The following is a 57,374-nucleotide window of genomic DNA, read 5'->3' as shown; positions in this document are numbered from 1 at the left end:
GCAGAAGGAACAGCTGGCCATGGCTCGCGCCCACGAAGACCTGTCGAAGAAGTTCCGCTACAACCAGCGCCGCGAGCTTCGCCTGCTGGAGGAAGCGGGCGGCGTGGTGCGTCCGATCAGCGACTTCAGCGCGCAGGAAATTGCCAGCATGTACTGCGACTTGTTCCAGCGCCGCTGGGGCTTCCCGGCCACCGGTGCCGAGCGCATGGCCGAGGTGCTCGAGCGCCTGCGCGCGCTGCTGATCGGCTCGGTGCTGCTGCTGGACGGCAAGCCGATCGCCATCCAGCTGGTATACCGTGTCGAAGCGCCGGAATGGGTCAGCGTCGAGTACATCAATGGCGGTGTCGACCCTGAAACCAAGGCCTTCAGCCCCGGCAGCGTGCTGAGCTTCCTCAATACCCAGGCCGCCTGGGAAGACGCCCGTGCGCGCAACAAGCCGCTGCGGTTCTCGTTCGGCCGTGCCGACCGCGAATACAAGGACCGCTGGTGCAACCCCGTGCCGGTGTATCAGGCGTGAGCCGCAAGCAGCAGTTGCTCAAGCGCCACCGGCGCAACAAGCGCCTGGGCCTGCTGGCGGGCTTGGTCGCGCTGGTGGCCGTAGGTGTGCTCAGCTGGTGGTGGTTGCCACTGTTGCTGTTGCCGCTGCTGTGGGCGGCCCATGAAGCCTGGTTTGCCGACCACCTGTTCTATGCGCCAGGCGAGGACTACGCCTACGCCTTCGGCGACCAGACCCGGCAAGCCCCTGCCAGCCTGAACGGCGGCCTGCTCAAGGCTGACTGCGAGCTGCAGGGCAACGAGACCCTGATCCTCGAGCTGCGGGTAGAAAGCAGCTGGCTGGGGCGCTTCCTCGACCCGCAAGTCGAGCTGGTGGCTGGTGAACAGACCGACCGGCAAACCTTCGAGCGCGGCGTCGATGGCGTGCGCTTCCTCAACTTGACCGGCCTTGCCGCACCGCTGCAGGCTGGCGCGTTGCGCCTGCGTGGCCGGCATTGCCGGCTGACGGGCCAGCCGCGCGTGTGGATAACCCCGGCGGTCGAGCTGCAACGGCGCCGGGTGATGGTGATCGCGCCGCATGCCGATGACGCCGAGCTGGCCGCGTATGGCCTCTACAGCCAGGCCGACGAAACCTGGGTAGTGACCCTGACCGCCGGTGAAATCGAGGCCGAGCACTATCAGCAGATGGGCCTGGCAAAGGCCGAGGCCGCGCGCCTGAAGGGGCGCCTGCGGGCCTGGGACAGTATCGCCGTGCCACGCTGGGCCGGTGTGGCGGAGTCGCGTTGCGTGCAGCTGGGCTACTTCTGCCTGCAACTGCCTGCCATGCAGGCTGCGCCAGACCAGCCGGCCGCTTCCCGTGAGGCCGACCTCGCCGACATTCGTGTATTCCGCCAGTTCAACCCGTTCCCGCTGCCGGCCGACGGCGATGGCGCGCCGACCTGGCACAACCTGCTGGCCGACCTGCGGGCCTTGCTGGAAATGGCCAGGCCAGAGGTGCTGGTCATGCCGCACCCGCAGCTGGACCCGCACCCCGACCACATCTGTGCCCAGGCCGCGGTGCTGGAAGCCTTGCAAGGCCTGGCCTGGCAGCCGCAAACCCTGCTGTGCTACGCCAATCACCTGCATGACAATGACCGCTGGCCGATGGGCGACAGTGGTGATGGCGTGGCCTTGCCGCCGCAACTGAGCGCTGCCCAGGCCTGGGCACCCTGCAGCCTTGTGCTGGACCTGGCGACCCAGCGCGACAAGGCCATGGCCCTGGGCATGATGCACGACCTGCAGCCGCCGGCACCGTTCAAGCGCCGCCTGCGCCGCCTGTTGCAGCGCTGGCTGGCCGGGCGGCGGCCGTCGCCTTACGGCGAGAACGAATTCTTCCGCAAGGCCGTGCGCCGACATGAACTGTTCTGGCGGCGTGAGCTGTAGCCGCGCCCCCATGGTTGACCGCGATGGCGCAGAGCGCCCAAGGAACCCAATGAAAGTCCTATTTCTGGTGCAGAAGGAACAGCGGGCGATTCTCGACCGCCTGTACGATGGCGTCGCGGCCAACTGCGAGTGCGACCTGCGTTGGCTGACCAGCGAAGATCAGCGCAACCTGCGCCGTTATTTCAAGCGTGAAGTGCAGGTCGAGCGTTATGACCGCATTGTGTTCTTCCTGCGTTTCAAGCAGGAAATCCGCCAGGCGGCGTTCATCCGCACCGTGCCGAACCTGGTCATCCTCGAGCACGATGCCTATCAGAATTACATCCCGTGCAAGTACACCGGCAAGTTCAGCGCCCATTACCGCAAGCTGCCCTGGGCGCGGGTGATCAGCTCCGGCTACATGGTCAGCGAGCGCCTGCGCCAGGAAGGTTTCGATGCCGTGTTCGTGCCCAAGGGCTACGACGAGCAGTTGCTGGCCGACCAGGGGCGTGAGCGCGACATCGAGCTGGCCTTCGTGGGCAGCACCAACAGCGTGGCCTACAGTGGCCGCAAGGCGTTGCTGGACGAGCTGGGCCGGGTCGAGAACCTGGTGGTGACCCGTACCAAATCGGGTGAGGACTACTGCAACACGCTCAACCGGATCCGCTTCTTCGTCAGTGCCGACGTCGGCATGGGCGAATACATGATCAAGAACTTCGAAGCCATGGCCTGTGGCTGTGTGTTGCTGGCCTATGACCAGGGCGAGGAAGAGAACCGCGCGCTGGGCCTGCAGGACATGCACAACGTGGTGTTCTATGACAGCATCCCCACCCTTCAGGAAAAGCTCCGCCGTTTGCGTTCGGACCCTGAACTGGCACGGCAGATTGCAGAAAATGGCCGCCACCTGGCGGTTTCCCGTTTCAGTTTTGCGGCAGTTGGACGTAGCATCGTCGACCACATGCGCCCGGCGCTCAGGCCCCACCCGCCGTTGTCTGCGTGGCAGCGGCTGCGCCTGAAGCTGGGCATCTAACATAAGAACTTTCGCGCCTACGGAAAGGGTGCCGGAAGTCGATAGTCGCAATGCGGAGGGAGTCCGGTGCGCTTTTCAGATGAGAGTGACGTCACGCTTGTCGTGACCAGTTGTGGGCGGTTCGATTTGCTCAAAGATACCCTTGAGAGTTTCGATCGCTACAATACCGCGCCCATTCGCGAAGTGTTCATCACCGAAGATTCCGGTGACGAGGCCGTGCATGCCGCTGTGCCTGAGCATTGGAAACTGCACTGCAAGGTATTCGTCAACCAGCCCAAACTGGGCCAGCTGCCGTCTATCGACCTGGCCTACAGCCACGTCAAGACGCCCTACATCTTTCACTGCGAGGATGACTGGCGCTTCTATCGCCAGGGCTTCGTCGAAGACTCCCGGGCCATTCTGGAGGTCAGCCCCGGCCTGTTGCAGGTCTGGCTGCGTAGCCATGCCCATGACCTGGCCATCCATAGCCCGTACATCCACCTGGGCGATCGGCAGGTGATCGCCGGCGTGCCTTGCTACCCGCTGCTTTCCGACAAGGCCGAGTGGCAGGCGTTTTCGCTCAACCCCGGGCTGCGTCGTTTGAGCGATTACCAGCGTTGCGCGCCATTTGCCGCCTATGCTGGAGAGAAGGCACTTTCCCGACGCTACGCTGAGTTGAACCTGACAGCGGTCACCTTGGAGGGTGATGCAGTATTGCATACTGGATTTGGTAATCACGTGACCTTGCCCATCGAAGTGGAGCGCAAGGCCAAACGTCGTAAACGTGATCGGATTAAGTTGGCATTGACGCTCGTGGCGGGTGCCGTGATTGGCATGGGAATCACCATTTTTGTTCAATGAAGTCGCTGCCCCACCTGGCATGAGCGGGAGAGGGCCCATGAACATCGTCAATATGATGTGGGCGGGTGGAACGCCATACATGTCCATCCACAAGGTGCATCGGCAGGTGCTGTCGCACGCGGGGGCCGATGCCCGGATTACTAACTGGCTGCTGCTGGGTAGTGGGCTCTGCTGTGGGCTTGGTGCGACCCGGGAGTGGCACATGCCGTCACGGGCGCTCAAAGGGCGGCACTTCTGGCGCCTGTTGCGCCCATGGTTGCGCATGCGCTTGCGCAAGGCGCTGAACGAGGCCCAGGCTGAAGTCGTGCTGCTCGATGGTGTCGGTGTGGCGCGGCTGGTGTTGCCGTTGTTGGAGCAGGTTCCGCAGGTGCGTGCCAAGGTGCTGTTCCACGGCAAGACGCGCCTGAGTGACAGTGATGTTCGCCTGCTGCGCATGTTCCCGGCCGAGCGGCTGAGCATTGCCGCCGTTTCGCAGACACTTGCCGCGTCCATCGAACACGACCTGGGCAGGCCGGTTCAGACCTTGCGCATGGCCCTTGACCCGCTGGCATTCGCCGAGCCGTTGTTGAGCCGAGGAGCGGCCAGGCAGGCCCTGCAGTTGCCACAGGTAAATGGGGTGATGCTGGGCGCGGTCGGGCGGTTGGTGGAGAGCAAGGGCTTCGAAATGCTGATCGAGGCATTCGCCAAAGCCTGTGCGCGCCAGCCGGGCATGCAATTGGCCATCATCGGCGAAGGCCCCCTGCGTGCGGTGCTGCAGGCCCGTATCGACGCGCTGGGCCTGGCCGGGCGTGTTCACCTGAGCGGTCACCGCGACGACCTGCAGCAGCTGTACCGGGCATTCGACTGGCTATTGGTGCCCTCGCGCTCCGAAGGCCTGGGGCTGGTGGTACAGGAGGCGGTCATGGCCGACGTACCGGTGCTGTGCAGCGACCTGCAGGTGTTCCGCGAGCAGTTGCAGGACACCGGTGGCTACCTGCCCGTTGCCAATGAAAATGCCTGGGCCGAGGCGATAGAGCGTTGCACGGCGCTCAGTGCCCCGGCGGTAGCCGCCCGGCAGCGCCAGGCGCTGGCCCCGGAGCAGGCCTGGCAGGCGTTCTGCAACGGCTCGCAGAGCTTGCTGCGCAGCTGACGCTCAGCGCGCCAGCAGGGCCGCCTCGAAGTCGGCAAGGGGGAAGCGGTCGCCCAGGTTCTCCCGTTCGATGTAACGCACCATGTGCTGCACATTGCGCCGAATCATGCGCGCCGACAGTGGCGGGCGCAGGAAACGCATGTCGGCCACGTCGATCAGGCCCAGTTGCTGGTCGGGGGTGACCACCACATTTCCCAGGTGCAACGAGCGGAAGTAGACGCCGCTGCGATGCAACTGGCGGATCAGCGCGATCAGGCGCGGCAGGTAGGTATCCCAGCTGAAACCCTCATCGCGCGACATCTGCAGCAAGGTGCGCCCTGGCAGCGGGCGGTACAGCACGGCGGTGCGGCCTGGCAGGTCGAGCTTGTGCTGGCTGATCACTTCCAGAGTGGGGATGCCCAGTTGGGCAAGGTGCGCGGCATTGTCGACGAAGCGCTGCGAGTACGGACGCAGTAGTGCAGATGAAATCAGTCTTTTCCTACGGAAAACCTTGAGGAAATTACCATCCGCGAGCAGGTAGACTTTGGCACCATGGCTATCTGCCTCAAGCACCTGTGCGCCTTGTGTCAGCTGATCGAAGTCGACCTGGGGGAGCCGGGAGCATTGCATGAATAGAGCCTTGTCGTCGGGCGAACAGAATGACCGGCAATAATGCCGAAAATAATGTTGTAGCACCATTGGATGGTGTCTTTGATTCATTGGGGGAAAGGATGTTGTATCAAAAAAACTGGGCGCGAGCCTGGTTGGGGTTTGGTCTGGTCTGGTTCCTGGCAGCGATTGCCCTGGCACCGAGCAACAAGGTCTATCAGCAAGGCCTGGTGCTGTTCCTGTGGCTGCCGACCCTGGTAGTGGCGTGGTCCGCGAGGCAAGTAATCGTGCAGGCCTGGCGGCGTCAGCCGGCCTTGTGGGGGAGTGTGTTGCTGCTGCTGGCGTGGAGCGGGCTCAGCCTGGTCTGGTCGTCCGCCGAAGACCCGGGGCGCGAGGCCAAGCGCCTGCTCTACATCCTGGTGTTCCTGCTGGCGTTCCCGCTGCTGGCCCAGCTTGGCCTGGCCCGCATTCGTCAGCTGCTGCTGGCCGGTAGCGCCTTGCTGGCCGTTGCCGCGCTGGTTTCGGTCATCCATTTCTACGGCGTGCTGGGCATGCCGCTGGTGGCCCGCCTGGAGGGCATCGGCGAAATATCGCACCCGATCCTGGGCGCCTATGTCATCGGTTCGGCCGTGCTCTTCCTGCTTTACGAGCCGCCGCGGCAACGTGGCCTGCAGCTGTTGTGGCTGGCAGCACTGGCGTGCCTGGGGTTGTTTGCCATGCTCAGCCAGAGCCGTGGGGCGGTCCTGGCCCTGGTGCTCACCGTGATCATGGCGCCGCTGTGGTTCCGTGACCGCCACAGCCGGGTGTTCGCCATGCTGGCGGCCATTGCCACCGGCCTGGCCTTCTATCTCGTGTACGACCTGATCGCCCAGCGTGGCTCGTCCTACCGGCCGGAAATCTTCCATGCCGTGGTCGACATGATCGCCGCGCATCCCTGGACCGGCCTTGGCCTGGGGGCTGCCTACGACGTGAGTGCAGTAGGCAAGCACTTCGACCACACCCACAACATGTTCACCCACATCGCAGTGGAGATGGGCCTGCCTGGCATGCTGCTGTGGGTCATGGTGTGGTTGTACACCCTGGGCGAAATCATCCGCGCACGCGGCACGCTGTTCGGCAAGATCCTGCTCGGCTTCTGGGTGTACTCGACCCTGGCCATGCAGTTCGATGCCGCCAGCCTCACCGGTACGCCACGTGCCGAATGGTTCATCAGCTGGCTGCCCGTGGGCCTGGCGATGTTGCTGCCATGGGGGCGTGCCGAAAATGACGCCTGTGGTAAAATTTCCGGTTCAACCTGAACAGCGAGCTTGATAATGGCCGAAACACCGCGACCGGCGGAACACACCTCCAGCCTGAAGATCTACTTCCGGCTGCTGAGCTATGTGAAACCCTATGTCGGCATTTTCCTGCTGAGCATCATCGGTTTCGTGATCTTTGCCTCGACCCAGCCGATGCTGGCGGGGATCCTGAAGTATTTCGTCGATGGGCTGAGCAACCCCGAAGCGGTGTTGTTCCCCAACGTCCCCTACCTGCGCGACCTGCAACTGCTGCAGGCAGTGCCGCTGCTGATCATCCTGATTGCCGCGTGGCAGGGCCTGGGCTCGTTCCTCGGCAACTACTTCCTGGCCAAGGTTTCCCTGTGCCTGGTGCACGACCTGCGTGTGGAACTGTTCAACAAGCTGCTGGTGCTGCCTAACCGCTACTTCGACAACCACAACTCCGGGCACCTGATTTCGCGCATCACCTTCAACGTGACCATGGTCACCGGTGCCGCCACCGATGCGATCAAGGTGGTGATCCGCGAAGGCCTGACCGTGGTGTTCCTGTTCGGCTACCTGCTGTGGATGAACTGGCACCTGACCTTGGTGATGGTCGCCATCCTGCCGGTGATCGCGGTGATGGTCAGCGTCGCCAGCAAGAAATTCCGCAAGCAGAGCAAGAAGATCCAGGTGGCCATGGGCGACGTCACCCACGTCGCTTCGGAAACCATCCAGGGCTACCGCGTAGTGCGCAGCTTCGGCGGCGAGGCCTACGAGCAGGAGCGTTTCGGCAAGGCCAGCCAGAGCAACACCGACAAGCAGCTGCACATGACCAAGACCGGCTCGCTGTACACGCCGATGCTGCAGCTGGTGATCTACACCGCGATGGCCGCTCTGATGTTCCTGGTGCTGTTCCTGCGTGGCGAGTCCACTGCCGGTGATCTGGTGGCCTATATCACCGCCGCCGGCCTGTTGCCCAAGCCGATTCGTCAGCTTTCGGAGGTCAGCTCGACCATCCAGAAAGGTCTGGCCGGTGCCGAGAGCATCTTCGAGCAACTGGACGAAGCACCTGAAGTGGACAGCGGCACCGTCGAGAAGGAACGGGTGGAAGGGCGCCTGGAAGTGCGCAACCTGAGCTTCACCTACCCGGGTACCGAGCGTGAGGTGCTGAGCGATATCAGCTTCGTTGCCGAGCCGGGGCAGATGATTGCCCTGGTCGGTCGCTCCGGCAGCGGCAAGTCGACCCTGGCGGCGCTGATCCCGCGCTTCTATCACCACGACCAGGGGCAGATCCTGCTCGATGGCGTGGAGATCGAGAACTATCGCCTGCGCAACCTGCGCCGCCACGTTTCGCAGGTGACCCAGCACGTCACCCTGTTCAACGACACCGTGGCCAACAACATCGCCTATGGCGACCTGGCCGGCGCCCCGCGCGCCGACATCGAAGCCGCTGCGGCCGATGCCTACGCCAAGGAGTTCGTCGACCGGCTGCCGAAAGGCTTCGATACCGAAGTGGGTGAAAACGGCGTGCTGCTCTCCGGCGGCCAGCGCCAGCGCCTGGCCATCGCCCGGGCACTGCTGAAGAACGCACCGCTGCTGATCCTCGACGAAGCCACCTCGGCGCTGGATACCGAGTCCGAGCGGCATATCCAGGCTGCCCTGGACCATGTAATGCAAGGCCGTACCACGCTGGTAATCGCCCACCGCCTGTCGACCATCGAGAAGGCCGACCAGATCCTGGTCATGGACCAGGGCCGTCTGGTCGAGCGCGGCACTCATGCCGAGCTGCTCGCGGCCAATGGCCATTATGCCCGCCTGCATGCCATGGGCCTGGATGAACCGGCCAAGGCCGATATCACCTGAACCCTCGTTGATCGGGGCCGTCGCGGCCCCGATTGTCACGGGAATTTTCCTGGGGTGATCTGGCCATAAAGCCGTCGTCTACCCTGTGCTAATATCCTGCCCCTGTTCATTATTTCCATATGGGTTGCCCATGAAGTTGTCCATGCCGCGTTTCGATCAAGCCCCGGTACTGGTGGTCGGCGATGTCATGCTCGACCGCTACTGGCATGGCGGTACTTCGCGTATCTCGCCTGAAGCGCCAGTCCCGGTGGTCAAGGTCGATCAGATCGAGGATCGCCCCGGCGGCGCGGCCAACGTTGCCTTGAACATCGCCGCCCTGGGCGCACCGGCTTCGCTTATTGGCGTTACCGGCCAGGACGAGGCCGCCGACAGCCTGGCCAACAGCCTGCAGGCTGCAGGCGTGCGCTCGGTGTTCCAGCGCATCGCGCACCAGCCGACCATCGTCAAGCTGCGGGTCATGAGCCGTCACCAGCAGTTGCTGCGCATCGATTTCGAAGAACCGTTCGCCACCGACCCGCTGTCGCTGGGTGCCGAGGTCGACAGCCTGCTCGAAGGCGTCAAGGTGCTGGTCCTGTCCGACTACGGCAAGGGCGCACTGAAAAACCACCAGAGCCTGATCCAGGCGGCGCGGGCCAAGGGCATTCCGGTGCTGGCCGACCCCAAGGGCAAGGACTTTTCCATCTACCGTGGCGCCAGCCTGATCACCCCCAACCTCAGCGAGTTCGAGACCATCGTCGGCCGCTGCGCCGATGAGGCCGAGCTGGTCGCCAAGGGCCTGCAGCTGCTGCAGGACCTGGACCTGGGCGCCTTGCTGGTGACCCGTGGCGAGCATGGCATGACCTTGCTGCGCAGCGGCCAGCCGGCGCTGCACCTGCCGGCGCGGGCGCGTGAAGTGTTCGACGTGACCGGTGCCGGTGATACCGTCATCTCCACCCTCGCGGCGGCCATCGCTGCCGGCGAGGACCTGCCCCACGCAGTGGCCCTGGCCAACCTGGCGGCGGGTATCGTGGTCGGCAAGCTGGGTACGGCTGCGATCAGCGCCCCCGAGCTGCGCCGGGCGATCCAGCGTGAGGAAGGCTCCGAGCGCGGCGTGCTGGGTCTGGAGCAGCTGCTGCTGGCCATCGATGACGCGCGGGCGCACAAAGAGAAGATCGTCTTCACCAACGGCTGCTTCGACATCCTGCATGCCGGGCATGTCACCTACCTGGAGCAGGCGCGGGCCCAGGGCGATCGCCTGATTGTCGCGGTCAACGATGATGCCTCGGTCAGCCGCCTGAAAGGGCCGGGCCGGCCGATCAACAGCGTCGACCGGCGCATGGCCGTGCTGGCCGGGCTGGGGGCGGTGGACTGGGTGATCAGCTTCCCCGAGGGCACGCCGGAGAACCTGCTGAGCCAGGTCAAGCCGGATGTGCTGGTCAAGGGTGGTGACTATGGCATCGACCAGGTGGTGGGTGCCGATATCGTCAAGGCCTATGGCGGTACCGTGAAGGTGCTGGGGCTGGTCGAGAACAGCTCGACCACGGCGATCGTCGAGAAAATTCGCAAGAACTGATGTGTTGGGGCTGCTTTGCAGCCCTTCGCGGGCATGCCCGCGAAGGGCCGCATAGCGGCCCAATCATCATTTGTGCAATGAGGTCCGAGCCCGCTCCAGCAGTTCTCGCGCCTTGTCGCCAAACCGCTGCAGGTGCGATGCCCGCACCGGCTTGCTCTCCACCAACCCCTGCTGCTTCACCCAGTCCTTCCAGCGCACCCGCTCGTCCGTGACCACCCAGCCCTCCTGCCGTGCAAAACTTTCGGCCAGGTACAGCCCGCGCGTGCTCGCCGGCACCAGTTCGTCTTTCTTCACGGTATACAGCTCAGCCAGTGGCTGGCCGTCCTTCAACGGCATCAGGTACAGGTCCGGCCGTTTGCGGTTGAGCCGCGCCACCAGTTGGTCGCCCTCCAGCCGCTCATCAACGTGGAACAGGCTGAGTTTCTTGGCGTCCCGGGGTACCTGCAGGCGCATGTCATAGATCAGTTGCAGCGAGGCGGTGGGCAAGTGCACATACGCCCGTGGCCGTTCCAGCAGCATCAGCTTGCCGCAGTGCACCGGGCGTGCGGCACCGGACTCCGGAGCCAGCACGAAGTGTGGTGTTTCGCGGTAGTGCAGGGCGGCAGCGTAGGGCACCGGCAGCCAGGTGTCGTTGAAGCGCCCGCCCAGCCAGCCCTCCGGGGTTTCCAGCAGGCATTCCTCGGCCACTTCCTGCACGGCGGTGTGCAATGGCAGGTTCAGCTCCTGCGCCGGCACATAGCCGGAAATCAGTTTCAGCACCACATCGCCACGGTCTTGCCGGCGCTGACGTACCAGCACCCAGTAATCGCGGTTCTGCCAATGCAGGGTCAGCCGCACCGACACGCCCAGGTTGGCCAGTTCGACCACGAAGCGCTGCACATCGGGCAGCTGGATGGCCTTGCGCCGCTGTTGGGTCTGGGCAAAGTTCAGCGGCATGCCGATGCTCTGGTAGATCAGCCCTTCGGGCGTGGCCTCGACATGCAGCGGCAGTGTCTTGAAGTTGCTCGGGTTCTTGCGGATCAGCGTTCGCGCCACGAGGCTCCTCCTTGCGTCGGGTCAGTCTCCAGGCCCTTGGGCCTGGGGCAACTCAATGCTGGCCCAGGATACGGGCGACGGTGGCCACGTTGTGGGCCAGGTGCAACGGATTGATGGTGCCGACGATAGCACTGCTGACGCCCGGGTGGGCGAACAGCAGTTCGAAGCTGGCTTGCACCGGGTCAACGCCCGGGGCCAGGCAGATATGCCCGCTGGCCAGGGCCTTCTTCACCAGGATGGCCTTGCCGTGTTCGGCAGCGTAGTCCAGCACCGGGCGTTCTGCCTGTTCGTTGAGGTTGTAGGTGACCATGGCACAGTCGCCTTGCTCCAGCGCCTTCAGGCCGCCGGCGACGGTCTTGCCGGACAGGCCGAAGCCGAGGATCTTGCCCTCCTGCTTGAGCTCGGCCAGGGTCTGGTAGACCTCCTGCTGTTCGAGGATCGCCAGGTCGTTGCCGTCGGAATGCACCAGCACCAGCTCGATGCGGTCGGTTTCCAGGCGCCGCAGGCTGCGCTCCACCGAACGGCGGGTGTGGGCGGCGCTGAAATCGAAGTGCGACTGGCCGTTGTCGAATTCTTCGCCAACCTTGCTGACGATCACCCATTCATCGCGCTGGCCGCGCAACAGCGGGCCCAGGCGTTCTTCGCTGCGGCCGTAGGCCGGGGCGGTGTCGATCAGGTTGATGCCCAGCTCACGGGCCTGGGCCAGCAGCAGGCGGGCTTCGTCATCGCCGGGGATGGTGAAGCCGGTGGGGTACTTCACGCCCTGGTCGCGGCCCAACTTGACTGTGCCCAGGCCTAGCGGCGAAACCTTGAAACCGGTGCTGCCCAAGGGGCGATGGAAGTCGTGCAGGGTGGGCAGGCTCATGGCAGCAGTTGCTCCCAGGCCGGTACGCCCAGCGGTGGACGTGGCAGGTCGGCCAGGTCGGCCTGCACCTGTGGGCGGATGCCGTCGCGCTCCAGGTGGCTGATGACCCGGTCGCTGAAGTCCGGTGCCAGGGCCAGCTTGGTCGGCCAACCCACCAACAGGCGTTGCTGGTCGGCGAGGAAGGCGTTGTCCGGGCGTACCAAGCCCGATTGCGCCGGTTCCGCCCGGTCGACCCGCAGGGTGGCCCAGCGCACCTGGCTCTGGTCGACCCATGGCAGCAGGCTGGCGATCTCTTTCTGTGCAGCGGCGATTTGCGCAGCCGGTTCGCGGGCAACGCCGTCGGCTTCGGCCAGGTCGCCGCCCAGGTACCAGACCCACTGGCCATCGGCGGCCGGGTGGGTGGTTACTGTCACCCGTGGCTTCGGCCCGCCGCCCAGGCAATGGGCGTAAAGCGGTTTCAGGTTGGCACCCTTGGCCATCACCATGTGCAGTGGGCGTGTCTGCATGGCCGGCTGGCTCAGGCCCAGGGCATGCAGCAGGTCTTCGGTGCCGGCGCCGGCGCTGAGCACGATGCGCTGGGCGCGGATGTCGCGCTCGTCCACGCGCAGGCCGATCAGGTCGTCGCCCTCGCGCAGCGGCTCGATGCGCTCACCGGCCAGCAGGCTGTCGCCTGCCAGTTCGGCCAGGTTGGCCAGCAGGCTGGGCACGTCGATGACCAGCTCGGCCAGGCGATAGACCTTGCCCTTGAAGGCGCGGTCCTGCAGCGCGGGTGGCAGTTGCTCGCCCTTCACCTGGTCGACCCGGCCGCGCACGGCCTTGCTGGCGAAGAAGCTGGTGAGGTTGCCGGCCAGGGTGCCTGGCGACCACAGGTAGTGGGCGTCGGACAGCAGGCGGGTGCTGGTCAGGTCCAGCTCGCCGCTGCCGCTCAGCGCTTCGCGCCAGCGGCGCGGCATGTCGGCGATGGCTTCCGAGGCGCCGGTGAGGGCGCCGTGCAGGGCGTACTTGGTGCCGCCATGGATGATGCCCTGCGACTTGATGGTCTGCTCGCCGCCAAGGCTGGCGCGTTCCACCAGTACTGTCGAATAGCCCAGACGGCGCAGGCGGGCATTGAGCCAGAGGCCTGCGACCCCGGCGCCGACGATCAGCACGTCAGTGGAAATGGCGGATGGCATGGCGGTACCTCGAAGACTGGGACAGCTGGCAAGTATACAGGGTCGCGCCTGCGGGGGCCTGCCTTGAGGTTTTTTGCGCCTGTGAGATCGAGCGCCGCCCGAAACAAATGTAGGAGCGAGCTTCGCTCGCGATGCGCCGCGCGGGCGGCGCTCGATCTACGCGACACCACAAAAATCAAGACAAGCACCTGGCAGCCCTGACCCAACCTCCCGCCAGACCCAAGGCGAACATCAATGCCCAGCCGTCTTCGAAAACAGCTGAATCACCACCACCCCACCCACAATCATCGCCATTCCCAGCATCGCCGGCACATCCAGCTTCTGCCCATAGATCACCAAGGCCGCCACACTGATCAGCACAATCCCCAGCCCAGACCAGACGGCATAGGCGATCCCCACCGGAATGCTGCGCACCACCAGGGTGAGCATCCAGAACGCGATGCCATAGCCAACCACCATCAGCAGCAACGGCAAGGGCGTGCTCAAGCCTTTCACCGCTTTCATGGACGCGGTGGCGATGACTTCGGCGCAGATGGCGATGGCGAGGTAGGTGTAGGCATTCATGGCGGGATCCTCCGGTAACTGGGTGGGCATTCTAGACGCTACCTGGATGGGGTAAAGTCATTACCTATCACTATGGGAGATAGGTCGATGGCCGAGCAGTGGAACCTTGAACAGCTACGTACCTTCCTGCGCGTTGCAGAACTGCGCTCCTTCTCTGCCGTGGCCCGCGAGCAGCGCAAGGCCCAGTCGGCGATCAGCAGTGCGATTGCCCTGCTTGAAACCGACCTGGGGGTCACCTTGTTCGAGCGCAGCAGTGGCCGGCAACCCAAACTGACCGAGAACGGCAGCGCCCTGCTGGAGGATGCCCGTGAACTGTTGCGCCAGTGCGAGCGCCTGGATGGCCGTGCGTTGGCGTTGATGCGCGGGCAGGAGGCCTTGCTGCGGGTCGCCCAGGACGAAGCCATGCCCTATCAGCCGGTCATCGACAGCCTTGACGAACTGGCCAGCCGCTACCCGTTCCTGGAGGTGCAGCTGGCCAGCGGCGCTCAGGGCGACGTGGCGCGCAAGCTGGTGGAGCGGCGCGCCGATCTTGGCCTGTTCTTCCACCACGAAAGCATCCCGGCCTCGCTGGAGCGGCGCGCCCTGGGCAGTGTGGAAATGGTCACGGTGTGCGCGGTCGGCCACCCGCTCGCCGGCGAAGGCCGGGTCACCCGCCAGCAACTGGCGCGCCACCGACAATTGCTGATCGCCCCGCAGCAAAGCGGCTACCCCGGCGGCGAGGCGATCAGCCCGCAGGTGTGGCGCGCCGACAGCTTCTACGCCATGGCCGAACTGCTGATGCGCGGCCTGGGCTGGGCCTGGCTGCCGCGGCACGTGGTGCAGTACCCGACTTACCAGGCGCACATGGTCGAACTGGACAGCGAGTGGCGGCCACCAGCCTTGGTGGTGGAGCTGGCCTGGCGCCGCGACGAGCCACTGGGGCCGGCCGCGCAGTGGCTGGCCGAGCGCTTTGCGGTGCACCTGCGCGCGATCGGGTAAACTCCGCGGCCATGAACAGAACTCTCTATACCTTGCTGTTTCACCTGGGCCTGCCGCTGGTTGCGCTGCGCCTGTACCTGCGCGCGCGCAAGGCGCCGGCCTATGGCCAACGCATCGGCGAGCGCTTTGCCTTCAAGCTGCCGGCCATGCGCCAGGGCGGCATCTGGGTGCACGCGGTGTCGGTGGGCGAGAGCATTGCAGCGGCACCGATGGTGCGTGCCTTGCTCAAGGCCTACCCCGAATTGCCGATCACCCTTACCTGCATGACCCCGACCGGTTCCGAGCGTATTCGCGCCATGTTCGCCGACGAACCGCGTGTGCAGCATTGCTACCTGCCTTACGACCTGCCTTGGGCGGCGGGGCGTTTTCTTGATCATGTGCGGCCGAAGCTGGGCATCATCATGGAAACCGAGCTGTGGCCCAACCACATTCACCAGTGTGCGAAGCGCGGCATTCCGGTAGCGCTGGCCAATGCTCGCTTGTCCGAGCGCTCGGCCCGTGGCTATGGGCGCTTTGCCAAGCTGACCCGGCCGATGCTGGCCGAGATGAGCCTGATTGCCGTGCAGACCGAAACCGAGGCCCGGCGCTTCCGTGACCTGGGTGCACGCCCTGAGTGCGTACGGGTCACCGGTTCGATCAAGTTCGACCTGAAGATCGACGAGCAACTGCTACCGCGTGCCAAGGCACTGCGTGCGCAGTGGGGAGCTGAGCAGCGCCCGGTGTGGATCGCGGCCAGTACCCATGAAGGCGAGGATGCGCTGATCCTGCAGGCGCACCGGCAGTTGCTGCAGGTGCATGGTGATGCCTTGCTGATCCTGGTGCCGCGCCACCCTGAGCGCTTCGCTGCGGTGCATGCGCTGTGCAGCGAACAGTTCACCACCGTGCGCCGCTCTGCCGGCACGCCGGTCGATGCGCAGACGCCGGTACTGCTCGGCGACACCATGGGCGAGTTGCTATTCCTCTATGCCTTGGCCGACATCGCCTTCGTCGGTGGCAGCCTGGTGGCGACCGGTGGGCACAACCCGCTGGAACCAGCGGCGCTGGCCTTGCCGGTGCTGATGGGGCCACATGTGTTCAACTTCCTCGAAATCAGCGCGATGCTGCGCGAGGCGGGGGCGTTGCAGCAGGTGGACGATGCCGACGGGCTGGCCGAGGCAGTGCGGCGTCTGGTCGAGTTGCCGCAGGACGCACAACGCATGGGCGAGGCGGGCAGGGCGGTGATGCGGGCCAACCAGGGGGCCTTGCAACGGTTGCTCGATGGGCTGGGTGCGTTTATCCGCTGATTTTTGCATTGGCTTCTTCGCGGGCGAGCCCGCGAAGAAGCCAACACTTATCTCAAGGCCTGCGCTCGAAGTTCTTGGCTGCCGCTGCCGCCAGGTCCGGCGGCAGGAAGTCCTTGTCCGGGTTGTAGTCCGGCTTCAGATACCGCTTGAGGTCCTGCAGGTCCTGCGGGCTCAAGGTGCCGGCCGCCTGCTTCAGGCTCAGGTTGTCGAGGATGTAGTCATAGCGGCTGTTGTTGTAGTCGCGCACCGAGGTGTACAGCTGGCGCTGGGCGTCAAGCACGTCGACGATATTGCGGGTACCCACCTGGTAGCCGATTTCGGTGGCTTCCAGCGCGCTCTGGTTGGAGATGATCGACTGCTTGCGCGCCTGCACCTGTTCCACGTCGGTGTTCACCGCGCGGTGCAGGTTGCGGGTGTTTTCCACCACCTGGCGGCGCAGGCTTTCGCGCTGCTGCTCGCTCTGGCTCAGGCGCTGGTAAGCCTCGCGCACCTGCGAGCTGGTCAGACCGCCGCTGTAGATCGGGATGTTCAACTGCAGGCCGATGCTGGTCTGCTCGACGTCGCCGCTATAGCGTGTAACGGGGGCCGGTGCGGGGTTGGTGAACCCGAAGTTGTCGTTGTCACCCTTCTGATATTTGGCAACTGCGTCCAGGGTCGGCGCATGGCCGGCCTTGCGCTGGCGCAGGGTTTCCTCGGCAGCGACGACCGCGTGGTTGGTGGCTAGCAGGTTGAGGTTCTGGCGCCCGGCGGTTTCGACCCAGGCCTTGGCGTCGTTGGGCGTAGGGACCTGCACCGGCAGGGTATGGACCACGCCTTGAATCGATGTGTATTCCCGGTTGGTCAGGGTCACCAGGGCCTCGAAGGCATCCTGTACCTGGCGCTCGGCAATGATCCGGTTGGCCCGCGCCGTGTCGTAGCTGGCCTGGGATTGCAGCACGTCGGTCTTGTCGGAGAGGCCGACGTCGAATCGTTCGTTGGACTGGTCCAGCTGGCGCTTGAAGGCAGCTTCCTCGGCCTTGGTCGCGGCCAGGTTGTCCTGGGCACGGAGCACGGCGAAGTAATTCTGCGCGGTTTGCAGGATCAGGTTCTGCTCGGTCGCCGACAGCTCCAGCGCCGCCTGTTCGTTGACCGCCTCGGCCGCCTGCAACTGGAACCAGCGGTCAGCGCGGAAGATAGGTTGCGCCAGGGTCGCGCTCCAGGTATTGCCGCTGCGGTTGCTGGTGGCCGATGGTTCGTCCAGCTTGGTGCGGGTGTTCAGCATTTCGGCACCGGCCGAAAGGTTGGGTAGCAACCCGGCGCGAGCCTGCGGTACCACTTCACGGCGGGCGCCGTAATCGGCACGGGCCGCAGCCAGGTCAGCGTTATTGTCGACCGCTTCCTGGTAGACGCTGACCAGGTCGGTCTTCACTGTTTGGGGCACGTCCGCTGCCCAGACCACTCCGTTGGACGCACAAGACACGGCTATTGCCAGTGAGAGTTTGCGCAGCATAGAGGCAATCCTTGTACGAAATTGAATTACTGAACTGTTGAGTATCGAGCGACGGGCCAGTTTAGTGCCATGCGCACCCGGCAACAATCGCTCGGGGTGCCTTTCATCATCCGCGCATTTACCTGCTTGGCTTTGCCGACCACTCCAGTCTAGACTGCGCATGTTCTTGTCGGGGTGCCTTGAAGCAAAGGCTGAGATCGCAAAGTTGCGGATCCCGTTGAACCTGATCAGGTTAGCGCCTGCGTAGGGAACAAGATTGCTCGCCTTCCCGGGGAGCCTCTTGTGCCAGGTCCGGGAATGTCACAGCTGCATGCAGCTTCAGGCACCCCCATATCCGGCACTGCACCCAAAAAAGGGGTGCGTCCGCGCCTTTCAGGTTCACCCCGACATTCCACTGCTAGGAAGCCGTCTGGAGAGCCTGTGATGACCAAACAAGAAAAAGCGATCAACCTCAGCGAATCGGCACAAGTCGATCAGCAGTCCGTGCAACCGTTCCCGCGTTCGCGCAAGGTGTATGTCGAAGGCTCGCGCCCGGACATCCGCGTGCCCATGCGTGAAATCAGCCTGGACGACACCCCGACCGATTTCGGTGGCGAGTCCAATGCCCCGGTACTGGTCTACGATACTTCCGGCCCGTACACCGACCCCAACGTGGTCATCGACGTGCGCAAGGGCCTGGCCGACGTGCGTTCGGCCTGGATCGACGCCCGCGGTGACACCGAGCGCCTGGCCGGCCTGAGCTCCGATTTCGGCCAGCAGCGCCTGAACGATGCGGAACTGGCCAAGCTGCGTTTCGCCCACGTGCGCAACCCGCGCCGTGCCAAGGCGGGTGCCAACGTCTCGCAGATGCACTATGCCCGCCAGGGCATCATCACCGCCGAGATGGAGTACGTGGCCATCCGCGAAAACATGAAGCTGCAAGAGGCACGCGCCGCCGGCCTGCTCGACGAGCAGCACGCCGGCCACAGCTTCGGGGCCAACATCCCGAAAGAAATCACCCCCGAGTTCGTTCGCCAGGAAATCGCCCGTGGCCGCGCGATCATCCCGGCCAACATCAACCACCCGGAAGTGGAGCCGATGATCATCGGCCGCAACTTCCTGGTGAAGATCAACGGCAACATCGGCAACAGCGCCCTGGGTTCCTCGATCGAGGAAGAGGTGGCCAAGCTGACCTGGGGCATCCGCTGGGGTTCGGACACGGTCATGGACCTGTCCACCGGCAAGCACATTCACGAAACCCGTGAGTGGATCATCCGCAACTCGCCGGTGCCGATTGGTACCGTGCCGATCTACCAGGCCCTGGAAAAGGTCAACGGCGTGGCCGAAGACCTGACCTGGGAGCTGTTCCGCGACACCCTGATCGAGCAGGCCGAGCAAGGCGTGGACTACTTCACCATCCACGCCGGTGTACTGCTGCGCTATGTGCCGCTGACCGCCAAGCGCGTCACCGGTATTGTCAGCCGCGGTGGCTCGATCATGGCCAAGTGGTGCCTGGCGCACCACAAGGAAAACTTCCTGTACACCCACTTCGAAGAAATCTGCGAAATCATGAAGGCCTACGACGTCAGCTTCTCGCTGGGCGACGGCCTGCGCCCCGGCTCGATTGCCGACGCCAACGATGCTGCGCAGTTCGGTGAACTGGAAACCCTCGGCGAGCTGACCAAGATTGCCTGGAAGCACGACGTGCAGTGCATGATCGAAGGCCCTGGCCACGTGCCGATGCAACTGATCAAGGAGAACATGGACAAGCAGCTGGAGTGCTGCGACGAGGCGCCGTTCTACACCCTCGGCCCGCTGACCACCGATATCGCTCCTGGCTACGACCACATCACCTCGGGCATTGGTGCGGCGATGATCGGCTGGTTCGGTTGCGCCATGCTCTGCTACGTCACGCCCAAGGAGCACCTGGGCCTGCCGAACAAGGATGACGTGAAGACCGGCATCATCACCTACAAGATCGCCGCTCATGCCGCTGACCTTGCCAAGGGCCACCCGGGCGCGCAGATTCGTGACAACGCCTTGTCCAAGGCGCGCTTCGAGTTCCGTTGGGAAGACCAGTTCAACCTCGGCCTGGACCCGGACACTGCCCGTGCCTACCACGACGAGACCCTGCCGAAGGAATCGGCCAAGGTCGCGCACTTCTGTTCGATGTGCGGGCCGAAGTTCTGCTCGATGAAGATCACCCAGGAAGTACGCGAGTACGCCGCCAAGATCGAAACCGTGGATGTGACGGTCGAGCAAGGCATGCGCGAACAGGCCGAGCGGTTCCGCCAGGAAGGCAGCCAGCTGTATCACAAAGTCTAAGACCGCTGGGGCCGCTTTGCGGCCCTTTCGCGACGCAAGGCCGCTCCCACAGGGACTGCGCAAGGCTTGAGGCCAGCGCGGTTTTTGTGGGAGCGGCCTTGTGTCGCGATACGAGGACGCAGTCCACGCCAGGAACACCAACAACATTGCCGGCGAGCGCCAACCATGACATCACCCAGCCAATTTTCCCCCGACCACCCGGTCCCCATCGCCCAGCGCATCTTCGGCGCCCGCGACCTGTTCTCGCTTTGGTTCTCTCTGGGCATCGGCCTGATGGTGCTGCAGGTCGGCGCCATGCTGGCCCCAGGCCTCGGCCTTGCTGGCGCTGTGCTGGCCATCGCCCTGGGCACCGGCGTGGGTGTGCTGTTGCTGGGGGCTGCCGGTGTCATCGGCAGTGACACTGGCCTGTCGGCCATGGGCACCCTGAAACTCAGCCTGGGCGGCCATGGCGCGCGCTTGCCGGCGCTGCTCAACCTGCTGCAACTGGTGGGCTGGGGCGCGTTCGAGATCATTGTCATGCGCGATGCCGCCAGCCTGCTGGGCGCGCGGGCGTTCGGTGAAGCCAGTGCCTGGAACAGCCCGATGCTCTGGACCCTGTGCTTCGGCGCCCTGGCCACCTTGCTCGCGGTCGGTGGGCCGCTGGCGTTCGTGCGCAAGGTACTGCGCACCTGGGGCATCTGGCTGCTGCTGGGCGCGTGCCTGTGGCTGACCTGGAACCTGTTCGCCAAGGCTGACCTGGCAGCACTGTGGAACCGCGCCGGTGACGGTTCGATGTCACTGGCCGTGGGCTTCGACATTGCCATCGCCATGCCGCTTTCCTGGTTGCCGCTGATCGCCGACTACTCGCGTTTTGCCCGCAACGGCAAACAGGTATTCGGCGGTACGGTGCTGGGCTACTTCATCGGCAACACCTGGCTGATGAGCCTGGGCGTGGGCTACACCTTGGCCTTTGCCGGCAGTGGCGAAGCCAACGCCTTGCTGCTGGCCCTGGCGGGCGCCGGCATGGGCATTCCACTGCTGCTGATTCTGCTGGACGAGTCGGAAAAAGCGTTTGCCGACATCCACTCGGCGGCCGTTTCCACCGGTGTGCTGGTACGCCTGAAGGTCGAGCACCTGGCGCTGGCCATTGGCGTGCTGTGCACGCTGATCGCCCTGCTGGCGCCACTGGCACAGTACGAGAACTTCCTGTTGCTGATCGGTTCGGTGTTCGCACCGCTGTTCGGTGTGGTATTGATGGACCACTACGTGATCCGTCGTCGCCGCCTGCCGGCACAGGTGAATGGCTTGCACTGGCAGGCACTGCTGGCCTGGGTGGTGGGCGTGGTGGCGTACCATGTGATCGCCGCGCAGGCGCCGGACCTGGGGGCGACCCTGCCGGCATTGCTGCTGGCAGGGCTACTGCACGGGCTACTGAGCTTCAGCCGCGGCCGGGAAAGAGTTCAGGCTTGAGCACGCCATTCAGGCGCGGGTAGGGGATCTTCAATTCCACGTGGCCCATGGAGTAGGGCGCGATGGTATAGACCTCGTACTTGACCACCACTGCGCCGTACGTCAGGGCAACGTGCGGCGACTGCTTGAACGGCCAGGTCTTGATGAACTCGGCGTCCTTGTCCATGCCCACGCTGATCAGCCAGGCGCGGTGCGATTCCTCGACGGTTTTCCAGAACGTGTCTTCCTGGCCTGGCACCAGCATGTCCTGCAGGGTCAGCACCTTGTCCAGCTTGCGCGAATAGTTGATGAAACCACGCCCGGGCATGCCGTGGGCGCCGCCGCTGTCCAGGTAGCTGGACAATTCGATGATCACCAGTCCGTCATGCTGCTCGCGTACCTTGGCCTGCAGGTAGCTGCTGTTGCGCTTGTCGGCGCTGGCCAGATACTGCTGCTCGTAGGCTTGCAGGGTGGTCGGTGCGTTGCCGCGCTGGTTGTCTTCGGTCAGTTGCAGCAGGCGTTTCTCGACGATGCCATCAAGCTTGGGCAAGGCCGGGAAATGGATCATGTCGATGTTCACCAGCGGGCAGTCGCTTTCGCTGCAGCCGGGTTTGACATGCTCCCAGGCATCGCGCTTGACCTCGAGCGGCGCCCGGTAGTTGGGCGTGAACAGGCTTTGGCAGGCACCCAGGGCCAGGGCCAGCACAGCCACGGAAGTCAGTTTGACAAGTGTCATGGGGATCCTTGCAGAACAGGGAAAAGTCGGCCTTTGACCGTCTGCGCGGCCTTCAGTTCGCCACTAAGCTAACAGAGAGAAGGCGCGCTGTCCCGAGTGCGCGAACGGTTGCCGGAAAGGGATGAAACCGGCAGGCGTGCAGAGTAGGATGGCGCGATGCGGTATTCGAGGTAATGAGGATTTCCATGTCAGACGCGTTGAACTCAGTGCCCAAGGGCTTCGAAATCATCGAGCGGGCCAATTGCTTCCAGGGCTTTTACAAGCTCGACAAGCTACGCCTGCGCCACGAGTTGTTTGCCGGGGGCATGGGCCGCGAGATCAGCCGCGAACTGTTTGTGCGCCATGATGCGGTGTGCGTGTTGCCCTACGACCCGCAACGCGACGAAGTGGTGCTGATCGAGCAGTTCCGTGTGGGGGCGCTGGACAAGGTCGGCAACCCCTGGCTGATCGAGATGGTGGCCGGGCTGATCGACAAGGACGAGCAACCCGAGGAAGTCGCCCACCGCGAAGCCGAAGAAGAAGCCGGCCTGACCTTCAGCGCCCTGTGGCCGATGACCCGTTACTTCCCGTCGCCCGGCGGCAGTGACGAATACGTTCACCTGTTCCTCGGCCGTTGCAGCAGCGAAGGGGCAGGCGGCCTGCATGGCCTGGAAGAAGAGGGCGAGGACATTCGCGTGCGCGTGTGGTCGTTCGAGGATGCCTTGCAGGCAGTGCGCGACGGGCGCATCTGCAACGCGGCGACCATCATCGGCCTGCAGTGGCTGGCGCTGAACCGTGACGAAGTACGAGGTATGTGGAAGTGAACCTGCTGCGCGAGCGTTATCGGGTCGACCTGGTCGGGCTGCAGGCAGCCTGCGAGGCCAACTACGCCCGGCTGATGCGCCTGTTGCCCGACATGCGTACCACCCAGAGCTCGCGCCGCATCGGCATGACCCAGGGCGACCAGATGCTTGGCGTGCTGGTACTCGACGTGGTGCTGGCCTGCCCGTATACCACCACCCTGCATGTGCGCCAGGAGCACAGCCTGCCGTGGTTGCCGGTGCCGCACCTGGAAGTGCAGGTGTATCACGATGCGCGCATGGCCGAAGTGGTCAGTGCCGAACACACCCGGCGCTTGCGCAGCATCTACCCCTATCCCAACGAAGCCATGCACCAGCCGGACGAAAAGGCCCAGCTCAACCTGTTCCTCGGTGAATGGCTGAGCCATTGCCTGGCCTGTGGCCACGAGCTGGCAAGCGTTCGCTGAATTGTGACGTGGTTTGGGTGCGGGTGTTTGCTCGCAACTGTTGTACAGCCATAATTCGCGCTGAATCCGTTCGAGGAGACGGCCGTTGCCGCAGCCAGACCAAACGCACCCCGTGCATGTGGTGCAACTGACCGATGCCCACCTGTTCGCCGACCCGGCCGGCAGCATGCTGGGCCTCAATACCCGTGACAGCCTGCGCCATGTGGTTGCCCAGGTGCGGCGGGAGCAACCGCTTGTCGACCTGCTGCTGTGCACCGGCGACCTTTCGCAGGACGCCAGCGTGGCGTCCTATGAAGCGTTCCGCGAGCTGACCGCACCGATTGCCGTGCCCACTCGCTGGTTGCCGGGCAACCATGACGAGGCGCGGGTCATGGCGCAAGTGGCGCCGGAACTGGTGCAGGCGGTAACCGATGTTGGTGCTTGGCGCATCGTCATGCTCAACACCGCAGTGTATGGCGCGACTCACGGTTTCTTGGAGAATGACCAGCTGGCAGTGCTGGAGGCCGCCTTGAAAGAGGTGGGCGAGCGGCATTGCCTGGTGTGTTTCCACCACCAGCCGGTGGATATCGGCTGTGCCTGGATCGCACCGATCGGCTTGCGCAATGCCCAGGCGCTGTTCGATATCGTCGAGGGTTATCCACAGGTGCGAGCCTTGCTCTGGGGGCATGTGCACCAGGAATGGGATGAAGTGCGTGGCGGCCTGCGCCTGCTGGCTACGCCGTCGACCTGTATCCAGTTCGCGGCGCGTAGCGCGGATTTCCAGGTGAGCGAGGAACAGCCGGGCTACCGCTGGTTGCGCCTGCATGCCGACGGGCGGTTGGAGACCGGGGTGAAGCGGGCGCTGGACTTCGAAGTGAAGCTCGACTTCGATAGCCCGGGGTATTGAAGATTTTGGGGCTGCTGCGCAGCCCTATCGCGACACAAGGCCGCTCCCACAGGAGACCGCGTACCCCTGTTGAAGAATTTGTTGCTAAAACCCCTGTGCGGCGCCAAAACCCGGCGAACGCGCTACACTGCGCATCCCTGCGCCCGCATCATCAGGCGCGAAGCCACAGATTCCGGGGGCAGCATGTCGGGTTCCATCCTCTATATCCATGGCTTCAACAGTTCACCGCTGTCGAAGAAGGCGCTTCAACTCGAGGCTGTCATGCAACATCTCGGCCTGGCAGACCAGTTGCGGGTGCCCGCCTTGCACCACCACCCACGGCAGGCCATCGCCCAGCTCGAAGCGGCCATCGCCGAGCTTGGCGCGCCATTACTGGTAGGCAGTTCGCTTGGCGGCTACTATGCCACCCATCTGGCCGAGCGCTATGGCCTCAAGGCCCTGCTGGTAAACCCGGCGGTAACGCCGCACAAGCATTTCGACGGCTACCTGGGCACCCAGCACAATCACTACACCGGTGAAGCCTGGGAACTGACCCACGATCACGTGCAGGCCCTGGCCGAACTGGAAGTACCGGCCCCGTTGGACGCCAGCCGCTATCAAGTGTGGCTGCAGACCGCCGATGAAACCCTGGACTATCGCCACGCCGAGCGCTATTACCGTGCTTGTGCCCTGCGCATCCAGGCCGGTGGCGACCACAGCTTCCAGGGCTTCGCCGAGCGCCTGCCAGCCCTGCTGGCCTTCGCCGGCATTGCCCGTGGGCAGTATGCAGCGCTCGATTTTTCTGTATTTTGACTTTTTGCATTCACCAGACTGACGACGAGACCCTATGGCCACTCCCAGCGCTAGCGCCTATAACGCAGACGCCATCGAAGTCCTCTCGGGCCTTGACCCGGTCCGCAAGCGGCCGGGCATGTACACCGATACCAGCCGCCCCAACCACCTGGCCCAGGAAGTCATCGACAACAGCGTCGACGAAGCCCTGGCCGGTCACGCCCGTTCGGTGCAGGTCATCCTCCATGCCGACCACTCGCTGGAAGTCAGCGACGATGGCCGCGGCATGCCGGTGGACATCCACCCGGAAGAGGGCGTGTCCGGGGTCGAGCTGATCCTCACCAAACTGCATGCCGGCGGCAAGTTCTCCAACAAGAACTACCAGTTCTCCGGCGGCCTGCACGGCGTCGGCATCTCGGTGGTCAACGCTCTGTCGACCCAGGTGCGCGTGCGCGTCAAACGTGACGGCAACGAATACCAGATGACCTTCGCCGATGGCTTCAAGGCCAGCGAACTGGAAGTGGTCGGCTCGGTCGGCAAGCGCAACACCGGCACCAGTGTGTACTTCAGCCCCGACCCCAAGTATTTCGATTCGCCGAAGTTCTCCATCAGCCGCCTCAAGCACGTGCTCAAGGCCAAGGCCGTGCTGTGCCCGGGCCTGTTGGTCAGCTTCGAGGACAAGGCCAGCGGCGAGAAGGTCGAATGGCACTACGAGGATGGCCTGCGTTCCTACCTGGTCGATTCGGTCAACGAGTTCCAGCGCCTGCCCGACGAGCCGTTCTGCGGCAGCCTGGCCGGTAACAAGGAGGCGGTGGACTGGGCCTTGTTGTGGCTGCCCGAAGGTGGCGACAGCATCCAGGAAAGCTACGTCAACCTGATCCCTACCGCCCAGGGCGGCACCCACGTCAACGGCCTGCGCCAGGGCCTGCTGGATGCCATGCGTGAATTCTGCGAGTTCCGCAACCTGCTGCCACGCGGCGTGAAGCTGGCGCCGGAAGATGTCTGGGAACGCATCACCTTCGTGCTGTCGATGAAGATGCAGGACCCGCAGTTCTCGGGGCAGACCAAGGAGCGCCTGTCGTCGCGCGAGGCGGCTGCCTTCGTTTCCGGCGTGGTCAAGGACGCTTTCAGCCTATGGCTCAACGCCCACCCCGAGCTGGGCATGCAACTGGCGGAACTGGCCATCAGCAACGCCGGGCGCCGCCTCAAGGCCAGCAAGAAGGTCGAGCGCAAGCGCATCACCCAGGGCCCGGCTCTGCCCGGCAAACTGGCCGATTGCGCCGGCCAGGACCCGATGCGCGCCGAGCTGTTCCTGGTCGAGGGTGACTCGGCCGGTGGCTCGGCCAAGCAGGCACGCGACAAGGAGTTCCAGGCGATCCTGCCGCTGCGCGGCAAGATCCTCAACACCTGGGAAGTGGACGGTGGCGAAGTCCTGGCCAGCCAGGAAGTGCACAATATCGCCGTGGCCATTGGCGTCGACCCGGGGGCCACCGACCTTGCGCAGCTGCGCTACGGCAAGATCTGCATCCTCGCCGATGCCGACTCCGACGGCCTGCACATCGCCACGCTGCTGTGCGCACTGTTCGTCCAGCACTTCCGCGCGCTGGTCGAGGCCGGGCATGTGTACGTGGCCATGCCGCCGCTGTACCGCATCGACCTGGGCAAGGAAATCTACTACGCCCTCGACGAGGCCGAGCGTGACGGTATCCTCGACCGCCTGGTGGCAGAGAAGAAGCGCGGCAAGCCACAGGTCACCCGCTTCAAGGGCCTGGGCGAGATGAACCCGCCACAGCTGCGCGAAACCACCATGGACCCGAACACCCGGCGCCTGGTGCAACTGACTCTGGACGACGTGCAGGCCACCTGCGAGTTGATGGACAAGTTGCTGGCCAAGAAGCGCGCGGGCGACCGCAAGAGCTGGCTGGAAACCAAGGGCAACCTGGCCGAGGTCATGGTTTGATTCGGCAGCTTCTGGCTGCCTGCCTGGCGCTGGTTGCCCTGCCGAGCCTGGCGGGCAACTGGCCAGAGCTTAAGCTGAGCGCCGAGCACCCGATCGACGGCATGCGCGGTGGCAACCTGTCTGGCCTGGTGGAATGCCGGGGCGGGCTGTGGGGTGTGTCCGACCGCGACGACGACCGTATCTACCGCTTCGACCGGCAAAACCCGACCTGGCGCGCGCAGCCGCTCACCTTCACCCCGCCAGCGGTGCCGGAAAGTGGCCTGCCGTGGGGCCTGAAGTCGCGCAACTGGGCGGCGTCGTACATCCGTGGTGGCGAGCTGGATTTCGAAGGCATCAGCTGTGACCAGGCGGGTAACCTGTACCTGGTCAGCGAGGCTCATGCCGCGGTGCTGCAACTGCCGCTGGAAGGCGAGGCGGACTGGTTGAAGATTGACCCGGCCATGGTCCGTCAGGCCCGGGCCAGCGGCATGCTGTTGAACTTCAATGCCTTGTTCGAAGGCTTGGCGATCAACCCGGAGGGTGACCGCCTGTGGCTGGCCGCCGAGCGCGAGCGCCGTGGCCTGGTGGCCATCGAGCGCCAGCAGTCGGTGTGGACCTGCGGCCGCAGCTGCGTGTTGCTCAGCGAGGCCGGCGTCGAAATGCAGCCGGCGCAGATGCCCAATGCCCAGGCGCTGTCGCGCGACTTCTCCGACCTGGCCTGGTTCGAGGGCAAGCTGTTCACCCTGGAACGCAACGCCTACCGAGTCTGCCGGCGGGATACCGACAGCGGCAAGGTGGAGCGCTGCTGGTCGTTCGCTGCCGATGCCCTGGTCGAGTCGCGCCGCTATCAACAGCCGTTTGGCCTGGCCGAGGCCCTGGTGATCGACGCCAAGGGCGCCTGGATCGGTGTGGACAACAACAACGGCGCCCGCGCCGATGGCGAGGCTCGCCCGATCGTCTGGCGCTTCGACGCGCCGGAAGGCGGATGGAGCGCCAAGCCATGAGCCATGCACCGGGCAAGCGGGCTGGCAAGGTACTGATGATCGTCGCCTGGGCGGCGGCGCTGTTTCTTGCCACGCGCTTCTTCGGCCAATGGGAAGACAGCCAGCGCAACCCCAATGCCCAGGTGCAGTCGTCGCATGGCGAAGGCTTTATCGAGGTGCGCCTGCTGGGCAACGGCCAGGGCCACTTCGTGATGGATGGTGCGATCAACGGCCAGGTGGTGCATTTCATGCTCGACACCGGTGCCACCGATGTGGCCATCCCCGAGGCGTTGGGCCGCGAGCTGGGCCTGGAGCGCGGCAGCCCGGTGCAGCTCAGTACCGCCAACGGCCGTACCGAAGGCTACCGCACGCGCCTGGCCAGCCTGCAGCTTGGGGACATCCGCCTGCAGGACGTACGCGCCATCGTGGTGCCGGGCCTGGACGGGCAGACCGTATTGCTGGGCATGAGTGCCCTGAAACAACTTGAATTTACCCAGCGCGGCGGCACCATGCTGCTGCGCCAGAACCTGAAATGACGAGGCCCGCATGAGCGACTCACTGGAACTCAGCCTGGACGGCGTAGAACGCCGCTCGCTGGCTGACTTCACCGAACAGGCCTACCTCAACTACTCCATGTACGTGATCATGGACCGCGCCCTGCCGCACATCGGCGACGGCCTGAAGCCGGTGCAGCGACGCATCGTCTACGCCATGAGCGAGTTGGGGCTCGATGCCGATGCCAAGCACAAGAAGTCGGCGCGTACCGTCGGTGACGTGCTCGGCAAGTTCCACCCCCATGGCGACTCGGCCTGCTACGAGGCCATGGTGCTGATGGCGCAGCCGTTCAGCTACCGCTACACCCTGGTCGACGGCCAGGGCAACTGGGGTGCGCCGGACGATCCGAAGTCGTTCGCCGCCATGCGTTATACCGAAGCGCGTCTGTCGCGCTACGCCGAAGTGCTGCTCAGTGAAGTCGGCCAGGGCACCGTGGACTGGGTGCCGAACTTCGACGGCACCTTGCAGGAGCCGGCCGTGCTGCCGGCGCGCCTGCCCAACATCCTGCTCAACGGCACCACGGGTATCGCCGTGGGCATGGCCACCGACGTGCCGCCGCACAACCTGCGTGAAGTGGCCACGGCCTGTGTGCGCCTGCTCGACGAGCCCAAGGCCACCATCGAGCAGCTGTGCGAGCACATCCAGGGGCCGGACTACCCGACCGAGGCCGAGATCGTCACGCCGCGGGCGGAAATCCTCAAGATGTACGAAAGCGGCCGTGGCTCTATCCGCATGCGCGCCGTGTACCGCGTCGAGGATGGCGACATCGTCGTCACCGCGCTGCCGCACCAGGTCTCCGGGGCCAAGGTGCTGGAGCAGATTGCCGCGCAGATGCAAGCCAAGAAGCTGCCGATGGTCGCCGACCTGCGTGACGAGTCGGACCACGAGAACCCGTGCCGCATCGTCATCATCCCGCGCTCCAACCGCGTGGACGCCGATGAACTGATGCAGCACCTGTTCGCCACCACCGACCTTGAGAGCAGCTACCGGGTCAACGTCAACATCATAGGCCTGGATGGCCGGCCACAGCTGAAGAACCTGCGTGCGCTGCTGCTGGAGTGGCTGGAGTTCCGTACCACTACCGTTCGTCGCCGTCTGCAGCACCGCCTGGACAAGGTGGAGAAGCGCCTGCACCTGCTGGAAGGTTTGCTGACTGCGTTCCTCAACCTGGATGAGGTTATCCACATCATCCGTACCGAGGACCAGCCCAAGCAGGCCCTGATTGCCCGTTTCGACCTGACCGAGATCCAGGCCGACTACATCCTCGAGACCCGCCTGCGGCAGCTGGCGCGCCTGGAAGAGATGAAGATCCGCGGCGAGCAGGATGAACTGCTGAAAGAGCAGGCCAAACTGCTCGCCCTGCTGGGCAGCGATGCCAAGCTGCGCAAACTGGTACGCAGCGAGCTGATCAAGGATGCCGAAACCTATGGCGACGACCGCCGCTCGCCGATCGTCGAGCGCGCCGAAGCCAAGGCCCTGTCGGAAAACGAGCTGATGCCGACCGAGCCGGTCACCGTGGTGCTGTCGGAGAAGGGCTGGGTGCGCTGCGCCAAGGGCCATGACATCGATGCCACCGGCCTGTCGTACAAGGCCGGCGATGGCTTCAAGGCTGCCGCCGCCGGGCGCTCCAACCAGTTTGCCGTGCTCATCGACTCCACCGGCCGTAGCTACTCGCTGGCCGCCCATAGCCTGCCGTCGGCGCGTGGCCAGGGCGAGCCGCTGACCGGCCGCCTGACGCCACCACCGGGGGCCACCTTCGAGTGCGTGCTGTTGCCGGACGACGACGCGCTGTACGTGGTGGCCTCGGACGCCGGCTACGGCTTCGTGGTCAAGGGTGAAGACCTGCAGGCCAAGAACAAGGCCGGCAAGGGCTTGCTCAGCCTGCCCAACGGCGCCAAGGTCATGACCCCGCGCCCGGTGGCCAACCGCGAGCAGGACTGGCTGGCGGCGGTGACCACCGAAGGCCGTCTGCTGGTGTTCAAGGTCAGCGACTTGCCCCAGTTGGGCAAAGGCAAGGGCAACAAGATCATTGGTGTGCCGGGCGACCGGGTAGCCAGCCGTGAAGAATTTGTTACCGATCTGGCCGTGATTGCTGAAGGCGCGACACTTGTATTGCAAGCCGGCAAGCGTACCCTATCTCTGAAAGCGGACGACCTGGAGCATTACAAGGGCGAGCGCGGGCGGCGCGGCAGCAAGCTGCCACGTGGGTTCCAGCGGGTCGATGGGTTGCAGGTGGAAGTGCCGGCGTAACCGGTAGAAATGTCTGGAACGGCAATTTCAGCGTCGTTCCGGGCAGAAATGCTGGAGTCGGACGGTTATTTCGCGGATGATATGGCCCTTGCGGTGCCGGCGTGGCCGTGTGCCCGTTTGAATCTACATGTATCACTGCGGTTGGCCTGATGGCGACCGCCTGGATGGGATGATGAAATTTCTGCGCCTTCCATTTGCGCTGTTGATGACTGGCCTGCTGGGCCTTGGCGGGTGCACCATGCACCAGCCGGTTGCCCTGTACCAGCTCGACAGTGGTGATCCTGGCCAGCCGTCGCAGAGTGCAGGCATGGCCGTGGTGCTCGGCCCGGTATCGGTGGCCGATTACCTGCAACGCGAGACGTTCCTGCAGCGTCAGGCCGACGGCAGCCTGACTTCGGCGACCGACGGTCGTTGGGCTGGCAGCCTTTCGTCGGATATCGACCAGCTGCTGGTGCGCCAGCTTGCCTGGCGCCTGGACAGCCAGCGCGTGGTGCTGGCCCCGGCGGCGGCCGGTTTCAACCCGGATGTACAAGTGCTGCTGTCGATCACTCGCCTGGACTCGGGCAAGGACCAGCCGGCCATTCTGGATGCCCAGTGGCGCCTGCTGGACCGCCGTGGCCATGTGCGTGACAACCGCATCGTTCACCTTGAGCAGCCGCACGCGGGCAGCGAGGCGTCGCAGGTGCAGGCTCAGGGCCAATTGCTGCAGAAGCTGGCCGAACAGCTGAGCACGGCGGTCAAGCCGCTGGCCAACCAGCCAGCGATTGCCGAAGAGTCGCCTAAGAAGCCAGCTGCGCCGGTACAGGTGAAGAAGACGCCAGAGAAATCCAAGATCCCGATGGCTGCACCAATTCGTACCGATATGGAAGTCTATCGGTTCTGATTGAACTGCCAGGTACGAAAAAGCCCGCATCGCTGCGGGCTTTTTCGTATCTGCTGTTTTTGTACTGCCTGTAGCGGCCTCTTCGCGGGTAAACCCGCTCCCACAGGTTCGGCGCAGGTCCTGTGGGAGCGGGTTTACCCGCGAAGAGGCCAGCCCGGTATCAGGCCCGGCGTTCGTGCATCCGCGCCAACTGCCGCTCCAGCATCGACGGGTAGGGCTCCATCAGGCGCTCCACGCAGCAGGCGCCTTCCGGGCTGGCAATCGGGCGAATGCGGGCGCGCTGGCGAATCAGCGTGTCATCGCTGATCTGCCGCTCCACCAGCAACAGGTTGCGGCTGTGCTGCGACAGCGCCAGGGCGTCCTGGGCCTTCTCGGCCATCAGCAGGTCCACCAGCTCCAGCCCTTGCAGGTCGTTGCCCAGGGCCAGGCCCAGTTGCAACTGCAGGGTAATGCCGCTGTCCGCCACCTCGATCTGCAGGGCATGGCCCAGGGCGCGCAACAGCTCGCCGCAGCAGATGGCGTTGGTCAGGTAGTCCTCGCCACAGTCGCGGCTGTGGAACAGCACCAGGGTGCTGCCGTCGTTGAGCGTGTGGGTTTCACCGTCATAGAGCGAGGCCGCGTGCTCCAGGCAATCGCGGTAGCGCTCGGTCAGTTCGGTCAGGCGCGTGCGCGGCAGGCGGCGCAGCTGCTCCTGCGAACCCAGTTGCACGGCGAGCACGGCGCTGTACTGCGGTTCGTCGGATTCGACCACGGCGGCCTTGGGCGCGCTGTCGTCGTCCAGCAGGCCGGCGAAGGCATCGTCGTCATCCTCGTCCGCCTGGGCGGCAAGCTTGGCGCGCGGTGCGGCCTTGGCTGCCGGGGCGGCGTCGTGCAAGTCGTCGTACTGCTCGTCGTCCTCTTCCTCAGGCTCTGGCTCAGGTGGCGGCGGTGGGGCCAAGCGCGCATGCAGCTGGCGAGCGATGTCGCCAATCTCATCCTGGCGGTCGGTAGCCGGGGTATAGGGTTGCGGGTCGCGCAGCCACACCCGCAACTGCAGCAGCGGCAGGGTGATGAAGCGGCCCTGGCGCAGGCTCAGGGTCAGCGCCAGTACCAGCAGGATGGCGGCAAGGATGCCCATGCTCTGCAGGCTGATCAGCATCGGCTGCTGGAACTGGCTCATGTCCAGGCTGATGCGCAGTTGCCCGGCGGTCACGTCCTGGAAGGTGATCTTGGTCTGGTACAGGCCTTCGGCCTCGCCCAGCAGGCTGTTGCGCGGGCGCTGGCCGGCCTCGGCGAGGATGCGGTTGTCCACGCTGTAGATCGCCGCATGGGCCACCAGCGGGTTCTTCACCAGATTGCCGAGCAGCACGTTGAGGCTGAGGATGTCGTTGGCCACCAGCAGCTCGGTCGCCGAGGTGGCGGTCTGGGTGGTCAGGCTCTGGCCCAGGGCATCAGCCTGCTCGTGCATGGCCTGCTTGAACTGCAGGCCCATTACACAGGCATAGATCACCAACGCCAGCGCCACCAGGAATATGTTGGTGCAGGCGATGCGCAGTGCCAGTGGCACGCGACGTTGACTCAGGGCGCGATAGATCATCAGGAAGAAGTTGTCTGCTTTGACGGGCGTGGGCCGGTTCACTGAGCTCGGCTCTTAATGGCATGAAAGTGTGGGGCAGTATAGCGAGCCGGGTTTTGTCGGCAAAGTATCGTTGGCGCCCGACGGTCACGGAAAATCGGTAGAATGCGCATTTTTCATCGAAGTCGGAGCCAGGTTGTGCGCGAAATCGTCCTGATCAACATCACCGGTGAGGACCGTCCCGGTCTCACTGCGGCTATCACCGGCGTCCTGCTGCAGGGCGGTGTGAGCATCCTCGACATTGGCCTGGCAGTCATGCACGGCACCTTGTCGTTCGGCATTCTGGTCGATATCCCGGACAACGAAGTGGCTACCGCCCTGCTGCAAAGCGTGCAGGCCAAGGCCCACGAACTGAACCTGCAGGCCCGCTACACGCCGATTTCCGAGGCGGACTACCAGCACTGGGCCGATGGCCAGGGCGAGGCGCGCCACATCGTCACCCTGCTCAGCCGCAAGATCACCCCCGAGCAGCTGCAGCGGGTGAGTGCAGTGATCAGCCATTACGGCCTGACCATCGAGCGTATCGAGCGCCTGTCGGCCCGTGTGGCGCTGGATGCCGAGACCGACAAGGGCAAGGCAGCCATCGAGATCTCCGTGCGCGGCGTGCCAAGTGACTCCCAGGCTCTGCGTGCCGATTTCTTCGCCTTGGCTGAAGAGCTGAGCGTCGACATCGCCTTCCAGAAAGACGACCTGTTCCGCCGAAACCGCCGCTTGGCGGTGTTCGACATGGATTCGACGCTGATCGAAGCCGAAGTCATCGACGAGCTGGCCAAGGCCGCTGGCGTGGGCGAGCAGGTGGCCGCGATCACCGAGCGCGCCATGCGCGGCGAACTGGACTTCCGCGCCAGCTTCAAGGAGCGCATGGCGCTGCTCAAGGGCCTGGATGTGGGCGTGCTGGACGAGATCGGTGCGTCGCTGCGCTTGACCGAAGGTGCCGAGAACCTGTTCGCCGAGCTCAAACGCCTGGGTTACAAGACTGCGATCCTGTCCGGTGGCTTTACCTACTTTGCCCGCCAGGTGCAGGCGCGCCTGGGTATCGACTATGTGTTCGCCAACGAGTTGGAAGTGGTTGATGGCAAGGTAACCGGCGTGGCCGTGGAGCCGATCGTCGATGCCCAGCGCAAGGCCGAGCTGCTACAGAAACTGGCCAGCGAAGAAGGCTTGCAGCTGGAGCAGACCATTGCCGTGGGTGACGGTGCCAACGACCTGCCGATGCTGTCGCTGGCCGGCCTGGGCGTGGCGTTCCGCGCCAAGCCGCTGGTACGCCAGTCGGCCAAGCAGGCGATTTCCACCCTGGGGCTGGATGGGGTGCTGTACCTGCTGGGCTTGCGCGACCGCGACGCGCGCGGCTGATCGGGACTTTGGGGCTGCTGTGCAGCCCTTCGCGGGCACGCCCGCTCCCACAGAGAGCCGCGCTGACCCTGTGGGAGCGGGCGTGCCCGCGAAGGGCCGCACAGCGGCCCCAATAAAAAGGCCCTGCAATGCAGGGCCTCTTTCATACTGCTCGAATCAAGCCTGCGCAGGCGCCGCCAACTGCTGCCCCATGCGCACAGCAGAACCAGCACCCAGGTTCTCAGCCCACTTCACCTGCTCCGGCCCGAACAGCACGATAGCGGTCGAACCCAGCTTGAAGCGGCCCAGTTCGGCACCTTTCTCCAGGTGGATCGGCGCGCGGCTGGCCTCGTCGTAACGGAAGGTCTTCAGCTCGCGCTTGGGCGGCGTCACCAGCCCGGCCCACACGGTTTCGATCGAAGCGACGATCATCGCGCCAACCAGCACCACGGCCATCGGCCCGCGTTCGGTATCGAACAGGCAGACCACGCGCTCGTTGCGGGCGAACAGCTCGGGGACGTTCTCCGCGGTGGTCTGGTTGACCGAGAACAGGCGGCCCGGCACGTAGACCATTTCACGCAGGGTACCGGCCAGCGGCATGTGCACGCGGTGGTAGTCCTTGGGCGACAAGTAGATGGTGGCGAACTCGCCGCCCATGAACGGCGCGGCCATGGCCGGGTCACCGCCCAGCAGCTCCTGCGCGCTGAAGCCGTGGCCCTTGGCCTGGAAGATGCGGCCGTGCTCGATCGGGCCAAGCTGGCTTACGGCGCCGTCGGCCGGGCACAGGATGGCGCCCGGGGTCTCGTCCAGCGGGCGGGCACCCGGCTTCAGGGCACGGGTGAAAAATGCGTTGAAGTGCTCGTAGGCGCTCAGGTCTTCGACCATGGCTTCGGCCATGTTCACCTGGTAGCGCTTGGCGAACCAGGCGGTGAAGGCGTTCTTGAACCAGCGCACGCGGCACTCGGCGATGCAGCCGGCCAGCCGCGACAGCAGGTGGTGCGGCAGCAGGTACTGGCTGATGATGAACAAACGGGATTTCATGCAGGTTCCTTAGACTTCTACAGGCGTGTCCGGGTGGTTGCCCCACTCGCTCCACGAGCCGGCGTAGGCCTTGACACGTGGGTAGCCGAGGGCCTTGGCCACCAGATAAGTGAAACCGGAGCGGCGGTGGGTCTGGCAGTGGGTGATCACTTCCTTGTCGGGGGTGATACCCAGGTTCTGCAGGACTTCGGCGATGTCCTGGCGGATGCGCAGGTGGTCGTTGAGGTCCATGCCGGCGGTCCACTCGAAGTTGATCGCGCCGGGGATGTGGCCGCCTTTGGCTGCCAGCACTTTCTCGCCGCTGAATTCCTGTGGACCACGGGCGTCCCAGATGACCAGGTCGTCGGCGCCCAGGCGGCTTTGCAGGTACTCGCGAGTAGCGGTGGGCTCACTGTCGATGCGCAGGTGCACAGGCGTGTTGCCGCTGGCGGGTACTTCGGTGGAGAGCTTGTCGGCCGGCCAGGCCTGGATGCCGCCATTGAGGTAGTGGTAACGCTTGTGGCCGATCACGTCGAGCAGCCAGATGAAGCGCCCGGCCCAGCCGCCACCTTCATCGTCATACACCACATACACGGCATCGTCGCGGTGGCCGAGTTCGCTGAACAGTTTTTCCAGCTCGCCCACGGCCGGCAGCAGGCCGGGCGCGGGGGGCTGGCCGAGCTGGGTACGCTTGCCTTCGACGAAGCGTGCGCCGGGGATATGCCCGCTGACATAGCGGTTGGCGCTGCTCAGGTCGACCAGGATCAGCTCTGGCGAACCCAGGCGTGGCAGCAGGTCCGCGGCTTCGATCACCAGGGGCAGGCCGGAAAAGTCAGTCATCCACGGTCTCCAGTGTGGAAAGAGGGGCGATTGTAGCGCAAGGCTCAGGCCTTGCGGTTGGCAAACACCGACAGCGCCCGCTCGGTACATTGTGCGGTCTTGCCAAAGGCTTGCACGCTGATATCGGCCAGTGGCCGGCAGTCCTGGTCAGCTACCATCAGCATCAGCACCTGGTCGTTCACCGCCAGCGAGCGCAGCAGCACGTGCTCGCTGCGGAACAAGGCGCGCAGCGGGGCCGGCAGCAGGGCCGAGAACTGGCTGTGGTTTTCCGGGGTGATGCGCAGTTGTCCAGCCTGGGCCAGCAGCTTTTGCAGCAGTTTGTTCTGCGACACCTGCAGGGCCAGGGCCCCGGCCTCCTTGGGCAGGCCGGCGAGTTGCTGCACGCGCAGGTAGTCGCTGGCCTTGTCCAGGCTCAGCAGCAGGATGCGCTGCATGCCGCAAGCCAGCAGGGCTTCGAGGGCCTGGGTGGCCAGGTGCACGGTGTTGGTGAACGGGCTGGGCTGGGCCAGCAGGTGCTGGCACAGCTTGCGCCAGCGCGCCAGGTCGTCGCTGCTGGGTGGTGGCGGTGCCAGCATGTCCGGGTGCGGGCGACGCTGGTGCCAGGGCCAGATCAGCGCTTCGGCCGGGTGGAACAAGGCATGCTGGGCATGGCGGCGGGCGCTGGCCGCAGCCTGCTGGTGCACTTGCTGCTGCACGTCATCCAGCGAGGTCTGCAGGTACAGCGCGGTCAGCAGTTGCCAGCGCAGCAGGTGCGGGTTGTCCCAGCCCACCTGTGCTGCCAGGGCCAGGTTATTGGCCAGCAGCACGGTATTGGCCGGCTGGTTGAACCAGCGGCGCAGGCCGGGCTCGGCGTCCAGGCGGTGTTGCTGGCTGAGCAGGTCCTGGTCACGGGCGATATTGAGCACCTGGGCCAGTTGTTCGCGTTCTTCCAGCAGCAGGCGGTAACCCTGCGTCACCCATTGTGGCAGGCGCCAGTACTCCGCCATGGTCTGGCACAGCGCGATGATGCGCACGCCAAACAGCTCTTCCTCGACATGGGTGGCGTCCTCGCCCTTGTGGATAACCCGCAGCTCCCAGGTGTCGAGCAGCTTGGGGTAGGCCAGCGCCAGCGGCCAGAGTGGCGACAGGAACAGCAGGCTACCCCAGTGGATCTCCTGCCACAGCCGTGCCAGGCGGCTGGCGAACAGGCCGCTGGCCTGCTGCGAGGCGTGCTGGCTGATCAGCTGGAACTGGCACAGTACCGGCGGGATTTCTTCGACGGGCACTGCAGGCAGGCGCTTGAGCAACTGTTCGCTGCGCTCCAGACCCAGGCGATTGAGGGCGACTTCCAGGCTTTCGGCTGGCTCGGCCAGGCTGGCATTGGTGGGGTGATTGGCTTCGCGCATCACCGACAGCACCAGTGCCGGGCTGTCCTGCATCAGTTCGGCGATATCGCGCAGCGAGCGGCGGCTATCGTGGATGGCGGCCATGACCCGGTCGTAGCTGTGCTTCGGCACGGGGATGCGAACACTCTCGAGCAGCTTTACCCAGGCCTCTAGCGTACGTGGAGCCTGAGCGGGCACCTTGGTTTCAATTGGCATTTTGACATCAGTCCGAACTGGCTTTTCGCATTGAGTGGCTATAGTCTGGCGCAGTTCTGCCGATAAGTAGAAGAAGAGTTTTAAAGCTCCCGCCTCTTCCCCTGACCACGACAGCAAGTGCTTTGAACCTATGGCTAAAATTATCGGCATCATCGTCGTATTCGCGAGCGTGCTCGGCGGATACGTGCTCTCCCACGGCAAGATCGCAGCGCTGATCCAGCCGTTCGAAGTACTGATCATCGGCGGTGCGGCCTTTGGTGCATTCCTGCAGGCCAACCCTGGCCACATGACCATGCACGTCATCAAGAAGTCGATGAAGATGTTCGGCTCGCGCTTCACTCACGCCTTCTACCTGGAAGTGCTGGGCCTGGTGTACGAGATCCTCAACAAGAGCCGTCGTGAAGGCATGATGGCCATTGAGGCCGACATCGAGGATGCCGCCGCCAGCCCGATCTTCGCCAAGTACCCGACGGTGCTGGCCGATGAACGCATGACCGCGTTCGTCTGCGACTACCTGCGCATCATGTCCACCGGCAACATGGCCCCGCACGAGTTGGAGGGCCTGTTCGACATGGAACTGCTGAGCATGAAGGAAGAGCTGGAGCACCCTTCCCATGCGGTGACCGGTATCGCCGACGGCATGCCCGGCTTCGGTATCGTTGCGGCGGTACTGGGTATCGTGGTGACCATGGCCTCGCTCGGTGATGGTGACCAGGCCTCCATCGGCCTCCATGTGGGTGCGGCGCTGGTGGGTACCTTCTTCGGTATTCTGGCGGCTTACGGCTTCTTCGGCCCGTTGGCCAAGTGCCTGGAGCACGATGCCAAGGAAGAACTGAACCTCTACGAATCGATCAAGGCTTCGCTGGTAGCCTCGGCCTCGGGCATGCCGCCTTCGCTGGCGGTCGAGTTCGGGCGCAAGGTGCTGTACCCCAAGCACCGCCCAAGCTTCGCCGAACTGGAACAAGCGGTTCGCGGTCGCTGAGTCATGGAGAACAATCAGCCCATCATCGTCAAGCGCGTCAAGCGCTTTGGCGGCGGCCACCACGGCGGCGCCTGGAAAATCGCCTTCGCCGACTTCGCCACGGCAATGATGGCGTTCTTCCTGGTGCTGTGGCTGTTGTCCACGGCCACGCCGGAACAGAAGATCGCCATTGCCGGCTATTTCAAGGACCCGATCGGCTTCTCGGAAAGCGGCACGCCCTACGTCATCGACCTGGGTGGCTCGCCTCAGCTGGCGCCGGAAAAGACCATCAATCCCGAAGCCAAGTCCGAGCCGACGCCCGATACCAGCATCCAGCTGGACAAGGATCAGGTGGAGACCATGGCCGAGCAGGTCGAGCGTGAGCGTCTGGAGTTGCTGCTGCAGGAACTGCAGAACAAGGTGGAAGAGAACCCGCAGCTGCAGAAGTTCAAGGACCAGATCCTGTTCGAGATAACCCAGGACGGCCTGCGCATCCAGATCATGGACGCCGAGAACCGGCCGATGTTCGACATTGGCAGCGCGCGCCTGCAGCCGTACTTCGAGGACATCCTGCTGGCCATGGCCGACACCATCAAGGCGGTGCCGAACAAGATCAGCATCAGTGGCCACACCGACGCCAAGCCGTATGCCGGCAGTGGCGAGTTCGGCAACTGGGAACTGTCGGCCAACCGTGCCAACGCCGCGCGCCGTGCGCTGGTGGCCGGTGGCTACCCGGATGGCCAGGTGGCACGGGTGGTGGGTTACGCGTCGTCTTCGCTGTTCGACCGCAAGAACCCGTTCAACCCGGTCAACCGCCGCATCGATATCATCGTGCTGACCAAGAAGGCCCAGCGCAACATCGAGGGTGAGCAGGGTACGCCGGAAGCACCGGCTGCCGCGCCGGCAGCGCCGGGCGCTGCTGTACCGGCTGCGCCAGGGGAGACCGAGCAGGCACCCATGCAGCCGCGAGAGCTGCGCCAGAAGCTGAATATCTTCAAAGAGGGGACGCTGAAAATGGATGAGTCCAAGGACCAGTAAACCCTTTTTCGTCCTGCGCGGTCCCTTGTGGGAGCGGGCTTGCCCGCGAACACGGGCGAAGCCCGTGCCAACCACCGAGGTGCCTGCTTCGCGGGCACGCCCGCTCCCACAGGATTGGCGTAGCCCTCGAGCCTTGTGCAGAACCTGTGGAGCAGGCGGTCAGTAGGCGTCTTCGGGCAAACTGGCGATGATCGAGCGGTAGCTGTTCATCCGTTGCTGCTTGATACGCCCCTCGTCCAGCGCCTTGAGCAGTGCACAGCCCGGTTCGCGATCATGCTTGCAGTCGCGGAAGCGGCAGGTGCCGAACAGGTCGCGGAACTCGATGAAACCATCCTCCACATCACTGCGGCTGACGTGTCCCAGGCCGAACTCGCGGATGCCCGGTGAGTCGATCAGGTCGCCACCGTTGGGGAAGTGGTACAGCCGCGCGGTGGTGGTGGTATGGGTACCCTGGCCAGACCATTCCGACAGGTCGCCGACACGGGTGCCGGCGTCCGGCAGCAGGCTGTTGACCAGCGACGACTTGCCCACCCCCGACTGGCCGACGAACACGCTGATGTGGCCGTCAAGCATCTGCTGCAGGCGTTGCATGCCGTCACCGTGGTGCGCTGAAACCTCCAGCAGCGGGTAGCCCAGCTCGCGGTACACCTCTAGCAGCGCATGCAGGCCCGGGCCGTTCTCGTCGTTGATCAGGTCGGCCTTGTTCAGCAGCAGCAGCGGGCGAATGCCGGCATGTTCCGCCGCCACCAGGTAACGGTCGATCAGGTTGGGGTGCGGTTCGGGCGCGGGGGCGAAGACGATCACGATCAGGTCGACGTTGGCCGCCACCGGCTTCAGCTGGCCGTGGTTGTTCGGCCGGCACAGCTCGGTGCTGCGCGGCATCTGCGCGACGATCACGCCAATGCCCTGATTGCCCGCACGCCATACCACGCGGTCGCCGGTAACCAGCGCCGGCAGGTTGGCGCGCAAGTGGCAGCGGAACACCTGGCCGGCGACTTCGCCGTCCTGGGCTTCCACTTCTACCTGCACGCCGAAATGCGCAATCACCAGGCCCAACTGCTCCGGCCCCAGGTCGCCACCCTCCAGTTCCTGCAGCACGTGCTGTTCGCGTTTGGCCGCACGCGCGGCGCGCTCGTTCTGGATTTTTTCGATGCGCCAGTTCTGGCGGCGATTGAGCTGGCGTTTGGCCATGAAGGTTCCGTGCGTGGAGGGGCAGGTTGAAAACGGCAAGCAGTTTAGCACGCCAGGCGCCGGACCATTTCGCTTACCTTCGTGCCGTGAATGGGCGTGCCTTGGCCACTACGCTAATATGACGGCCTATACGAGGAGCCCCCGCATGCAAAACCCACAGAATCTGATCTGGATCGACCTGGAAATGACCGGCCTGGATCCGGACAGCGACGTCATCATCGAGATGGCCACCATCGTCACCGACAGCGAGCTGAATACCTTGGCCGAAGGCCCGGTGATCGCCATCCACCACAGTGACGAAGTGCTGGCGCGCATGGACGAGTGGAACACCCGCACCCATGGCGCTTCGGGGCTGACCCAGCGCGTACGCGAGAGCAAGGTCGGCATGGCCGAAGCCGAGGCGCAGACCATTGCGTTTCTCGAGCAGTGGGTGCCGAAAGGCAAGTCGCCGATCTGCGGCAACAGCATCTGCCAGGACCGCCGCTTCCTCTACCGCCACATGCGCAACCTGGAAAACTACTTCCACTACCGCAACCTGGATGTCTCGACCTTGAAGGAGCTGGCCGCACGCTGGGCGCCTGACGTGCGTGACAGCTTCAAGAAGGGCAACACCCACCTGGCACTGGATGACATCCGCGAATCGATTGCCGAACTGCGCCACTATCGCGAGCACTTCATCAAGGTGTGAGCCGAAAGGGCGCAGATATTGTATCTGCGCCCCCTTTTGGTGCCATGGGCAACTGGTTAGACTGCGCGCCTTTCTCGCTCGCCCGCACGGACCCCGCACCATGTTGTTGATGCTCTACCTTATCGCCATCACCGCCGAAGCCATGACCGGCGCGTTGTCTGCTGGCCGCCGCGGCATGGACTGGTTCGGCGTGGTGCTGATTGCCTGCGTCACCGCCCTGGGTGGCGGCTCGGTGCGTGACGTGCTGCTCGGGCATTACCCGCTGACCTGGGTGAAGCATCCGGAATACCTGGTGCTGACCAGCTGTGCGGCGCTGCTGACCATTTTCATCGCACCGATGATGCGCCGACTGCGCTCGCTGTTTCTGGTGCTCGATGCCCTGGGGCTGGTGGCCTTTACCCTGATTGGCTGCATGACTGCACTGGAGATGGGACAGGGCATGCTGGTGGCGTCGATCAGCGGGGTGATCACCGGGGTATTTGGCGGGATCCTGCGGGATATCTTCTGTAACGACATTCCCCTGGTGTTCCGCCGCGAGCTGTACGCCAGTGTCTCGTTCGCTGCGGCGTGGTTCTACCTGGGCTGCGTGTACTTCAAGGTGCCGGCAGAACAGGCGATGCTGCTGACCCTGTTTGGCGGGTTCCTGCTGCGGTTGCTGGCGATTCGGTTCCATTGGGAAATGCCCAAGTTCCACTACAACGACCAGCAGTGATGCAGTTCCGGCACAACATGGCCCCTGTGGGAGCGGGCGTGCCCGCGAACACCGGCAGAGCCGGTGCCATCCACCGCGTTGCCTGATTCGCGGGCACGCCCGCTCCCACAAGGGGCGCAAGCTCTGGGGCTGGTCGCTATTGGATGCCGTGTTGCGCCAGCGCCCACTCCACATGCTCGCGCACCAGCTCCGATGCATCCTCGCGTCGCGCCTTCAGCGCTTCGATCACCGGGATCGTCGAAGGCGCATTGCCCAACCCTACCGCCAGGTTGCGCAACCAGCGCTCATAGCCGGCCCGGCGCAGCGGCCCGCCTTCGGTCTTGCGCAGGAAGGTCCGTTCATCCCACAGGAACATCTCTGCTAACTCGGCATTCTCCAGCCCGTGACGTGGCTGGAAGTCCTGTTCCTGGCTGTGTCTGGCAAAGCGGTTCCACGGGCAGACGATCTGGCAGTCATCGCAACCGAACACCCGGTTGCCCATCTTCGAACGCAACTCGACGGGGATCGGCCCCCGCAGTTCGATGGTCAGGTACGAGATGCAGCGCCGTGCATCCAGCACATAGGGCCCGACGAACGCCTGGGTCGGGCAGATGTCCAGGCAGGCCTGGCAACGCCCGCAATGTTCGCTGGTGGTGGCTTCGTCCACCGGCAGTGGCAGGTCGACGAACAGCTCGGCGAGGAAGAAGTAACTGCCCGCCTTGCGGTTGAGCAGCAGGGTGTTCTTGCCGATCCAGCCCAGACCGGCCTGCTCGGCCAAGGCCTTTTCCAGCACCGGAGCGCTGTCGACGAAGGCGCGGTAACCGAACGGGCCGATAGCCTCCTGAATGCGATCGGCCAGGAACTGCACGCGCTTGCGCACCAGCTTGTGGTAATCCCGGCCCAGTGCGTAGCGCGACACGTAGGCTTTTTCCGGCTGTGCCAGGCGCTGCGCCATCTGTGTGTCGCCGGGCAGGTAGTCCATGCGCAGCGATACCACGCGCACCGTGCCGGGGATCAGTTGCTCTGGGTGTGCGCGCTTGCTGCCGTGAGCGCCCAGGTATTCCATCTCGCCCTGGTAGCCGGCGTCGAGCCAGCGCTGCAGGTGGTGTTCGTGTTCGCCAAGGTCGACCCCGGCGATGCCGACGTGGGCAAAACCGAGTTCTTGGCCCCAGATCTTGATCGATTGGGCCAGTTGGGCGAGGTCAGGCGTACAGGCGGACATGGATGGGCAAGGCAATACGGGCTCAGGTGCGTATAATTCTGCCAGACATTGGAGCCTTTGACCCCATGCCGCAGACCAAACACCCCAGCCATACCCCACAATTGCTCAGCAGCGTGACTGTCGCGCACCTGCCGGCACGGCATGCGCATGCCCATAAAGGCGACTTCGGCCATGTGCTGGTGGTCGGTGGCGACCTCGGTACCGGTGGCGCCGTGCTGCTCAGTGCCGAAGCCGCCTTGCGCTGTGGTGCCGGACTGGTCAGCGTGGCGACCCGGCCCGAGCACGTGGCCGCCAGCCTGGCGCGCCTGCCCGAGGTCATGTGCCTGGGCGCCAGTTCGGCCAACCAGCTGATGGGCGTGCTGGAGCGCGCTTCGGTGCTGGTGGTCGGTCCAGGCCTGGGCCAGGCAGCCTGGGGTCGCAGCCTGCTGTCGGCGGTGGCCAATGCCGAGCGGCCGCAGGTGTGGGACGCCGATGCCCTGAACTTGCTTGCGCGTACCCCGTTGGCCCTGCCCAGTGGCAGCATCCTTACCCCGCACCCGGGGGAGGCGGCGCGGCTGCTGGGCATTTCCACCGAGGCGGTGCAGGTGGACCGCCCGGGGGCTGCTCGCAAACTGGCGCGCCGTTACAACAGCGTCTGCGTGCTCAAGGGGGCCGGCACTCTGGTCGCCGACCCGGCCGGGCAGCTGCTGCTGTGCGAACGCGGCCATCCGGCCATGGCCGGTGCCGGCCTGGGCGATGTGCTGACCGGCGTGCTGGCGGCGCTGCTGGCCCAGGGCCTGGATGCCTGGCATGCCGCGGGGCTGGGGGTATGGCTGCACGCCTGTGCCGGCGAGCGTCTGGGCGTTAAAGGTAGAGGCTTGGCCGCCAGCGATCTGGCGCCGGTCATTCGTGAGTTGTTGGAGGAGCATTCTGCGTGTCTGGCTTAAACCTGTTTCTGGCCGATGAAGCGGCCACGGTCAAATTCGGCGCACACCTGGCCGAGGTGACCGGCGGTCACGGCGTGATCTTTCTGGAGGGTGACCTGGGCGCGGGCAAAACCACGCTGTCGCGTGGCCTGATTCGTGGCCTGGGCCATACTGGTGCAGTGAAAAGCCCGACCTTCACGGTGGTCGAGCCTTACGAAATCGGTGAGGTGCGGGCGTTCCATTTCGACCTGTATCGCCTGGTCGATCCGGAAGAGCTGGAGTTCATGGGCATTCGTGACTATTTCGAGGGCGACCCGCTGTGCCTGTTCGAGTGGCCACAAAAGGGTGCGGGCGTTTTGCCAAAGCCCGACCTGACCATTACCATAAGCCCCCAAGCGGGCGGACGCTCGCTGATCCTTTCGCCGCAGGGGGCTCGCGGCGAGGCCTGGTGCGTTGCACTGGCCGAACACTATAAACAGTAAGTGGGGTAGGTATGCGCATACGCGCACTGGTCGCCATCGTTGGGCTGCTGCTGACAACGGTGACCGTTGACGCTCTGGCCGTCACTCAAGTCAAGAGCATGCGCCTGTGGCGCGCGCCCGACAACACGCGGCTGGTCTTCGACCTGTCTGGCCCCGTGCAGCACAGCGTCTTCACCCTGAGCGCACCTGATCGCCTGGTTATCGACATCAATGGCGCGACCTTGGCCGCGCCACTGAACGTGGCAACCTCCAATACGCCGATCAGCAGCGTGCGTTCGGCCCAGCGCACCCCGACCGACCTGCGCGTGGTGGTCGACCTGAAAAAGTCGGTCACCCCCAAAAGCTTCACCCTGGCGCCCAATGCCCAGTACGGCAACCGCCTGGTGGTCGACCTGTACGACCAGGAAGCCGACGCCGTCGCGGCCAGCGCGCCGCCTCCGGCACCGGTACCAACGCCTGCAACCACGCCTGCTACCACCCCGGCAGTGCCGGTGACCCCGGCCCAGCCCGCCATCAAGCTGCCGCCGGTACCCAGCGGCAAGCGTGACATCGTGGTTGCCATCGACGCCGGCCACGGCGGCGAAGACCCGGGTGCGTCCGGCTCGCGTGGCCAGCATGAAAAAGACATCGTGCTGCAGATCGCCAAGGAACTGCAGCGCCAGATCAACAGCGAAAAAGGCTTCCGGGCCGAGCTGACCCGTACTGGCGACTACTTTATCCCGCTGCGCAAGCGCACGGAAATCGCCCGCAAGAAGGGGGCCGACCTGTTCATCTCGATCCATGCCGACGCCGCGCCATCCCGCGCCGCCTTTGGTGCCTCGGTGTTCGCCCTGTCCGACCGCGGCGCCACCTCCGAGACCGCGCGCTGGCTGGCCGACACGGAAAACCGTTCCGACCTGATCGGTGGTGCCGGTAACGTCAGCCTCGACGACAAGGACCGCATGCTGGCCGGCGTGCTGCTCGACCTGTCGATGACCGCCACGCTCAGCTCCAGCCTCAATGTCGGGCAGAAGGTGCTGGGCAACATGGGCCGCATTACCTCGTTGCACAAGCAGCGGGTGGAACAGGCCGGCTTCATGGTACTGAAGTCGCCGGATATCCCGTCGATCCTCGTTGAAACCGGGTTCATCTCGAACAACAACGAAGCCGCCAAGCTGGCCACCGCCAGCCATCAGCAGGCCCTGGCTCGCTCGATCCACACCGGTGTGCGTCAGTACTTCCAGCAGAACCCGCCGCCTGGCACCTATATCGCCTGGCTGCGCGACACCGGCAAGATCGCCGCCGGGCCGCGTGAGCACACGGTGCGCCCTGGCGAAACCCTGGCGATGCTCGCCGTGCGCTATCAGGTCAGCGCGGCCAGCCTGCGTAGCACCAACGGCCTCAAGACCGATGAGCTCAAGGTTGGCCAGCGCCTCGATATCCCTGCCACCACATTGGCCTCGCAATGAGTGGTGGTTCGCGCATCCAGCTGCTCAGCCCGCGGCTGGCCAACCAGATTGCCGCCGGCGAGGTTGTCGAGCGGCCGGCCTCTGTCGCCAAGGAATTGCTGGAGAACAGCCTGGACTCCGGCGCCCGGCGTATCGACGTGGAGGTGGAGCAGGGCGGCGTCAAGCTGTTGCGGGTGCGGGACGATGGCAGCGGCATTTCCGCCGATGACCTGCCGCTGGCCCTGGCCCGTCACGCCACCAGCAAGATCCGCGAGCTGGAAGACCTCGAAGGGGTATTGAGCCTGGGCTTCCGGGGTGAGGCCCTGGCCTCGATCAGCTCGGTGGCGCGCCTGACCCTGACTTCGCGTACCGCCAGCGCTACCGAAGCCTGGCAGGTGGAAACCGAAGGCCGTGACATGACCCCGCGGGTGCAGCCGGCGGCGCACCCGGTGGGTACTTCGGTGGAAGTGCGCGACCTGTTCTTCAACACCCCGGCCCGGCGCAAGTTCCTCAAGGCCGAGAAGACCGAATTCGATCACCTGCAGGAAGTGATCCGGCGCCTGGCGCTGGCGCGCTTCGATGTCGGCTTCCACCTGCGCCACAACGGCAAGAGCATCCTCAGCCTGCACGAGGCCCACGATGAAACTGCCCGTGCGCGGCGAGTGGGCGCCATCTGTGGCCCGGGCTTCATGGAGCAGGCGCTGCCGATCGACGTGGAACGCAACGGCCTGCGCCTGTGGGGCTGGGTCGGCCTGCCAACCTTCTCGCGCAGCCAGGCAGACCTGCAGTACTTCTTCGTCAACGGCCGTGCGGTGCGCGACAAGCTGGTCGCCCATGCCGTGCGTCAGGCCTACCGCGATGTGCTGTTCAATGGCCGGCACCCGACCTTCGTGCTGTTCCTGGAGCTGGAGCCCAACGGCGTCGACGTCAACGTGCACCCGACCAAGCACGAAGTGCGTTTCCGCGAGGGGCGCTCGGTGCACGATTTCCTGTATGGCACCCTGCATCGCGCCCTGGCCGATGTGCGCCCGGAAGACCAGTTGGCGGCGCCTGCCGCCGTGCCCGAGATGGTCCGCCCCACCGGCCAGCAGGCTGGTGAGTTCGGCCCCCAGGGCGAAATGCGCCTGGCCTCGCCGGTGCTCGAGCAGCCGCGTGCCCCGCAGCAGTCGTTTTCCAATGGCGGCAGTGGCGCGGGTTACCAATACCAGTACACCCCGCGCCCTTCGCAGCCGCTGCCGGCCGCCGAGGCACAGGCGGTGTATCGCGAGTTTTACAAACCGCTGGATGAAGGCGCGGCGCCGACGACGGCGTTGCCCGAAAGCCAGGGTGACATTCCCCCGCTGGGCTACGCGCTTGCGCAGCTCAAGGGCATCTACATCCTGGCCGAGAACGCCATCGGCCTGGTGCTGGTGGACATGCACGCCGCTCACGAGCGCATCATGTACGAGCGCCTGAAGGTGGCCATGGCCAGCGAAGGCCTCAGCGGCCAGCCGCTGCTGGTACCCGAGACCCTGGCCTTGAGCCAGCGTGAAGCAGACTGCGCCGAAGAGCATGCGCAGTGGTTCCAGCGGCTGGGCTTCGAACTGCAGCGCCTGGGCCCCGAGACCCTGGCCATTCGCCAGATCCCAGCTTTGCTCAAGCAGGCGGAGGCCAACCGGCTGGTGCAGGATGTACTCGCCGACCTGATGGAATACGGCACCAGCGACCGTATCCAGGCGCACCTCAACGAGCTGCTCGGTACCATGGCCTGTCACGGTGCCGTGCGCGCCAACCGGCGCCTGGCGATCCCCGAGATGAACGCCCTGCTGCGTGATATGGAAAACACCGAGCGCAGCGGCCAGTGCAACCATGGTCGCCCCACCTGGACCCAGATGGGCCTGGACGACCTGGACAAACTCTTCCTGCGCGGTCGATGAAATGAGCGGCAAGCCCCCTGCAATATTCCTGATGGGCCCGACAGCGGCCGGCAAGACCGACCTGGCCATCGAGCTGACCAAAGTACTGCCCTGTGAGCTGATCAGCGTCGATTCGGCGCTGGTTTACCGCGGCATGGATATCGGTTCGGCCAAGCCGTCGAAAGAAATCCTCGCCGCTCACCCGCACCGGTTGATCGATATTCGCGACCCCGCCGAAAGCTATTCGGCTGCGCAGTTCCGTACCGATGCCCTGGAGGCCATGGCCGAAATCACCGCGCGCGGGAAAATCCCGCTGCTGGTGGGCGGCACCATGCTCTATTACAAGGCGTTGATCGATGGCCTTGCCGACATGCCGGCGGCCGATGCCGCGGTGCGTGCCGAGCTGGAGGCCCAGGCCGAAGCCCTGGGCCTGGCCGAGTTGCACCGCCAGTTGGCCGAGGTCGACCCCGAGTCGGCGGCGCGTATCCACCCCAACGATCCGCAGCGGCTGATCCGGGCTCTGGAGGTGTACCGGGTGAGCGGCGAGAGCATGACTGCACATCGCCAACGTCAATTCGCGGAAAGTCGCGGCGCAGACGCAGGCGCTGGCGGGCATTTGCCCTATACTGTCGCGAGTTTGGCGATTGCTCCTACAGATCGTCACATTTTGCATCATCGAATTGCGTTACGATTTTCACAGATGCTGGAACAGGGCTTTGTCGACGAGGTCCGATCGCTGCGAGCCAGAAGTGACTTGCACGCCGGGCTGCCGTCTATACGGGCAGTGGGGTATCGGCAGGTCTGGGACTACCTCGACGGCAAGCTGACTGAGAATGAGATGCGTGAGCGCGGTATCATTGCTACCAGGCAGTTGGCCAAGCGGCAGTTCACATGGTTGCGTGGCTGGCCTGAAGTACACTGGCTTGACAGCCTGGCCTGCGACAATCTGTCCCGCACCTTGAAATACCTTGGGGCCATCTCCATATTGGGCTGAGTCCCTGCTGATTGCCGTCTATTCTTGCGAAGGGGCGGCCTAATTTATCGATTTTCTTGATTTTCTATTATTTATCCTTACAGGAGTGCGGCATATGTCAAAAGGGCATTCGCTACAAGACCCTTACTTGAACACCTTGAGAAAAGAAAAGGTCCCGGTATCCATCTACCTGGTCAACGGCATCAAACTGCAGGGTTCGATCGAGTCCTTCGACCAGTTCGTGGTACTGCTGAAGAACACCGTCAGCCAGATGGTCTACAAGCACGCCATCTCGACTGTGGTTCCTGCCCGTCCGGTTCGTCTGCCAAGCCCGTCCGATTCCGAACACGGCGACAGCGAGCCAGGCAACGCCTGATAGGAGCCTGCATTGTTCTTTGAGCGCCACGGTGGTGGTGAGCGGGCGTTGCTCGTTCACTTGGAAGGTCAGAACCCTGAGGCGCGCGAAGACCCGCAGGAGTTCCAGGAGCTTGCATTGTCGGCCGGTGCCGACATCGTCTCGCTGGTCACGGTGGCAAGGCATCAGCCTTCCGCCAAATACCTGATTGGCAGTGGCAAGGTCGAAGAGTTGCACGACCTGGTCCATGCCGAACAGGTAGACCTGGTGATTTTCAATCACACCCTCACGCCCAGTCAGGAGCGCAACCTTGAACGTGTGTTCGAGTGTCGTGTGCTCGACCGTACCGGGCTGATCCTCGATATCTTCGCCCAAAGGGCGCGTACCCATGAAGGCAAGCTGCAGGTCGAACTGGCCCAGCTCGAGCACATGAGCACGCGGCTGGTGCGCGGCTGGACCCACCTTGAGCGTCAGAAGGGTGGTATCGGCCTGCGCGGCCCGGGTGAAACCCAGCTGGAAACCGACCGCCGCCTGTTGCGGGTGCGCATTCGCCAGATCAAGTCACGCCTGGAGAAGGTGCGCAGCCAGCGCGAGCAGGCGCGCCGCGGGCGCAAGCGCGCGGATATCCCGTCGGTGTCGCTGGTGGGTTATACCAACGCCGGCAAGTCCACACTGTTCAACGCCCTGACCGAATCCGAGGTGTATGCCGCGGACCAGTTGTTCGCCACCCTCGACCCGACCCTGCGCCGGCTCGAGCTGAACGACCTGGGGCCGATCGTGCTGGCCGACACCGTGGGCTTCATTCGCCACCTGCCACACAAGCTGGTCGAAGCATTTCGGGCTACGCTCGAAGAGTCGAGCAACTCCGACTTGCTGCTGCATGTGATCGACGCCCATGAGCCGGAGCGCATGGAGCAGATCGAGCAGGTACTGGCGGTGTTGGGCGAGATTGGTGCCGAAGGGTTGCCGATCCTTGAGGTGTATAACAAACTCGACTTGCTCGAAGATGTCGAGCCGCAGATCCAGCGCAATGCCGATGGCAAGCCGGAACGGGTCTGGGTATCGGCACGCGATGGGCGTGGCCTGGAGCTGGTCGGCCAGGCGATTGCCGAGTTGCTGGGGGATGATCTGTTTGTCGGTACCCTGTGTCTGGAGCAGCGTTTTGCCCGCTTGCGCGCGCAATTCTTTGCCCTGGGTGCCGTGCAGAGTGAAGAGCATGATGAAGAAGGGCGCAGCCTGCTGAGCGTGCGACTGCCCATGGTCGAACTGAATCGCCTGGTCAGCCGCGAAGGCATGGAGCCGCAAGTGTTTGTCGAGCAACACACTTTGCAATAAATGCTCGTCGAGGTCGCCGGGCAGCAGTGACAGGCATTCTGTAGCATTGGACGGCGCGCCGTGGGCGCGTCTTTGCTTTATCAGATGGAGAGCGCTATGGCTTGGAACGAGCCGGGTGGCAACTCGAACAATCAGGATCCCTGGGGCGGCCGCCGGAATGGCGGTGGCGGCGGTGGTGACAAGAAAGGTCCACCGGACCTGGACGAGGCCTTCCGCAAATTGCAGGACAGCCTGAACGGCATGTTCGGCAGTGGCAAGAAACGTGGCGGCGGTGACCGCAATGTCGGCAAGGGCGGTGGCCTGGGCCTGCTGGGCATCGGCCTGGCGGTGCTGGCTGCAATCTGGCTGTACAGCGCCGTGTATGTGGTCGACGAGCAGGAGCAGGCTGTGGTGCTGCGCTTCGGCAAGTACTATGAGACGGTCGGTCCCGGCCTGAACATCTACTTCCCGCCGATCGATCGCAAGTACATGGAGAACGTCACGCGCGAGCGTGCCTATACCAAGCAGGGTCAGATGCTGACCGAAGACGAGAACATCGTCGAGGTGCCGCTGACCGTCCAGTACAAGATCAGCAACCTGCAGGACTTCGTGCTCAACGTCGACCAGCCTGAGGTCAGCCTGCAGCACGCGACCGAGAGTGCCCTGCGCCACGTGGTGGGTTCCACCTCGATGGACCAGGTGCTGACCGAAGGCCGCGAGCAGATGGCCGTGGATATCCGCGAACGCCTGCAACGCTTCCTCGACACCTACCGTACCGGTATCACTGTTACCCAGGTCAACGTCCAGAGCGCGGCAGCCCCGCGTGAAGTGCAGGAAGCCTTCGACGACGTGATCCGTGCCCGCGAAGATGAGCAGCGTGCCCGCAACCAGGCCGAGTCCTACGCCAATGGCGTGGTGCCGGAGGCCCGTGGTCAGGCGCAGCGTATCATCGAGGACGCCAACGGTTACCGCGACGAAGTCATCGCCCGCGCCAAGGGTGAGGCCGACCGCTTCACCAAGCTGGTCGCCGAGTACCGCAAGGCACCTGACGTGACCCGTCAGCGTCTGTACCTGGAGACCATGCAAGAGGTCTACAGCAATTCGAGCAAGGTCATGGTGGCAACCAAGGACGGGCAGAACAACCTGCTCTACCTGCCGCTGGACAAGATGGTCGAAGGCAGCCGCAACCCGTCCGCGCCGACCACTGGCGTGTCGCCATCGGTCAACGATGCGGCCGCCCGTGCGGCGCAGGACCTGCAACAGCAACAGCAGCCGCTGCGCACTAGGGAGAGCCGCTGATGAGCAACAGATCGCTGATCGCCCTGATCGCCGCCGTGGTTCTGGCCATCGTGGCCTGGAACAGCTTCTACATCGTGTCCCAGACCGAGCGTGCGGTACTGCTGCGCTTTGGTAAGGTGGTCCAGGCGGATGTCCAGCCGGGCATGCACGTGAAGATTCCGTACGTGAACCAGGTGCGCAAGTTCGACGCCCGCCTGATGACCCTCGACGCCCCGACCCAGCGGTTCCTGACCCTGGAGAAGAAAGCGGTGATGGTCGACGCTTACGCCAAGTGGCGCGTCAAGGACGCCGAACGCTTCTACACCGCCACGTCCGGCATGAAGCAGATCGCCGACGAGCGTCTGTCGCGTCGTCTGGAAAGCGGCCTGCGTGACCAGTTCGGTAAACGTACCCTGCACGAAGTGGTGTCCGGTGAACGTGATGCGTTGATGGCCGACATCACTGCATCGCTGAACCGCATGGCCGCCAAGGAGCTGGGTATCGAGGTGGTCGACGTGCGCGTCAAGGCCATCGACCTGCCGAAGGAAGTCAACCGCAGCGTGTTCGACCGCATGAGCACCGAGCGTGAGCGTGAAGCCCGCGAGCACCGCGCCAAGGGTAACGAGCTGGCTGAAGGTATCCGTGCCGATGCCGACCGTCAGCGCCGTGTATTGCTGGCTGAGGCCTATCGCGAAGCAGAGGAAACCCGCGGTGACGGCGACGCCCAGGCGGCCGCCATCTACGCCAAGGCCTACACTCAGGACCCTGATTTCTACGCGTTCTACCGTAGCCTGCAGGCGTACCGCGAGAGCTTCTCGAGCAAGAGCGACGTGCTGGTCCTGGATCCGAAGAACGAGTTCTTCCGCTTCCTGGACAAGAGCAGGCCGTGATGCTCAGGCCCTGATTTTCATGCAGCGGCGCCCCGCCCGGCAGCTAAAACACCAGGCGGGGTGCATCCTGAATGAAAAGGGGTGTATGATGAGGTAGCCGGGAAATTTCCCGGCTTTTTTGCGTCTGCAAGGTTGATTGGCAAACCGCCAGTTGACGGTTTGGTCAGGTCGCAAGGCAATTCGAGGGTGTCGGGTACGGTGGCTGCGCTGGGATCAGTGCTGCCCGCTGCTGTGCGCGATACCGGCTTTACTGACGGCTCGCCTGCTTGGCAAGCCGCCCGGACCAGAGGGGAAATGGCGTAATGGCAACGGTAGACCGCTGGCTGCTGCCAGATGGCATCGAGGAAGTACTGCCACCTGAGGCTGCGCGCATCGAGATCGCGCGCCGCCAGGTGTTGGACCTGTTCCAGAGTTGGGGCTACGAACTGGTCGTCACCCCGCATATCGAGTACCTGGAGTCGCTGCTTACCGGCGCCGGCCAGGACCTGGACCAGCGCACCTTCAAGGTAGTGGACCCGCAGTCCGGCCGCCTGATGGGCTTCCGCGCCGACTTCACCCCGCAGGTGGCGCGCATCGACGCCCACACCTTGCGCCGTGAAGGCCCTAGCCGCCTGTGCTATGCCGGCAGCGTGCTGCATGCCCAGCCGCGAGCCCTGTCCACCTCGCGCAGCCCGATCCAGCTGGGCGCCGAGCTGTACGGCGACGCCAGCCCCACCAGCGATGTCGAAGTCATCAGCCTGATGCTCGCCACGCTGCAACTGACCGATGTGCCGGATGTGCACATGGACCTTGGCCATGTCGGTATCTACCGCGGCCTGGCCCGTGCTGCCGGCCTGTCCGGTGCGGTCGAGCAGCAGCTGTTCGACGCCCTGCAGCGCAAGGCCGTAGATGAAGTGCAGGTACTGACCGCCGACCTGCCGAAGGACCTGGGCAACATGCTGCGCGCGCTGGTCGAACTGTGCGGTGGCCGCGAAGTGCTGGCCGAAGCCCGTGTGCGCCTGGGGCGTGCCCCGGCCAGCGTGCTGGCGGCGCTGGACGACCTGCTGGCGATCGCCGATCGCCTGGCGGCGCGCTTCCCGGACCTGCCGCTGTACTTCGACCTCGGCGAGCTGCGCGGTTACCACTATCACACGGGCGTGGTGTTCGCTGTGTTCGTGCCGGGCGAAGGTCAATCGATCGCCCAGGGCGGGCGCTATGACGACATCGGTGCCGACTTTGGCCGGGCCCGCCCGGCAACCGGTTTCTCCACGGATTTGAAGACCCTGGTCACACTGGGGCGAGCGGAGGTCGTATTGCCAACTGGCGGCATCTGGATGCCGGACAGTGGCGACGCGGCCCTCTGGCAGCAAGTCTGCCAGTTGCGCAACGAGGGCCAGCGTGTGGTCCAGGCCTTGCCTGGCCAGCCGTTGAGTGCTGCTCTCGAGGCGGATTGTGATCGGCAATTGATTCAGCAAGACGGGCGCTGGCAGGTTCTGCCGCTGGCCCAGTGAGTTTCTGCGCCGGCAGTAGGCCGGCAACCAAGTTTGCGTGAATGAGGACCAATGTAATGGGTAAGAATGTCGTCGTCCTGGGCACCCAGTGGGGTGATGAGGGCAAAGGCAAGATCGTCGATCTGCTGACCGAACATGCTGCCGCCGTAGTGCGCTACCAAGGTGGCCACAACGCGGGTCACACCCTGGTGATCAACGGTGAAAAGACCGTTCTGCACCTGATTCCGTCCGGTATCCTGCGTGAAGGCGTACAGTGCCTGATCGGCAACGGCGTGGTCGTTGCCCCGGATGCCCTGATGCGTGAAATCACCAAGCTGGAAGAGAAGGGCGTACCGGTGCGCGAGCGCCTGCGCATCAGCCCGGCCGCGCCGCTGATCCTGTCGTACCACGTTGCCCTGGACCAGGCCCGCGAAAAAGCCCGTGGCGAAGCCAAGATCGGCACCACCGGCCGTGGTATCGGCCCAGCCTACGAAGACAAGGTCGCACGCCGCGGCCTGCGCGTGGGCGACCTGTTCCACCGCGAGCGTTTCGCCGCCAAGCTGGGTGAGCTGCTGGACTACCACAACTTCCAGCTGGTGAATTACTACAAAGAGCCGGCCATCGACTTCCAGCAGACCCTGGACGAATGCATGGCCTACGCCGAACAGCTCAAGCCGATGATGCTCGACGTCACCGCCGAGCTGCACAACCTGCGTCGTGCCGGCAAGGACATCATGTTCGAAGGTGCCCAGGGCTCGCTGCTGGACATCGACCACGGTACCTACCCGTACGTCACCAGCTCCAACACCACTGCTGGCGGTATCTCCACTGGCTCCGGCGTTGGCCCGATGTACCTGGACTACATCCTGGGTATCACCAAGGCCTACACCACTCGCGTGGGTTCCGGTCCGTTCCCGACCGAACTGTTCGACGAGACTGGCGCGACCCTGGCCAAGCGTGGCCATGAGTTCGGTTCCACCACCGGCCGTGCCCGCCGTTGCGGCTGGTTCGATGCCGTGATCCTGCGCCGCGCCATCGACGTCAACAGCATCTCGGGCATCTGCCTGACCAAGCTGGACGTACTGGACGGCCTGGAAACCATCAACATCTGCGTTGGCTACAAGAACGAGAACGGTGCCGTCATCGACGCGCCTTCCGATGCCGACAGCTACATCGGCCTGGAGCCGGTGTACGAAGAGATGCCAGGCTGGAGCGAATCGACCCTGGGCGTGAAAACCCTGGAAGAACTGCCAGCTAACGCTCGCGCCTACATCAAGCGCATCGAAGCGCTGATCGGCGCGCCGATCGACATCATCTCCACCGGCCCGGACCGCAACGAGACCATCGTGCTGCGTCATCCGTTCGCCTGATCTGCCTTTCAGGCTGATCTGACGCCGTGGCCCTGAAAGGGGCTGCGGCGTTTTAATTTGTGCTTTCCTGTACTGGCCTCTTCGCGGGCTTGCCCGCGAAGAGGCCAGTACAGGAAAACCCATTGCTGAAGCTTGGCACTTATCCCTGCTGCCCCCGGCACAACCCTTGCTGTAAGAAGTTTCTGAAGATGCCATCAAAATAGTGGCGCCAGAAAACACGAGGGTTTCACCGTGTCTGCCATTCTCTCACTGTTACGAAGCCGCCTTTTGCGGCCTGTGTTTGTTGCCCTTGGTATCGCTCTTTTGGTGCAGGTGCTGGTCGCCGTTGCGCTTACCCGAAGCACGGTCACCGCCCTGGAGGCCGACCTGGGCGAACGCCTGGGCAATGACAGCCGCCAACTCGCCGGTGAACTGGAGCAAGCCGGGCAAGATGTGCGCTCTGGTCTCGACGGCCTCTCCAGCAGTACCCGCCAGCGCCTGAGCGCAGGCTTGTCGGCACGCCTGCAAAGTGAGCAGCAGCAACTGCGCAGCACGCTGGAAAAGAACCTCAAGGACTCTGCCAACGACATGGCCGAGCTGCTGGCCTCGGTCGCCCCACGGGCGATCTGGGACAACGACGTGCCGGTGCTCTCCGACTTCGCCCGGCGTGCCCAGCGCAACCCCAACGTGCTGTTCGTGATTTACGACGATGCCCAGGGCCAGCACCTGACCCGCTACCTGAACCGGCAAAACCCGATCAACCAGGCATTGATGGACAAGGGCCAGGGCGAGCGTGCGCTGGACAAGGTGATCGACGCGGCCCGGCGCGACCCGGCGGTGTACTTCGTCGAGGCCTCGATCAACCCCAATGGTGCAGAAATCGGTAAGGTGGTGATGGGCGTTTCCACTGCCGGCATCGATCAGGAGCTCAAGGCCCTCGACCAGCGCTTTGCTGCCCTGATCGCCAGCGGCGAGCAATTGGTCGGCGACAGCCTGGTCGGTGCTGCGGCAGGCAGTGGTAAGACCCTGCGCGAGCGCCTGGAGAAGGCACAGGGTAGTGCTGCCGCGATGCAGGCCAATACCGCGCAGACTGTGCGCGACGCCGCCGCCGAACTGCGTTGGCGCATCGGCCTGGGCCTGGTGCTGGTCGGCCTCGGTGTGTTGCTGGTGGTGGCCGTGGTGCTTGGTCGCCGGGTGCTGAGCAAGCTGCGCCTGCTGATTGCCGCCCTCGACGACCTGGCGGCTGGCGAAGGCGACCTGACCAAGCGCGTGCCCCTCGATAGCCGCGACGAAATTGGCGACATGGCTTCGGCGGTGAACCGCTTTGTCGACAAGTTG

At 64.4% G+C, this 57,374-nt stretch carries 51 protein-coding genes, 1 pseudogene and 1 riboswitch (2 of these 53 cut by a window edge); of the genes and pseudogenes, 39 read left to right on the top strand and 13 right to left on the bottom strand.

Going from position 1 to position 57,374, the window contains the following annotated elements; translation table 11 throughout:
• The 5 genes from A4C63_RS06295 to A4C63_RS06275 form a co-directional block, all read left to right on the top strand.
• Nucleotides 1-517, top strand: the 3' portion of a protein-coding gene (locus tag A4C63_RS06295; RefSeq protein ID WP_063911960.1) for an antimicrobial resistance protein Mig-14. It extends 380 nt beyond the left edge of the window; only the last 517 of its 897 coding nucleotides appear in the window; its start codon lies beyond the left edge, outside the window; it ends in the stop codon at nt 515-517.
• Nucleotides 514-1,917 (top strand): PIG-L deacetylase family protein, encoded by a 1,404-nt coding sequence (locus A4C63_RS06290; protein WP_063911959.1) that lies wholly within the window; start codon nt 514-516, stop codon nt 1,915-1,917. The genes A4C63_RS06295 and A4C63_RS06290 overlap by 4 nt, the downstream gene beginning before the upstream one ends.
• 49 nt (nt 1,918-1,966) lie before the next feature.
• Nucleotides 1,967-2,923, top strand: coding sequence for a glycosyltransferase (locus A4C63_RS06285; protein WP_063911958.1), 957 nt, complete (start codon nt 1,967-1,969; stop codon nt 2,921-2,923).
• A 66-nt stretch (nt 2,924-2,989) separates the two neighbouring features.
• A complete protein-coding gene (locus A4C63_RS06280; protein ID WP_063911957.1) occupies nt 2,990-3,763 on the top strand; it encodes a glycosyltransferase family 2 protein in 774 nt (257 codons plus the stop codon).
• A 37-nt stretch (nt 3,764-3,800) separates the two neighbouring features.
• Nucleotides 3,801-4,892 (top strand): glycosyltransferase, encoded by a 1,092-nt coding sequence (locus A4C63_RS06275; protein WP_063911956.1) that lies wholly within the window; start codon nt 3,801-3,803, stop codon nt 4,890-4,892.
• Nucleotides 4,893-4,895: 3 nt separating this feature from the next.
• On the opposite strand, the gene A4C63_RS06270 is transcribed toward A4C63_RS06275, so the two are convergent.
• On the bottom strand, nt 4,896-5,501 hold the full coding sequence (locus tag A4C63_RS06270; RefSeq protein ID WP_063911955.1) for a hypothetical protein: 606 nt from the start codon (nt 5,499-5,501) through the stop codon (nt 4,896-4,898).
• Between the two features lie 101 nt (nt 5,502-5,602).
• On the opposite strand from A4C63_RS06270, the gene A4C63_RS06265 reads away from it, so the two are divergent.
• The 3 genes from A4C63_RS06265 (at nt 5,603) to hldE (ending at nt 10,154) form a co-directional block, all read left to right on the top strand.
• Entirely contained in the window at nt 5,603-6,778 is a 1,176-nt protein-coding gene (locus A4C63_RS06265) for an O-antigen ligase (protein ID WP_063911954.1), read from the top strand.
• A 15-nt stretch (nt 6,779-6,793) separates the two neighbouring features.
• Nucleotides 6,794-8,602, top strand: a complete 1,809-nt coding sequence (gene msbA / locus A4C63_RS06260; protein WP_063911953.1) for a lipid A export permease/ATP-binding protein MsbA — start codon at nt 6,794-6,796, stop codon at nt 8,600-8,602.
• Between the two features lie 130 nt (nt 8,603-8,732).
• Nucleotides 8,733-10,154: a bifunctional D-glycero-beta-D-manno-heptose-7-phosphate kinase/D-glycero-beta-D-manno-heptose 1-phosphate adenylyltransferase HldE gene (gene hldE, locus A4C63_RS06255; protein WP_013974472.1), complete on the top strand. Its 1,422-nt coding sequence runs from the start codon at nt 8,733-8,735 to the stop codon at nt 10,152-10,154.
• Between the two features lie 66 nt (nt 10,155-10,220).
• On the opposite strand, the gene A4C63_RS06250 is transcribed toward hldE, so the two are convergent.
• From A4C63_RS06250 to A4C63_RS06235, 4 genes are all read right to left on the bottom strand, one after another.
• Entirely contained in the window at nt 10,221-11,189 is a 969-nt protein-coding gene (locus tag A4C63_RS06250) for a hypothetical protein (protein WP_063911952.1), read from the bottom strand.
• A gap of 52 nt (nt 11,190-11,241) precedes the next feature.
• Nucleotides 11,242-12,054 carry an aldo/keto reductase gene (locus A4C63_RS06245; protein ID WP_013974470.1) on the bottom strand — a complete coding sequence of 271 codons (813 nt, stop codon included), beginning with the start codon at nt 12,052-12,054 and terminating at the stop codon, nt 11,242-11,244.
• Nucleotides 12,051-13,226, bottom strand: coding sequence for an FAD-binding oxidoreductase (locus A4C63_RS06240; protein WP_063911951.1), 1,176 nt, complete (start codon nt 13,224-13,226; stop codon nt 12,051-12,053). Before A4C63_RS06240 ends, A4C63_RS06245 begins: the two co-directional genes overlap by 4 nt.
• A gap of 231 nt (nt 13,227-13,457) precedes the next feature.
• Nucleotides 13,458-13,790, bottom strand: coding sequence for a multidrug efflux SMR transporter (locus A4C63_RS06235; protein ID WP_063911950.1), 333 nt, complete (start codon nt 13,788-13,790; stop codon nt 13,458-13,460).
• 87 nt (nt 13,791-13,877) lie between these two features.
• Here A4C63_RS06235 and A4C63_RS06230 point away from each other — a divergent pair, with 87 nt between their 5' ends.
• Both A4C63_RS06230 and waaA read left to right on the top strand, forming a co-directional pair.
• Entirely contained in the window at nt 13,878-14,768 is an 891-nt protein-coding gene (locus A4C63_RS06230) for a LysR family transcriptional regulator (protein ID WP_025340850.1), read from the top strand.
• Between the two features lie 11 nt (nt 14,769-14,779).
• Nucleotides 14,780-16,051 (top strand): lipid IV(A) 3-deoxy-D-manno-octulosonic acid transferase, encoded by a 1,272-nt coding sequence (gene waaA / locus A4C63_RS06225; protein ID WP_063911949.1) that lies wholly within the window; start codon nt 14,780-14,782, stop codon nt 16,049-16,051.
• Between the two features lie 52 nt (nt 16,052-16,103).
• On the opposite strand, the gene A4C63_RS06220 is transcribed toward waaA, so the two are convergent.
• Complete coding sequence (locus A4C63_RS06220) at nt 16,104-17,540, bottom strand: TolC family outer membrane protein (protein ID WP_063911948.1); 1,437 nt, start codon at nt 17,538-17,540, stop codon at nt 16,104-16,106.
• A 160-nt stretch (nt 17,541-17,700) separates the two neighbouring features.
• Nucleotides 17,701-17,807, top strand: a riboswitch (TPP riboswitch).
• 156 nt (nt 17,808-17,963) lie between these two features.
• Between A4C63_RS06220 and thiC the strand changes: the two genes are divergently transcribed.
• Nucleotides 17,964-19,844 (top strand): phosphomethylpyrimidine synthase ThiC, encoded by a 1,881-nt coding sequence (gene thiC / locus A4C63_RS06215; protein ID WP_063911947.1) that lies wholly within the window; start codon nt 17,964-17,966, stop codon nt 19,842-19,844.
• 165 nt (nt 19,845-20,009) lie between these two features.
• Nucleotides 20,010-21,293, top strand: a complete 1,284-nt coding sequence (gene cytX, locus A4C63_RS06210; protein ID WP_063911946.1) for a putative hydroxymethylpyrimidine transporter CytX — start codon at nt 20,010-20,012, stop codon at nt 21,291-21,293.
• Here the strand turns inward: cytX and A4C63_RS06205 are convergent.
• The gene (locus A4C63_RS06205) at nt 21,262-22,008 is read right to left on the bottom strand and encodes an RsiV family protein (protein WP_039612449.1); all 747 of its coding nucleotides are present in this window, start codon (nt 22,006-22,008) and stop codon (nt 21,262-21,264) included. The two genes, cytX and A4C63_RS06205, sit on opposite strands and share 32 nt — an antisense overlap.
• A gap of 185 nt (nt 22,009-22,193) precedes the next feature.
• On the opposite strand from A4C63_RS06205, the gene A4C63_RS06200 reads away from it, so the two are divergent.
• From A4C63_RS06200 to A4C63_RS06160, 9 genes are all read left to right on the top strand, one after another.
• Complete coding sequence (locus tag A4C63_RS06200) at nt 22,194-22,811, top strand: NUDIX domain-containing protein (protein ID WP_063911945.1); 618 nt, start codon at nt 22,194-22,196, stop codon at nt 22,809-22,811.
• Nucleotides 22,802-23,254, top strand: a complete 453-nt coding sequence (locus A4C63_RS06195) for a DUF1249 domain-containing protein (RefSeq protein WP_016501905.1) — start codon at nt 22,802-22,804, stop codon at nt 23,252-23,254. Before A4C63_RS06200 ends, A4C63_RS06195 begins: the two co-directional genes overlap by 10 nt.
• Before the next feature lie 85 nt (nt 23,255-23,339).
• Complete coding sequence (gene cpdA, locus A4C63_RS06190) at nt 23,340-24,140, top strand: 3',5'-cyclic-AMP phosphodiesterase (protein WP_082888271.1); 801 nt, start codon at nt 23,340-23,342, stop codon at nt 24,138-24,140.
• A gap of 183 nt (nt 24,141-24,323) precedes the next feature.
• Nucleotides 24,324-24,932, top strand: a complete 609-nt coding sequence (locus A4C63_RS06185; RefSeq protein WP_063911944.1) for a YqiA/YcfP family alpha/beta fold hydrolase — start codon at nt 24,324-24,326, stop codon at nt 24,930-24,932.
• Nucleotides 24,933-24,966: 34 nt separating this feature from the next.
• Nucleotides 24,967-26,871, top strand: a complete 1,905-nt coding sequence (gene parE, locus A4C63_RS06180; protein ID WP_015272020.1) for a DNA topoisomerase IV subunit B — start codon at nt 24,967-24,969, stop codon at nt 26,869-26,871.
• The gene (locus A4C63_RS06175) at nt 26,868-27,854 is read left to right on the top strand and encodes an esterase-like activity of phytase family protein (RefSeq protein ID WP_063911943.1); all 987 of its coding nucleotides are present in this window, start codon (nt 26,868-26,870) and stop codon (nt 27,852-27,854) included. The genes parE and A4C63_RS06175 overlap by 4 nt, the downstream gene beginning before the upstream one ends.
• Nucleotides 27,851-28,369, top strand: coding sequence for a TIGR02281 family clan AA aspartic protease (locus A4C63_RS06170; RefSeq protein ID WP_063911942.1), 519 nt, complete (start codon nt 27,851-27,853; stop codon nt 28,367-28,369). Before A4C63_RS06175 ends, A4C63_RS06170 begins: the two co-directional genes overlap by 4 nt.
• Before the next feature lie 10 nt (nt 28,370-28,379).
• Nucleotides 28,380-30,638, top strand: coding sequence for a DNA topoisomerase IV subunit A (parC, locus tag A4C63_RS06165; protein ID WP_063911941.1), 2,259 nt, complete (start codon nt 28,380-28,382; stop codon nt 30,636-30,638).
• Between the two features lie 172 nt (nt 30,639-30,810).
• Complete coding sequence (locus tag A4C63_RS06160) at nt 30,811-31,521, top strand: membrane integrity-associated transporter subunit PqiC (protein WP_063911940.1); 711 nt, start codon at nt 30,811-30,813, stop codon at nt 31,519-31,521.
• 160 nt (nt 31,522-31,681) lie between these two features.
• Here A4C63_RS06160 and A4C63_RS06155 read toward each other — a convergent pair whose 3' ends face one another.
• Nucleotides 31,682-33,139 (bottom strand): AhpA/YtjB family protein, encoded by a 1,458-nt coding sequence (locus A4C63_RS06155; RefSeq protein WP_063911939.1) that lies wholly within the window; start codon nt 33,137-33,139, stop codon nt 31,682-31,684.
• A gap of 135 nt (nt 33,140-33,274) precedes the next feature.
• Between A4C63_RS06155 and serB the strand changes: the two genes are divergently transcribed.
• Entirely contained in the window at nt 33,275-34,489 is a 1,215-nt protein-coding gene (gene serB, locus A4C63_RS06150) for a phosphoserine phosphatase SerB (RefSeq protein WP_063911938.1), read from the top strand.
• Nucleotides 34,490-34,645: 156 nt separating this feature from the next.
• On the opposite strand, the gene asd is transcribed toward serB, so the two are convergent.
• From asd to A4C63_RS06135, 3 genes are read right to left on the bottom strand one after another with little or no spacing between them, the layout of a single operon-like run.
• Entirely contained in the window at nt 34,646-35,509 is an 864-nt protein-coding gene (asd, locus tag A4C63_RS06145; RefSeq protein WP_063911937.1) for an archaetidylserine decarboxylase, read from the bottom strand.
• A 9-nt stretch (nt 35,510-35,518) separates the two neighbouring features.
• On the bottom strand, nt 35,519-36,328 hold the full coding sequence (locus A4C63_RS06140; protein ID WP_063911936.1) for a rhodanese-like domain-containing protein: 810 nt from the start codon (nt 36,326-36,328) through the stop codon (nt 35,519-35,521).
• Nucleotides 36,329-36,372: 44 nt separating this feature from the next.
• Nucleotides 36,373-37,908, bottom strand: a complete 1,536-nt coding sequence (locus A4C63_RS06135; RefSeq protein WP_063911935.1) for an HDOD domain-containing protein — start codon at nt 37,906-37,908, stop codon at nt 36,373-36,375.
• A gap of 130 nt (nt 37,909-38,038) precedes the next feature.
• Between A4C63_RS06135 and motA the strand changes: the two genes are divergently transcribed.
• Nucleotides 38,039-38,890 (top strand): flagellar motor stator protein MotA, encoded by an 852-nt coding sequence (gene motA / locus A4C63_RS06130; protein WP_015272014.1) that lies wholly within the window; start codon nt 38,039-38,041, stop codon nt 38,888-38,890.
• A 3-nt stretch (nt 38,891-38,893) separates the two neighbouring features.
• Nucleotides 38,894-39,907: a flagellar motor protein MotB gene (gene motB / locus A4C63_RS06125; RefSeq protein WP_063911934.1), complete on the top strand. Its 1,014-nt coding sequence runs from the start codon at nt 38,894-38,896 to the stop codon at nt 39,905-39,907.
• 159 nt (nt 39,908-40,066) lie between these two features.
• Here motB and rsgA read toward each other — a convergent pair whose 3' ends face one another.
• Nucleotides 40,067-41,098: a small ribosomal subunit biogenesis GTPase RsgA gene (gene rsgA / locus A4C63_RS06120; RefSeq protein ID WP_063911933.1), complete on the bottom strand. Its 1,032-nt coding sequence runs from the start codon at nt 41,096-41,098 to the stop codon at nt 40,067-40,069.
• 145 nt (nt 41,099-41,243) lie between these two features.
• Between rsgA and orn the strand changes: the two genes are divergently transcribed.
• Together orn and A4C63_RS06110 are read left to right on the top strand one after the other, a co-directional pair.
• The gene (gene orn, locus A4C63_RS06115) at nt 41,244-41,786 is read left to right on the top strand and encodes an oligoribonuclease (protein WP_003258152.1); all 543 of its coding nucleotides are present in this window, start codon (nt 41,244-41,246) and stop codon (nt 41,784-41,786) included.
• A gap of 100 nt (nt 41,787-41,886) precedes the next feature.
• Nucleotides 41,887-42,498, top strand: a complete 612-nt coding sequence (locus tag A4C63_RS06110) for a trimeric intracellular cation channel family protein (protein WP_063911932.1) — start codon at nt 41,887-41,889, stop codon at nt 42,496-42,498.
• Nucleotides 42,499-42,634: 136 nt separating this feature from the next.
• Here the strand turns inward: A4C63_RS06110 and queG are convergent, their stop codons facing one another.
• Complete coding sequence (queG, locus tag A4C63_RS06105) at nt 42,635-43,699, bottom strand: tRNA epoxyqueuosine(34) reductase QueG (protein ID WP_063911931.1); 1,065 nt, start codon at nt 43,697-43,699, stop codon at nt 42,635-42,637.
• A 65-nt stretch (nt 43,700-43,764) separates the two neighbouring features.
• Between queG and A4C63_RS06100 the strand changes: the two genes are divergently transcribed.
• From A4C63_RS06100 to A4C63_RS26995, 13 genes and pseudogenes are all read left to right on the top strand, one after another.
• Nucleotides 43,765-44,625, top strand: coding sequence for an NAD(P)H-hydrate dehydratase (locus A4C63_RS06100; RefSeq protein ID WP_063911930.1), 861 nt, complete (start codon nt 43,765-43,767; stop codon nt 44,623-44,625).
• Between the two features lie 2 nt (nt 44,626-44,627).
• A complete protein-coding gene (gene tsaE, locus A4C63_RS06095; RefSeq protein WP_243434030.1) occupies nt 44,628-45,086 on the top strand; it encodes a tRNA (adenosine(37)-N6)-threonylcarbamoyltransferase complex ATPase subunit type 1 TsaE in 459 nt (152 codons plus the stop codon).
• Between the two features lie 11 nt (nt 45,087-45,097).
• A complete protein-coding gene (locus A4C63_RS06090; RefSeq protein ID WP_063911928.1) occupies nt 45,098-46,534 on the top strand; it encodes an N-acetylmuramoyl-L-alanine amidase in 1,437 nt (478 codons plus the stop codon).
• Nucleotides 46,531-48,429, top strand: coding sequence for a DNA mismatch repair endonuclease MutL (mutL, locus tag A4C63_RS06085; protein WP_063911927.1), 1,899 nt, complete (start codon nt 46,531-46,533; stop codon nt 48,427-48,429). The genes A4C63_RS06090 and mutL overlap by 4 nt, the downstream gene beginning before the upstream one ends.
• 1 nt (nt 48,430) lies before the next feature.
• A complete protein-coding gene (gene miaA, locus A4C63_RS06080; RefSeq protein WP_063911926.1) occupies nt 48,431-49,402 on the top strand; it encodes a tRNA (adenosine(37)-N6)-dimethylallyltransferase MiaA in 972 nt (323 codons plus the stop codon).
• Nucleotides 49,403-49,496: 94 nt separating this feature from the next.
• Complete coding sequence (gene hfq / locus A4C63_RS06075) at nt 49,497-49,757, top strand: RNA chaperone Hfq (RefSeq protein WP_003258160.1); 261 nt, start codon at nt 49,497-49,499, stop codon at nt 49,755-49,757.
• Between the two features lie 12 nt (nt 49,758-49,769).
• On the top strand, nt 49,770-51,071 hold the full coding sequence (gene hflX, locus A4C63_RS06070) for a ribosome rescue GTPase HflX (RefSeq protein WP_015272005.1): 1,302 nt from the start codon (nt 49,770-49,772) through the stop codon (nt 51,069-51,071).
• Nucleotides 51,072-51,167: 96 nt separating this feature from the next.
• Complete coding sequence (gene hflK / locus A4C63_RS06065) at nt 51,168-52,349, top strand: FtsH protease activity modulator HflK (RefSeq protein WP_063911925.1); 1,182 nt, start codon at nt 51,168-51,170, stop codon at nt 52,347-52,349.
• Nucleotides 52,349-53,218, top strand: coding sequence for a protease modulator HflC (hflC, locus tag A4C63_RS06060; protein WP_063911924.1), 870 nt, complete (start codon nt 52,349-52,351; stop codon nt 53,216-53,218). The genes hflK and hflC overlap by 1 nt, the downstream gene beginning before the upstream one ends.
• A gap of 302 nt (nt 53,219-53,520) precedes the next feature.
• Complete coding sequence (locus tag A4C63_RS06055; protein ID WP_063911923.1) at nt 53,521-54,708, top strand: ATP phosphoribosyltransferase regulatory subunit; 1,188 nt, start codon at nt 53,521-53,523, stop codon at nt 54,706-54,708.
• 56 nt (nt 54,709-54,764) lie between these two features.
• A complete protein-coding gene (locus tag A4C63_RS06050) occupies nt 54,765-56,057 on the top strand; it encodes an adenylosuccinate synthase (RefSeq protein WP_063911922.1) in 1,293 nt (430 codons plus the stop codon).
• Between the two features lie 567 nt (nt 56,058-56,624).
• A pseudogene (locus A4C63_RS27000) lies at nt 56,625-57,317 on the top strand (methyl-accepting chemotaxis protein); the annotation flags it as partial.
• 21 nt (nt 57,318-57,338) lie between these two features.
• On the top strand, nt 57,339-57,374 hold the 5' portion of the coding sequence (locus tag A4C63_RS26995; RefSeq protein ID WP_371106036.1) for a methyl-accepting chemotaxis protein. 849 nt of this gene lie beyond the right edge of the window; 36 of the gene's 885 nt are visible here — the first part of the coding sequence; the start codon lies at nt 57,339-57,341; the stop codon falls past the right edge of the window.

This window comes from Pseudomonas sp. p21 (assembly GCF_001642705.1).
Classification (GTDB): domain Bacteria; phylum Pseudomonadota; class Gammaproteobacteria; order Pseudomonadales; family Pseudomonadaceae; genus Aquipseudomonas.
The sequence above is the reverse complement of the archived record's forward strand: the minus strand, read 5'-3'. Positions and strand labels throughout refer to the sequence as shown.

Bases quoted from the DNA above. Each gene is read 5' to 3' on its own strand.
- A4C63_RS06285 (WP_063911958.1), top strand. From the start codon at position 1,967: ATGAAAGTCCTATTTCTGGTGCAGAAGGAACAGCGGGCGATTCTCGAC.
- A4C63_RS06275 (WP_063911956.1), top strand. From the start codon at position 3,801: ATGAACATCGTCAATATGATGTGGGCGGGTGGAACGCCATACATGTCC.
- A4C63_RS06270 (WP_063911955.1), bottom strand. From the start codon at position 5,501: ATGCAATGCTCCCGGCTCCCCCAGGTCGACTTCGATCAGCTGACACAA.
- A4C63_RS06265 (WP_063911954.1), top strand. From the start codon at position 5,603: ATGTTGTATCAAAAAAACTGGGCGCGAGCCTGGTTGGGGTTTGGTCTG.
- msbA (WP_063911953.1), top strand. From the start codon at position 6,794: ATGGCCGAAACACCGCGACCGGCGGAACACACCTCCAGCCTGAAGATC.
- hldE (WP_013974472.1), top strand. From the start codon at position 8,733: ATGAAGTTGTCCATGCCGCGTTTCGATCAAGCCCCGGTACTGGTGGTC.
- A4C63_RS06245 (WP_013974470.1), bottom strand. From the start codon at position 12,054: ATGAGCCTGCCCACCCTGCACGACTTCCATCGCCCCTTGGGCAGCACC.
- A4C63_RS06240 (WP_063911951.1), bottom strand. From the start codon at position 13,226: ATGCCATCCGCCATTTCCACTGACGTGCTGATCGTCGGCGCCGGGGTC.
- A4C63_RS06235 (WP_063911950.1), bottom strand. From the start codon at position 13,790: ATGAATGCCTACACCTACCTCGCCATCGCCATCTGCGCCGAAGTCATC.
- A4C63_RS06230 (WP_025340850.1), top strand. From the start codon at position 13,878: ATGGCCGAGCAGTGGAACCTTGAACAGCTACGTACCTTCCTGCGCGTT.
- waaA (WP_063911949.1), top strand. From the start codon at position 14,780: ATGAACAGAACTCTCTATACCTTGCTGTTTCACCTGGGCCTGCCGCTG.
- A4C63_RS06220 (WP_063911948.1), bottom strand. From the start codon at position 17,540: ATGCTGCGCAAACTCTCACTGGCAATAGCCGTGTCTTGTGCGTCCAAC.
- thiC (WP_063911947.1), top strand. From the start codon at position 17,964: ATGACCAAACAAGAAAAAGCGATCAACCTCAGCGAATCGGCACAAGTC.
- cytX (WP_063911946.1), top strand. From the start codon at position 20,010: ATGACATCACCCAGCCAATTTTCCCCCGACCACCCGGTCCCCATCGCC.
- A4C63_RS06205 (WP_039612449.1), bottom strand. From the start codon at position 22,008: ATGACACTTGTCAAACTGACTTCCGTGGCTGTGCTGGCCCTGGCCCTG.
- A4C63_RS06200 (WP_063911945.1), top strand. From the start codon at position 22,194: ATGTCAGACGCGTTGAACTCAGTGCCCAAGGGCTTCGAAATCATCGAG.
- A4C63_RS06185 (WP_063911944.1), top strand. From the start codon at position 24,324: ATGTCGGGTTCCATCCTCTATATCCATGGCTTCAACAGTTCACCGCTG.
- parE (WP_015272020.1), top strand. From the start codon at position 24,967: ATGGCCACTCCCAGCGCTAGCGCCTATAACGCAGACGCCATCGAAGTC.
- A4C63_RS06170 (WP_063911942.1), top strand. From the start codon at position 27,851: ATGAGCCATGCACCGGGCAAGCGGGCTGGCAAGGTACTGATGATCGTC.
- parC (WP_063911941.1), top strand. From the start codon at position 28,380: ATGAGCGACTCACTGGAACTCAGCCTGGACGGCGTAGAACGCCGCTCG.
- A4C63_RS06160 (WP_063911940.1), top strand. From the start codon at position 30,811: ATGAAATTTCTGCGCCTTCCATTTGCGCTGTTGATGACTGGCCTGCTG.
- asd (WP_063911937.1), bottom strand. From the start codon at position 35,509: ATGAAATCCCGTTTGTTCATCATCAGCCAGTACCTGCTGCCGCACCAC.
- A4C63_RS06140 (WP_063911936.1), bottom strand. From the start codon at position 36,328: ATGACTGACTTTTCCGGCCTGCCCCTGGTGATCGAAGCCGCGGACCTG.
- A4C63_RS06135 (WP_063911935.1), bottom strand. From the start codon at position 37,908: ATGCCAATTGAAACCAAGGTGCCCGCTCAGGCTCCACGTACGCTAGAG.
- motA (WP_015272014.1), top strand. From the start codon at position 38,039: ATGGCTAAAATTATCGGCATCATCGTCGTATTCGCGAGCGTGCTCGGC.
- motB (WP_063911934.1), top strand. From the start codon at position 38,894: ATGGAGAACAATCAGCCCATCATCGTCAAGCGCGTCAAGCGCTTTGGC.
- rsgA (WP_063911933.1), bottom strand. From the start codon at position 41,098: ATGGCCAAACGCCAGCTCAATCGCCGCCAGAACTGGCGCATCGAAAAA.
- orn (WP_003258152.1), top strand. From the start codon at position 41,244: ATGCAAAACCCACAGAATCTGATCTGGATCGACCTGGAAATGACCGGC.
- A4C63_RS06110 (WP_063911932.1), top strand. From the start codon at position 41,887: ATGTTGTTGATGCTCTACCTTATCGCCATCACCGCCGAAGCCATGACC.
- queG (WP_063911931.1), bottom strand. From the start codon at position 43,699: ATGTCCGCCTGTACGCCTGACCTCGCCCAACTGGCCCAATCGATCAAG.
- A4C63_RS06100 (WP_063911930.1), top strand. From the start codon at position 43,765: ATGCCGCAGACCAAACACCCCAGCCATACCCCACAATTGCTCAGCAGC.
- A4C63_RS06090 (WP_063911928.1), top strand. From the start codon at position 45,098: ATGCGCATACGCGCACTGGTCGCCATCGTTGGGCTGCTGCTGACAACG.
- mutL (WP_063911927.1), top strand. From the start codon at position 46,531: ATGAGTGGTGGTTCGCGCATCCAGCTGCTCAGCCCGCGGCTGGCCAAC.
- miaA (WP_063911926.1), top strand. From the start codon at position 48,431: ATGAGCGGCAAGCCCCCTGCAATATTCCTGATGGGCCCGACAGCGGCC.
- hfq (WP_003258160.1), top strand. From the start codon at position 49,497: ATGTCAAAAGGGCATTCGCTACAAGACCCTTACTTGAACACCTTGAGA.
- hflK (WP_063911925.1), top strand. From the start codon at position 51,168: ATGGCTTGGAACGAGCCGGGTGGCAACTCGAACAATCAGGATCCCTGG.
- hflC (WP_063911924.1), top strand. From the start codon at position 52,349: ATGAGCAACAGATCGCTGATCGCCCTGATCGCCGCCGTGGTTCTGGCC.
- A4C63_RS06055 (WP_063911923.1), top strand. From the start codon at position 53,521: ATGGCAACGGTAGACCGCTGGCTGCTGCCAGATGGCATCGAGGAAGTA.
- A4C63_RS06050 (WP_063911922.1), top strand. From the start codon at position 54,765: ATGGGTAAGAATGTCGTCGTCCTGGGCACCCAGTGGGGTGATGAGGGC.